Genomic DNA, 56995 nt, shown 5'->3' with positions numbered 1-56995 from the left:
GCATGGCAAATTACAGAAGATTTAATCACCTCAATGCAGCAAGAAGTCAAAAATAAAGAAGCTAATTTTTTATTAGTTATTATTGCCGATCCAATGCAAGTTCATCAAGATGAAGCCACCAGAAAATTCTTTCAAGTCTCTAATAAAATTGATAATTTATATTATCCCAATCAACGGTTAAAAGATATCGGGAAACGGAATAATTTCCCGGTCTTAGACTTAGCCCCCGCTTTTCAATCCTATGCAACCAAAAATCAAACCTGTTTACATGGGTTTAAAAAAAATGGTACGCTTTGTGGGGGACATTGGAATCCAGAGGGACATCGTTTAGCCGCCGAATTAATTGCTAATCAATTGTGTGAAAATAAAAAATAATTATGAAGATTTGGAAGTCGTTAATTTTAAATACAAGCTTAGTTTTTGCGAGTTTAGTCTTAGCAATTGTTTTGGGGGAAGTGGGATTAAGAATTGCAGGAATTGAACATCAACCGCCCCTTCCGGCGGACTCCGAATCTCTCGCATATAGCGTCAACGATCCCGAACGGGGTTGGTCACCTCGACCGAATGCTAAAACAGTTTGGGCGGGGGAAGGAGAGGTTTCAGAAGTGAAAATGAACAGTTTTGGAATGCGCGATCGCGAACGAACTTTAGAAAAACCAGCTAATAGTTATCGCATTGCTGTAATAGGGGATTCTTTTATGGAAGCTTTGCACGTTCCCCTAGAAAAAACGGCATTATCAATTATGGAAACTCAATTAAAAACCTGCCCGATTTTAAAGGGGAAAAATATTGAAGTCTTAAATTTTGGAGTTCAGGGTTATGGGACTGCCCAAGAATTAATGACTTGGCGACATCATGCCCAACAATTTTCTCCCGATTTAGTAATTTTGGGGTTCTATCCAGGGAATGATATTAGAAATAATTATCGCCCCTTAGAACATGATCATTTACGTCCCTATTTTGTCGAAAAAAATGGTCAACTTGTGGAAGATGTATCCTTTAGAAAATTAAATCCTAATAGTATTGAACGAGATTATTATTTATTTTCTAAAATGGATCAATTACCTTATCCATTAATGACAAATTCTCGAATATTACAAGTAATGAGACAAGCGGAAATGGAATCTAAACGTCGTCAGTTGCAAAAAGACTATCAGGAAACGGAGATTAATTTTTATAAGGAACCCCCCGATCAAAATTGGCAACAAGCTTGGAAAATTACAGAACAGTTAATTACATTACTCAGGGATGAAGTTAAAGCCAAAGGAAAGGATTTTATGCTAATAATGGTAAGTGACTCCTTTCAAGTTCTGCCCGATCTCAAAAAACGTCAAGAATTTATGGAAAAACATCAAATTAAAGATTTATTTTACCCAAATAAGCGAATTGAAGCGTTAGGAAAACAAAAGGGATTTCCGGTTTTACAGTTAGCAAAACCATTACGAAAAGAAGCAGAAAGAGCCGGAATTTGTTTACATGGATTTAAGAATGCGGAAGTCTGTGGCGGACATTGGAACGTTGAGGGAAATCGCGTCGCCGGGGAATTAATGGCGAGTCAAGTTTGTCAACAACTGATGAGTCAAACCAAAAAAACTCAACCATAAAGTGTTACGCACTCTTAGAAAAGGGAACAGGGAACAGGGAACAGGGAACAGGGAACAGCCCCCAAACCCCCCGTGCACGGGGGGCTAGGGGGGAGGGAACAGGATTTAGAAGTGTCCTAACTATAATGCTTAGTGCTATATATGATATAGTGATTTTCTTGAGTTATTAAAAATTCTGATTTTTTGGTTTTAACTTTATTGTATTACGATGATGAAAAATTTTAAATTCTTTCCTCAAGTTCAACAAGGTCTAAAAATAGGGTTAATTAACCTAGTTGTTTTATTTGTTCTTTTAGAAATTGGCTCGTTAATTTTTTATTATTCTAAGCATCAACAATTCTATTATACCCGGGAACGTACAGAGGATTTACAGAACCTAGGAGTTAATTTAGAAGGGGTGAGAGTCGGGGAATCTATAGTCGAAAGATTGCATCCTTATTTTGGTTATATACAGAAACCTGGCCCCGATTTTAGACCCGGATTTAAGTATAATAATTATGGGTTTATTTCTCCTTATGATTACCCCTACACAAAAACCAATAAAAATCAAGTAATTGTTGGAGTTTTAGGTGGCTCCGTTGCGGGGAATTACTCAATTTATGAAGTTCAAAATAAGATTTTAGAGAAAAAACTCCAACAACTTCCTCAATTCAAAGGCAAAGAATTAATTATTATTTCCTTAGCAACTGGAGGCTATAAACAACCCCAACAGCTAATTACTTTAAATTATCTGCTTTCTTTGGGGCAAAAATTTGATCTGGTGATTAATATTGATGGCTTTAATGAAGTTGCCCTCGCTAATATTAATAATCAAAATGGATTAGAATTTGCCATGCCCAGTTCATCCCATGTTCAAGCCTTAACGGGTTTAGCTAATAATAGTTTATCGACTAAAGCCCTCAAAACCCTATTAAGAATTAAAGATAATAAACCTAAAATCAAAAATGCCTTAGAGACTTTAAAAGATTGTCCCTTAGCTGCTTGTAATGCGGTCATGTCCCTGTATGTTGAAGACTTAGTTAAAAACTATCGCCGAGATGTGGCACGATTTGAACGATATCGCCAGAAGCCTACGGAGGAGGGAAGTTCTGCGGAAAGTGTGATTTATTTTTATATGCAAGATCCCATTTTAACCGATGCTGAACTATTCCCAAAAATTGCTAATCATTGGGCTAAAAGTTCCATTTTAATCCATGAAGTTTTAAAAGAAAATAATATTCCCTATTTCCATATTTTACAACCTAATCAATATTATCCCACAAAGCGAGTGTTTAGTGAAGCGGAAAAAAAAGTTGCCTTTAGTCAAGATAGTCCCTATCAAGATGCTGTCAAAAAAGGATATCCCCTTTTGTTAAAAGAGGTGAATGAACTCAAAGCTAATCAAATTAATTTTTTTGATGGAGTAGCTATTCTTGATGATACTAAAGAACCAGCTTATATTGATAACTGTTGCCACTATCAGAAAACAGGAGAAAATATTTTATCTAATTTTGTTGCTGATTCAGTTGTTAATGTTCTTAAAAATCAGCCCAGTCCCTAATCGGTTTGATTTAATATTTAAAGATCAAATTCAACTCTGTCTAACGCTGCTAATTCGCCGCGGCGTTGCTTTAATTCAAACTCTAGTTGTTGAATTTCTTGCATTAATTGTTGACGTCTTTTTTCTCCAGAATCTTGTTGTCGAATAAAATAGGCATCAATTTCCGGCCATAATTGCACCCCCCAATCTTTACTAGCGGTTTTTAATTCGTTTAATACTTCTACACTTCCATCGGGTTCTAAGATAAATAAAGTATATAATCGTTCTGTAACATTCTGTTTTTGTTTCTTCTTTTCACAAAATAAGTATAATCCCGGTTGTTGTGTTGATAATTGATCACATTGATTCACAAAACTGCCCAAAATTGAGTAACCATCGGTGCGACTTTTATCTAAACCATCGACTGATTTACACCAATTTCCGGTTTTGATTAAAAACCGACTTTGCCAAAATCCAGGCGCATTAAAAAACGCTTCTCTGAGATTAATTAAAATTGCTTGACTCATATAGGAATAGGGAATAGCCCCCCCCAAACCCCCCGTGCACGGGGGCTAGGGGGGGAGGGAACAGGGAATAGGGAATAGGGAATAGGGAATAGGGGGATTTAGGGGAATCTAATTAAAATTGTGAATGGTTTGTTGATAAAATTTTTCTAATGCTGGGACACAACTTTTATCCTCATAGAGTATCCATTGATTTTGTTTAATTTTTTCTCTAATTGCTAATCTCCATTCTAAATCTAATCCTAACTTTATTGCTATTTTAATATAATCTTCTCGATTTTGGGCAATAGTTTCTGTAATTCCTAATCGGTTTAATATTCCCGCCGACTGACGACTTCTCATCCATTCTCCCTCACAAGTAACCAGGGGAAGACAACAGGATAAACTATCTAAAGTCGTTAAAAACCCAGTAAATTGCAGGCTATCTAAGCCAATATCAGCTAAATTATTAAGTTGTAAATAATCTAGTTTATCTAAACGTGGTAAAATCATACAATATTCTTGAATATCTAAATAATGTTCGGCAAAAGATCGTTTTAACCGTTGTTTAAACTTTTCGGTAATTGCAGCATTCCAATGGGCTATAAACACAAATTGAGCGGATTTTACTTGCTTGGCGATCGCCACTAATATTAAATCAAAATCCGGCAAATACTTAAATAAAGATTGACAGGATAAATATAAAATAGTATCCGCTTTTAATCCAAAATCTAACCGAGTTTTTTGCTGTTCTAATAACGGAGGTTGAGCATAATTAATTCCTAAATTCGGCAAACAAAATAACCTTTCTGAATAATGGTTTTCAGCCCTAGGAGGTTCTAATAATTCCGCAGAAATAAAATAATCAATCGTGGGTAAACCCGTAGTAATTGGATGTCCCCAAGCTGCACATTGAATTGGGGCAACTCGTAACCCGGCTATTTGGGTAAGTTGGGGACACATCCCAATATCTAAAAATACCAGAATATGAATTTGATCAGCTAAAATTTGCTCAACAATATTCTCTAAATTACCATAAATATGATAAAATTGATCACTATAAAGTTGAAATAAATTAGTAATAAAATCCGTATCTTTTCCGGTATAATAACAATATATTTCAAATTGATCGCGATCGCAATCTCTCAACCATCCTAAAAATACTAACCCGACCGTATGCCAGGTTAAATGAGAGGAAATATAACCAACTTTAATTTTTTGATTAGGACTTAATTGTGTTAATAATAAAGGTTTTGTCCATTCAGGATAATTCGCTTGCATAATTCGATGGACAAATTCACCATATTGTTTTTGTAGTTCTAAATCATCATATCCCTGATATTGTAAATAAAAATGAGTTCCCCTAGCAATAGCGGTTAACGCCTGTTGTTTAACTTCTAAATCCTCTAAATCTGTTTGTTCAATTAATTTAACTAATTCTTCTGTAAAATCTTGTCTAAACTTAAAAATTTCTGGAGAATTATTATATAAAATCGGTAACAAAGATTGTTTAGCAAATCTGACGGAAATATGATTTGGAAACCTATCAATAGATTGTTCAGCTATTTGCAATGCCGTTTGAATTTCTCCCAAATTTTGCCAAGCTGAAATTAAAGCTAAATATAATTCTATCCCATCAGGAAACCGTGGTAAAGCCTGTTCATAAATAGCAACCGCCTCCAACCATTGATCTGAATTTTGATAACAGTTTCCCAACCTTAAATAAATCTCAACTGTAGCTAATTGAGTCTGTAAAATATTATGATAAAATTGAATAGCTGTTTCATACTGATCTTGAGATTCTGCGGCTAAAGCAAAATAAAAATCCGCCCTTTCAGAATTTTGATTAACCCTGAATGCTAATCCCATCTGATATAATAAATCAGCATGATTGGGATGAATATTTAAGGCTGTTTCATAAATAGCGATCGCATCTTCTACCCGATTTTGTCCTAAAAAAAGATTGCCTAATTTTAAATATCCCATAGCTGTATGGGGTTGTCGATCTATTCCTTGCTGATAATAGAATTGTGCTGTTTGAAATTCTCCCAATTCTGCCAACAAGTCACCCAATTTTAAACACCCATCTATGCCTTTCTTATCTAAATCAATCCCCAATTTATAGGCCGAAATTGCTTCAGTAATATTCCCCAGTTTTTCCCAAACCGAACCCAAACTATAATATTGACTCCCTTGGGTTCCATCTAAGATTAAGCAATGTTCTAAAATTTCCAATACTTGATCATATTTCTTATCATAAAAATACGTCCTTGCTAAACCTTGCAACGCCTCAATATTATTCTGATCTAACTCTAAAACCCGTTGATATTTTGCCTGTGCGGGTTCAAAATATCCCGCCTGTTCCAAGGCTAATGCCTCGGCATATAACCGTTGAATATTAATAAGTAGTTGCACAAAATAAATTACCTAGTTGAGAGAGGGAACACCGGAACAGCCCCCCAAACCCCCCGTGCACGGGGGGCTAGGGGGGGAGGGAACAGGGTAGAGGATGTGTAATTAATTTTGTTTAGGTACTTACTAGGTCGAGGATCATTCATATTCTGAAAACCATTCATAGGGTACGTCAGAAAAGTGTACGCACCCTGTCCTAATCTTGATGGCGACTGCTATACCAAAAAAGTTAAGAACCCATACCCCGGGGTTGATTCCCCATAGGCCCAGGAATCGTTCCAGGGCGATTTCCCAGGGGGCGATTTCCCATAGGTCGATTTCCGGGTTGATTTCCTTGAGGACTGACCCCAGGCTGATTTGATCGTTGAACCAACAATTGATTAGAGGTGAGTTGATCCAAAGTCATCGCGGCCGTTTGACGAATTTGGCGATCGCTATTTTGTAGCGCTTGAGTTACACCCGTAATCCCCGACGCCTGAATATTCCCCAAAGCAAAAGCCGCCCTAGCCCGCACCCCCATATCCGGGTGATTCAACGCCTCTTTCAAAGCCGGAACCGCCACCGCACCCATGCGTTTAAGGGCGATCGCCGCCGCCAGTCGGACTTCCTCATCGGTATCCTTCAACGCCCCAATTAACGGCGGGATAGTATTTGGGGACTCGGAACCGATGACTCCCAAGCCCAAAGCCGCCCCCTGACGAACGGCGGTATCAGGATGGTTTAATCGGGGTGTCAACTCCTGAACCGCTTGCTGCAAGGCTTCTGGGGAGGCTGTGGTAATTTGTTTGAGTGCCACAGCCCCATCCATCCGCACCGCCGACACTGGATCTTTTAAGGTAGCCAACAACGCCGGAACCGCATCCACCGCATCTTGGGCCATCGCCCCCAACGCAAAAGCCGCCCCCCGACGGATGCTTTCCTGGTCATCAGTTAGGGCTTCGACTAAAATCGGAATTGCCGGAGAACCCAGGGTTTTTAAGGTTTTGATCGCTTCTAAACGGTTCTGTCGGTTAGTATCAGTTAATTTTTGTAACTGATCAATCACCGCCGTTGTAGTCATAGCTTGGGTTTGAGTTTTTCCCCCAAACAATAGCACCATTGATAAACATAATAATGCTAATTTTGCAGAATAAAACCCATTAAATTTGGTGTTGGTTTCCATAAAAGCTCCTGGGTTTTGTTTATAAATTAAAATCGAAAGCGTTACTAAAAACGAAATCCAAATCGAAGGTTAACTGAGCAGGTAAAAATCCATCATTAATCACAACACCCAAAATTCTTCCGTCCAATAATTCCACAATAATATCATTTAAGCCATCGCCATTGAGATCATTTTCTTGGGGTAACAAATCAAACCGATCTCGAAATAATGAATTAGGATCAATTTGAGTTCCCACCGGAACCGCGATTTTATCTCCATTAAACGGACTGGTTCCCGGTTCAAATTGTCGGATTTCATCTACATTCCGCACCCGAAGACTGGCTTCACCTGGGTCGAAAATAAAGGTATCATTTCCTAAACCACCGATTAATGTATCAACCCCACCATCCCCATCTACAATATCATTTCCTAAATCACCAAATAGTATATCTCCATCTTCATCACCATAAAGAGTATCATTGCCTTGACCGCCATAAATACTATCGGCATTAAATCCTCCTTCTAGGACATCATCCCCGAAATTTCCGAAGATTAAATCATTACCAGAACTGGCAAAAATCCGATCATTATCTTGTCCACCAAATAGCGTATCAAATCCATTGGATGCGACCAGAGTATCATTTCCTTGATTGCCATTAATTAGTAAATTATCGTTGATATTAGAACTCTGTAAACTATCATTTCCTGACAATAATAGCACACCGTCTGGATAGGCGGAAACTTGTCCAGAAAATAGAAAAACATTATCATCTTGGGGACTTGCTAAAAGGGCAAATACACCGGGAATTGTGCTAGGAGTGAGAAAATTAGCCATAGTTAAAACTGTCCTAAATTATTTCTGAACAAACCTTACAGGGTTTTGGTTAGGTTAGCAAACCCCATTGGATAGAATTATAGATCAATACCGCTTGAGGCTCGAAATTGGGGAGGAAATAGCTGATAATCGGGATGGGAATAGATTTTATCATAAAAATTCAGATCCATTGCTTGACCTTCTAACATATTTTGACAGGTTTTTTGTTGAGTATGGAGTCGAAAATAAGATAGAGTTTCTTCGACAAAACCGACTTTAAATTGTGCCAATATTCTCCACCATAAATCTAAATCGACTAATTGATTTAATTGGGGGTCAAAACCTGCTATAGTTTTAAATACGGATTTTCTTAATAACACGGTGCTGGGTTCGCCAATTTTATTAATCGGATGTTGCCATAAATTGGGATCAGCTAAGAGGTCTTTTCCCCATTGAATAGCTTTTAAATTAGACCAACTTTGGTGTAAATTAGCGAATTGTTGATAAACTGCGATTAATTCTAAATTAATATTTTCTTGTTCAAGAAAAAACATTTCTCTAGGTGAAAACACTAATCCAATATCGGGATCTGTTTCGGCTAAATTAACCATTTTTTCGATACAATTAGGCATTAATATATCATCTTGATAGACAAATTTAATATATTTACCCTGAGATTGATTAATACAAAAATTGCTATTTTCTGCTAATCCTAAATTTTGATGAGTTAAAATATTAATCGGAATAGAAGTTTGGGTTTGAAAAGATTGGGCGATCGCGATGGTATGATCAGAGGAATTATCATCAGAAATAATTAATTCTATCGCGGAATAGGTTTGAGATAAAATACTAGATATCGCTTCAGCAATAAATTTTTCTCCATTATAAACTGGAATACAAACACTAACTAAAGGCAATTTTTTAATTTCTTGATTTAAACAATTATTAAATTTAAGCTCACATATTTTTTCAGAAAGTTGATGAATAATCAAATTATTTTGACTATTTTTAAACTTAAATTCCCAATTAAAATTATCTATATAATCTTCCTTTAATATAATTTCCTTTTCCCAAATTGCCTTTCTAAAAATAGATCCAATTTTTACTCCTTCCCCATTTTCCTGAAAACTCTTTAATTCTGGAATTTGATTAACTCCATCTACTTCTAAATTATTATCTAAAATATTAATAGCTTCTGCCAAACCTTTCGGAAAAAAAGTAACCGGATATTGTACCCAAACAATATAATTACCCTGTGCTTTTGCAATGGCTTGATTAAAAATTTCTTGACTATTAAAAGCAGGCTCAAAATATAAAACTTGATGACCTTGCAGGTTCAAATAGTTCAGAATATCAGCTAATTCAAAATCAAATAAATTGCAATTTACTAAAATAATAAATTCATAACTGACATCTAAATTATACTCTAAATTTGTAATCATATCTAATAAAAAATCCTCCTGTTTCCAGAAGGGAATAATCATAGATAATTTTATCTTTTCCATCTCCAAACTATTTTGCATCATTATTTAATTCTTCAGTCAGAGTTTCTAAGTAGTTACACAAAATAAATTACCTAGTTGAGAGAGGGAACACCGGAACAGCCCCCCCAAACCCCCCGCGCACGGGGGGCTAGGGGGGGAGGGAACAGGGTGGAGGATGTGTAATTAATTTTGTTTAGGTACTTACCAAACGGCCTAATAGTTTTTTGTTACCTTCATGGGGATTTAAAGGTGTCATAATTTCTAGTAAACCTCGGTAATAAGTAAAGCGAATTACCCCTACTTCGCAATTATTAGAAGTATAGTTCTTAATCTTCTCAAAATTAATGGCTATCATTCTCCGACAATGACTCAAAGAATGATAGCCGAAAATATTATTGATTTTTGGCTTTTTCGTACCTAATTTTTGGCAAATTAAACAGCCCTGGGGGGCTTAACCTAGGGTCGGTTGGATATTTAGTCGATATTAAGTTGGTTTCCCCGACGATATTGTTGGTACGCCGCAACAAATAACCCGGATAGGGTAACGACAATTAAACCCAGAACAATTCCCGATAATAATGGTTCTACCACTAGATAACTCCTTGGTGTTAATTTGAGCAATTAATCTCTAATCATACCCTGAACCGTTGACGCTTCACTGTTGAGCGCTCTTGCTCTTAACCAGACAACGCTATAAACTAGGTAGAATGTAAAGATTCTTGTAGATCAGTCTCAAATTATTAGAAACACCTTGGATAACCAGCTTGCAATTACAGAAATTGATGTCCTGATCAAACGAGCCTCCATCACTACCCTGGCCTTGATGGTTTTGATCCTGGGTTGGATTTTTGTCCTTCCTAAGTTACAGGTTTCTGATCCCTATGTGGAGAATGTGCTATCCATCAAAGGGGATTTTGTCCGAGGACAGGCAATTTTTCTTTATAACTGTGCCGGGTGTCACGCTTGGCAAACCGATAGTCAAGTAGGGCCAAGTCTTCAGGATGTTTCCCAACGGAAATCAGAAGTAGGCATTATTCAGCAAGTCACCGGTGGTAATACCCCACCCATGCCAAAATTTCAACCCAATCCCCAGGAAATGGCCGACCTGTTGAATTATTTGGAAACTCTATAGCCCAAAAAAATCTCAAAAAGTCTTGATCAAAATTAGTAACTTTTGCTATAATCGGAAACGTTGCTGGTGTAGCTCAGTGGTAGAGCAGCTGATTTGTAATCAGCCGGTCGCAAGTTCAAATCTTGTCACCAGCTTTCAAGATCTGTGAAAATTTTTTCTTTTTCCTTGCTCAAGGATGATTACAGCCCATTACTCTAGCGCTGAGAACCTAGAAGAAACGGTATGAATGCTAAGATTAGATCCAAAAAAATTCAACAAATTGTTGTTACGGCAGAACAGATGCGAAATATCGAAGAACGTATCTTTTCTGCCGGGATACCTGTGGCGGCTTTAATGGAAAAAGTTGCCGGAAAAATTACCCACAGGTTACAGACTCTATTCTCAGAAAAATCAATCACTCCGGCTGATAAAATCGGAATATTAGTAGGGCCAGGACATAATGGTGGTGATGGATTAGTGGTAGCGAGGGAACTCTATTTTTTGGGTTATAATATTGTAATTTATAGTCCAATTTCAAAGCGTAAAGAATTAACCGAATCCCATGCCAAATATGCTATTAGTTTGGGAATTAATTTTAGTTCTAACATTAAAGAATTATATGACTGTGATATTCTGATTGATGGGTTATTTGGATTTGGTTTAGAGCGAGAAATTACCGGAGAAATTGCCAATGCTATCAATACAATTAATAATTTGAATAAATTTGTGATTAGTATTGATTTACCTTCGGGAATTCATACGGATACAGGGGAAATATTAGGAACAGCAATTAGAGCAAATATTACCCTCTGTTTGGGACTATGGAAACAAGCATTTTTACAAGATACCGGATTAGATTATATTGGCAGAGCAGAACTGATTGATTTTGATATTCCTTTGACGGATATTAATGCTATCATCGGGGAATATCCTATTCTAAATCGCATCACTCAGGACACGGCAATTAATAGTTTACCTTTGCCCCGTCCCGTGAATTATCATAAATATAAAAACGGTCATTTATTAATTATAGCAGGTTCCAAACAATATACAGGAGCCGCCATTTTAGCCGGATTAGGAGCCAGAGTAAGCGGTGTGGGAATGCTTTCTATTGCTGTACCCAATTCGATTAAACCCTTGTTAACTTTGCAACTACCAGAATCCCTAATTATTGGCTGTCCTGAAACAGAAAATGGAGCTATTCTTGAACTTCCAGAAGATATAGATTTAAACCGCTATCAAACTATTGTTTGTGGCCCTGGATTAACAACAGAAGCTCAAGCCATTGTGGAAAGAATATTAACAGCAAATTGTGCAATTATTTTAGATGCAGATGCTTTAAATATCTTGGCTAAATTGAATCCAGTTCTCGCCCTATCTTCTCGTAAATTTCCGACTATTATAACACCCCATTTTGGAGAATTTAAACGGCTATTTCCCGAATTGATAGCATTAGAAAAAAATCAAATAATATTAGCCAAACAAGCCGCCGAATTAACGGGTGCTATTATTGTTTTAAAAGGGGCTAGAACCTGTGTAGCTACTCCGAATCAAGTTTGGATTAATCCTGATAGTACCCCAGCTTTAGGTCGTGGGGGAAGCGGGGATGTTTTAACGGGATTATTAGGAGGGCTTTTACCCCCTGTTATTTTAGCGGAAAAACCTGTAGAATTAATAGTTAATACGGCGGTTTGGTGGCATTCCCAAGCCGGGATTTTAGCCGCAACAGAACGCACGGAATTAGGGGTTGATGCCTATACATTAACTCAATATTTAATTCCAGCTTTAACACAGTTCCTAAAAACCATAAATTAAATCAGGAGATAACCATGAAATTACAAGTTTTAGAACATACGATTTTTAAGCTCCATCCGGTTGTAGCCGAAGCTGTTGCTTATAATGAAAAAATATCGGTTTATTGTGATACAATATTTGAAATAGAAAGTTATTCTGAGGCAGAAGATAACCATTTACGGGTTAATTTTCTATCTCCCAAACCCAAAAATATGACAACTTGGTTCGTTCCGGCTCATCAAGTTAAACTATTAGAAACCGATGAAGAATTAACCGTATCCCGTTCAGTTTCTTCGGCTTCCTTTGCGGTTTCTAATTCAGAATGGATATGGCCAATGACCGGAACCAGTATGGGTTCCGTAACTGAATTTGGTTATGCTAGAGGTAGACTTCATGCAGGTGTTGATATTGGGGGATATACTCCCGATGAATGTTATGCGGCGAGTGATGGAGTGGTTGATTATATTAAAAATGATCCCAGTGGTGCAGAAGGTCGGGCGATTTATATTAAACGTTCTAATGGTTGGGAGCACGTTTATTTTCATTTACAATCTATTCGGGTTGAAGTGGGTCAAACCATTACCAAAGGTCAATTTATCGGGGTGCGGGGCGGTTCGGGTTTTGGGTATGAAGGGTTAGAAATTGATGGGGGAGGATATTCTATTCATCTACACTTTGAAGTTCATAACCCCGATGGTGAAAAAGTTGATCCCCGTTCTATTTTACCCGATGATAATAGTGTTCCCATTGTGGCTTAAACTAACTTTTGAGCCATGAAATCTAATAAAATCTTTCTATGCAGAGTCCCTATTAATCTAACCATTCCTGCCTTTTCAGAATAACATTCTCCGGCTTGAATATCCTCTGGGGTTAATAATCCCATATCCCAGCCTTCATTTAAGACTAATTGACTCAAATCAACCGTTAAAGGAGCATAAAAAACAATCCGATTAACCAGAGAATCTGGATAGGAATTGAAGGGTAAAAACGCAGGAACATTATAACCAATTTCTTCGAGTAATTCTCGTTTAAAGGCATTTTCTGGGGTTTCTTCGGGTTCTAAATGTCCCCCAAATAATCCCCAAACCCCAGGATGAACAATATTAGGGATATTATCTCGTAACTGCAATAAAAACTTTCCATCTCGATAAAGAATCGCTATAGCAACTTGAATCATAATTATTATTTTGACTGATTATAGATTAGAGAAAGAGAAAGAGAGACGCGCCGTGGCACGTCTCTACGTTGATTCACGGTTAATTTCTTTGAGATAAACATCTCCAATATCTTTTCCTTTCATCTCCTTAATTAAAATACTTTTATATTCTACTTTCCCCTGAATTAATAGGTCTTGTCCGAGGGGTGGTAAAGGTTGAGTGGTAAATACCCAAATTGAACCTGTATCATCTTGGAGTTGATAAGCACCAGCCCCTAAAAAGGGTGCATGACTTTTGACTTTACCTCTGAGATAAACTTTAGCACCTATTTTCTGTTTTTGTTGTAGCAGTTCAATTTTAGCTGTATTAAAATTAATCCAACTTTCAGATTGGGAAATACTCTGACAACCGACTAATCCGGTCACAAATAGTAATACAATACTAATGTGCCAGGTTTTGGTGAACTTCTGTGGAAATGAAAAGGTCATGGAATCACTGAATATATTAATTAACAAAACAGAGAACGAATTATGGATAATCTATTAGACGGTAAATCTACAGCCAAAAAGATTCAAGCCCAACTACAAGAACAGGTAGAAATATGGCAAGCTAAAGTTGGACGTCCGCCCGGTTTAGCGGTGATTATGGTGGGAGAGAATCCGGCCAGTGCGGTATATGTTCGGAATAAAGAACAGGCTTGTGCTAAGGTTGGTATCACCTCTTTTGGTCAACATTTCCCCGCAGAAACTAGCCAAGAAAAACTTACCAGTATTATCCATGAACTGAACCAAAATGAACAAGTGGATGGAATTTTAGTTCAGTTACCCCTTCCTGCTAATTTGGACTCCGTTGGGTTACTATATGAAATTGATCCTAAGAAAGATGCTGATGGTTTGCACCCGGAAAACTTAGGACGGTTAGCTAGGGGGGAAAAGGGATTAAGAAGTTGTACCCCGGCCGGAGTGATGCGACTATTTGAGGAATATAATATTGAGTTAAAAGGAAAACACGCCGTTGTTTTGGGTCGCAGTATTTTAGTCGGAAAACCGATGGCTTTGATGTTATTAGAAGCTGATTGTACCGTAACTATTGCCCATTCTAAAACTCAAGATTTAGCTAAAGTTAGCCGGGATGCGGATATTGTAGTGGCGGCTATCGGACGTCCGCAAATGATTACGGCGGATTTTGTTAAACCTGGTGCCATTGTAATTGATGTCGGAATTAATAAAATTACGGATAATAATGGCAAATCTCGCCTAGTCGGGGATGTAGATTTCGACAGTGTTCAACCCATCGCCCAATATATTACCCCAGTTCCCGGCGGTATTGGCCCGATGACCGTGGCGATGTTATTGCAAAATACCTTCTGGAGTTATTTGGAAAAATTTCAGTAGAGGCGTTGTTAACAGTTGACAGTTGACTGTTAACGACCGTAGGGTGGGTATTATCTATTTTACAAATTATGTTTATCTAATAATCTTTGTAACAAACTTTCCGATGCCCAAAAAGATGTCTTTTGAAGATTGTCAATGGCTGTAGATAAGTTGATCAGTTTCATCGTTGCGGCTTGATCTAAAATACCAAGTATTCCTGTAATAGATAAACCTCTATCTATCGCTATACGTCTTGCTTTCATATCATCTAAAATAACTAAATCAGCATTAAGTTGTTGTGCTAAAAGAATCGCTTCACGTTCACCAGGATCAAGTAAATCTATTATCTTGTCAGCAGGTTGAGTAACAGCCTCAATTTTGAGCCAATTAGGTGTATTTATAATCCAATTTCTCACGTTTTCCGGTGCATCTCTAGCTGATAATTCTTGATAAACTGCACAAGGAATAATAATTTGTGAAAATAATTGCGGAAGCAAGTCAATTTGTCCAATTAAAATCAAGTAATTAATGGGCGAAGTATTAGAGATAATAATCATTCCTAAGCTAAAAGATGACGAATCCTTTGAACATCTTGTTCTAAATCATTTTCAGTATAAGGTAAATAAGATTTTTCTTGCTTAAGAAATTCGTAGGTTTCCCAACGAGAAGAAAATTTGAGTATTCGTCTTACTTCAGAAGCACCGATTTGACCTTGACGGTAATAATCGGCGGTGATTAGTTCCAAAATACGCCGAGAAATATTAACAGACTGTAATTTTTCTGCTATTTCATCAGGGAGTTCAAGGGTGATTTGCATAGTGATTTTTGGTATAGTGAAGTTAGAGGCAGGAAGCCCCGTCACAGAGAGTGCGGGGTGCTGAAAAATTCATGATCACTTCTGTGTCACAAGACTCGTAAAATAGTGAAGTTAAGACTTTGCTCCTGAAATCAAGGGAAAAATTAAGTCCCCAGTAGTCGACTTTTGTTAACATTACTCCTATTATAAACAAGCACTCGTCATGGTATTGGTAAGCGAAATTAACTCACCGTTGGAAAACCCTCAGTTTGACTTATCTGCCTATCTGACCCAACGACAGACCCTAGTAGAACAGGCTTTAGATCAGTCTCTCCCCCTAATCTACCCTGAAAAAATCTATGAGTCAATGCGCTATTCTTTGCTGGCTGGAGGAAAGCGTTTGCGACCGATTTTGTGTTTGGCGACCTGTGAGTTGGTCGGTGGGACTGTAGAGATGGCCATGGCTACCGCCTGCGCCCTGGAAATGATTCACACCATGTCCTTGATTCATGATGACCTCCCAGCCATGGATAATGATGATTATCGACGGGGAAAACTGACCAATCATAAGGTGTATGGAGAGGATATTGCGATTTTAGCTGGGGATGGTTTATTGAGTTATGCTTTTGAATTTGTAGCGACTAAAACTCCTAATGTTCCTGCAAATCAAGTTTTACAGGTAATTGCTCGTTTAGGTCGGGCGATGGGGGCTGCGGGCTTAGTTGGAGGCCAGGTGGTGGATTTAGATTCGGAAGGACTCACGGATGTTTCCGAAGAAACCCTAACTTTTATTCATACCCATAAAACTGGGGCTTTATTAGAGGCTTCTGTGGTCTGTGGGGCGATTTTAGCCGGGGCGAAGGAAACGGAAATTGAAGGGTTATCTCGGTATGCGCGTAATATTGGTTTGGCGTTTCAGATTGTGGATGATATTCTCGATATTACCGCAACCCAGGAGGAGTTAGGAAAAACCGCAGGTAAGGATTTAACGGCTAAAAAAGTCACCTATCCCAGTTTATGGGGCATAGATGAATCCCGACGTCAGGCCCAGCAGTTAATTGAAGCGGCAAAAGCCGAATTATCTAACTATGGGGATAAGGCTATTCCTCTGTTAGCGATCGCAGATTTTATCACTAATCGCACTCACTAAAGCTATTGATTTCTATTATATGCAAGACTTTTCTCAAATCCTCAATAACCAAGTGTTATGGGTTGCCCTGTTAGCCTGTATTCTGGCTCAACTTTCTAAATTAGCGGTGGAGCTAGTCCAACATGGCAAAATTAATCTGCGGGTGTTGGTGACAACCGGAGGGATGCCCAGTTCCCATTCCGCTTTTGTCGGTGCTTTAGCAACGGGAGTGGGCAAAACCATGGGGTGGGGAAGTCCTGATTTTGCCATTGCTGTTGTTTTTGCGTTTATTGTGATGTACGATGCGGCTGGAGTCCGTCAAGCGGCAGGAAAACAAGCCCGCATTTTAAACCAAATTATTGATGAAGTCTTTGAAGAACATAAACAATTAAGCGAAGAAAGATTAATTGAATTATTAGGTCATACCCCCTTTCAAGTTATTGTTGGTTTAGGATTAGGGATTGCGATCGCTTCGATTGCTGAGATAACTTGGCCTCTACATTTTATGCCAGTATAGCCAAGGGTCAAGTCTGATTTAACCACAAAGACACGAAGACACAAAGAAGTCGTTAACACCCTTGCTGCTTATTGCTATATTTCTGTAGAAACCTTGAAATACAAGATCTATAGCCATTATTTGTCATCTAAGGTTTAACCGTAGGACTAATAACTGTCACCCGGTTACTATCGACTAATATCGGCCAAAAGCCACGATTACTTAATTTATTTAAAGTTGCTGTTGCTTTTTCGGAATCTGTTGTATATTCTACTAATAAATAGGGTCGCTGACCATAGGAAACTAAACCCACATTTTCACCGATTAGGGTTCTTAACTGTTGGACTAATTCCGGCTGATTCAAATAATCCACTAAAACAGCATAACCTGACCCCAAAGATTGAGAATTAGCTGTTGATTCTTTTTTGGGTGTTGGCGGGGTTTCTCGAACAATCGGAGTCTGGCCAAGACTAGAATTCGGACTCGGACGGGGTATGGCTATGACCTCCTGTTTCACCACATAGGCGGGTAACTTAACCTTATCCTGTAGATAGGTAGCCCAATCCTCTGCAATTAAAGGATCACTAAATCCTCCCACCCTAGTCACTAAATTCGTCAAATAGCGACAAACCTCACTATTGATGTCATTGGGTAACGTGCGCTGCACCAATTTTTGTTCCTCGGAAGTGTTACTGACAATCAATAACAGATATTCTCCAGGCTTTGGTGCTGCACAAGTTTCCTGGGCTAAACTGGTTTGGACTGCTAAACCCCAACTGGTAGCCGTGAGCAGACTCGGAACCAAGATGGCAGATAACCTTTTGACACCACTTTGACGCATAAACAGGAGGTTTACAAAAAAATTAATTGGGTTTAAAGCTCGTAAGTTCTACTTAGGCTTTTATTGTAGTTATTCTAGTTTAATATATAAAAGAACCAGTTGATCAAAAAGAATGAAAGCCCGGTATCGTTTTCGACTATATCCAACACCTAAGCAAATTTGCTTTTAGTATTTTGTAGTGATTGTATAGCGATCTCGCTTAATCCTTTGAGAGTCATATTTTCACTAATCGCATCATGGGGAATTAAGACATATTTCCAAGATTTGCCCCCATGATTTAGCATATATTCTGAAGCATATTGACACCATTGAACAGCGACATCTTTCTTGGCAAGCACTTGAGGATCGCTTATTTCATTTTTAGCTTTGACTTCAACCATATAGATAAAGTCTTCTGTTTCGGCAACAAAATCAGGTTGATATTCTGAATAGTCTCTATCCCATTTGTAATAAAGCTGAAACTGTCCTTTTGCGGGTTTAAACCATTTAATGGCATCCCGTTCTAAAATTAGTGCTAATATTCTTTCTGCTTCCGATTGAAATTTCTGTTCTGGATAAAGACATTTTGAGAAGCCTGTAAACAGATATTTAGACATATTGCTTTTATCGGGTGGCGAAGATCGATAATCACGGTAATTATTAGCATTTGTGGTGTAGGCACTATCTTTTAAAGCTGTAAAACCTTTACTGATTTTGACTTCATAACCTGTGGTTTCTTCCCAGAAATATTGTTGCATTTGGCTATGGACAAAATTAGCAATTTCCTTTTGGTAATAGCGTAAAACTTTGTGTGTATCTTCTTCGGATAAGTAGGTCATAAAATGATTAACTACTTGACCCGCAAGATCATAAAGTAAATCTGCATTTTCATCATAGGAAATATCATCAAAATTAACTAAATTTTTGACAATATAATTTTCTAATTGAGATTCTAAAAAGTTTTCTTTTTTTATTTCTAGGTATTCATATTTACCACTAGGTAAAGATTGAATATGTAATTGTCCTTTGGAGGGAACGGGATAATTTAAACCTGTGACATCTAGGGCAAAAGACCTGAAACCTGATCGCACTTCTCCTTTAGGAATAATCAGAATTTTAGGAATATTGATAGTTTTCTCAATGACTAAATCAGTTGTTTTGGCAACAATTGCTTCAATATTTGGAGGTGCTATTACACCGTCAATTTCCAGTTGTGCGGGTTGATATTCTCTAGCTACGGCTTCGCGCACTATTGCCTGAACTTTTGGGGATGCAATATGGGCGGTGGTTGGGACTTCTTCAGGATGGTTTTCAAGCTTTTTGATTTCTTGGTAGGTAAGCTGTGCAATCTCTTTTTCTACAGGTGATTGAAATAGCGATGGTTGAATATTTTGGGGTTCGCTTTCAGGTAAATTATTAGGTAAATTAATCGTTGCTTCGGGCTTAATTCCTAAATCTTGGGCTAGTTTCGGTTGTGAAATTACTGTTTCTGTTTTTTGCTGTAAGTCTTCATCTGTGAGGATAATTTGTTGTAATCTAATTTGTGATTCTGGACGTTTTGCTTCATCAACAATTTCTTGGAATTTGTCATGGGCAATAATATTTAGACGATCAACAATTTCTACACCTGTACGCATTCCATAGGGCAAACGTAAGCCCCGTCCGATAGATTGTTCGATCAGAATTTTAGAATTTGCGGCTCTCAATGGTACAATAGTATAAAGGTTAGTAACATCCCAACCTTCCTTGAGCATATTGACATGAATCACAATTTCAGTGGGTTCATCGGGATGCTCTACTTTAAGCAATCGTTCTACCATTTCATCTTCTTGAGCGCCTGTTTTACTCGAATCAACTTGAATCACTTTATGTTTATAATTCCCGTCTGAAAACTCATCGGATTGAATAAATTCTATCAGTTTTGAGGCGTGGCTAGTATCACGGGCAATCACTAACATAAAGGGTTTAACAATGTGTTTTCCTGTTTGAATTGCATAGGCTTTTAACTCGTTTTTAATATTTTCATGGAGATAGATACCGTCTTCTAATTTGAGACGTTCGATGGCTTCTGGTGACATTGAAACCGGGTTAAAGTCTTTGCGAGTAACAACAGCAGGATCTTTAACAAAACCGTCTTTAATTGCACGTCCGAGGGGATAATCATAGATAACATTTTTGAAATTTTCTGGTTTTTTACTGGTTTCTATAGAGGGAGTCGCAGTTAATTCTAAACCTAATAATGGTTTTAATTCGTTAATGGCGCGAACTCCGGCTGAAGCCCGATATCGGTGGGATTCATCCATTAAAATTACTAGATCTTTTAATTGGGATAAATAATCAAAATAGCTTTCGCCAATATATTCGGATAGTCGTTTGATTTTGGGGCTTTTCCCCCCGCGCACTTCTGAGTTAATTTTTGAGATATTAAAAATATTGATTTTGCATGAAATTTGATCATCAAAAAGGGTTCTTGCCCGCATTTCATAGTTATCACCTGTGATGATTTCTGGTACATCGATCGCAAATTCAGAGATACCCGTAAATACATATTTTGAGGTATTGGGCGTAAAGTCGGTAATCAGTTTTTTATAAATAGTTAGGTTAGGGGCTAGAACAAAAAAGTTTTTGATATTATAGTCTAAATATAAGTAACTAATAAAAGCACCCATAAGTCGAGTTTTACCAACACCTGTGGCTAGGGCAAAACATAAGGAGGGAAACTCGCGTTCAAAGTCAGTAAACGACTTGGGGAATTCGTTTTTGATCGCGGCTAAACTTGTTTCTCGATCTGCGATATTTGGAATATTTAAAAGTTCACAAATACGAGCAAGAATTTCTAAGGATTGGCGCTGGGGATGGCGCAGACTGAGACGATTAGCAATGTTATTAACAATTTGGTTCATTGTATGTTATCCAGGTCAAATAGTGTTAGTTGTCCGATTTTTTTGGGTGCTTTTGGCAGGTTTTCAATTTTTAGGCTGTAATCATCATGTCCCCATTCGCAGCGTGAAAGAATTTGTTTAGGAATTTTTTTAACGGTGAGGTTGGGGAATATATCAGTTTTGCCTCGAAAGGCGGTACATAAAACGAGTAAACTGCGTTCTTGTCCTACTTCGTCTGCAAGTTGGGATAGTTGTTCGTGACGAAGATTTTGGGTGGTAACATAGATAAAATCCCGTTCTGTAGAATAGCCATGTTGCCAATAGAATGTGTCGGATGGTGAGTAGGTGAAACCTTCAATTTTGCACAGTGCTTCGGCTAACATTTCGGCATTATAGGTTTTATTAATAATCCAATTATCCCATTTATCTTTTTCGAGGAGGGAGGGTGCAAGCTGATAGTAACGAAATCCGCCGCCACCTTTCCAATTAAATGCTTTACTAATTCCCCCTTGATCTTCGCCATCAATTACTTTTTTGAGTCGGGGAATAATATGGGTATGACAATGTTCGCCGAGTTCAATCATAATCCAACGTCTTCCCATTTTATGCGCGACTGCGCCTGTTGTTCCTGAACCTGCGAAGGAATCGAGAACTAAGTCTCCCGAATTTGTGGCTATTTGAAGAATTTGCTGAATTAATTTCTCTGGTTTTGGAGTGGAAAAGGGATTTTTCGGATTCAAAGCAAGCACTTCTCTCCGAGCATCTTGAGTATGACCAACCTCTTCATAAAACCATATTGTTGAAGGAACTCGCCCCTGTGAATGCAGATCCGATAAAAATTTTTTAAGTCGAGGAGTGCTATTTTTTCCATCTTTTCCCCAATAAATTTTGTTCTCTTCTATATGTCGTTGATGGGTTGATTGCTCGAATGCCCATACACGAGTTTTCTTTGGCCATATTTCTTCATTAGTATTAGGATTATGAATAGCATAATAAAGATTAGGGCGTTCATCAGCAGATTTTGCACAGGTATAATTATCTGACATCCAAGATCCTCTTGGATCATTGTCTGGATTGGAATATAGCTGATCTTGTTTAGTTGTTCTAGCAAGTTTATTTGGTCGCCAGATAGACTTATTTTTTGAAAATACTAATATATGGTCATGACTATCACTGAGCCATAGTGAATCATTAGCTGGAGCATATTTTTTTTGCCAGATTACATTCGCCACAAAATTTATACGTCCAAAAATTTCATCACACATCACTTTTAAATAATGCGCTTCATTATCATCAATCGTGATCCAAATAGAACCATCATTTGACAATAGATTACGCAAAATCTCTAAGCGATCGCGCATTAAACCAAGCCAGATCGAATGTTCCACACCATCATCATAATGTTCAAAAGCTGACCCTGTATTGTAGGGAGGATCAATAAAAACACATTTAACTTTTCCTGCAAACTCTGACTCTAAAGCCTTGAGAGCTAACAAATTATCCCCAAAAATTAAGCGATTATCAAAAATATCATTTTCACTCATCCGATGAGTAGCATGATAGGATTTCTCTGGATCTTCCAGCAAAATTCGCGGCTCCAACTTGGGGCGAATATCTTTACCAATCCAGGTTAATTCTAGTCTCTGCTTTTTAGTCATAATTAATCTTTATATCAACAGTTAAACTTTAGGAATATTCAGATTTTTAGTCTAATTATTCCTGGGATCTAACTCTTGCATCACCCTACTTGTTAAAGGAAAACATCCGTTAAACTCTTAAAAACTGATTGAAATTTTAGGTGAACCTTATTATTTTAAGTTTCAAAGATAAAAGCTGCTTTTGAAGACGAGCCAGAGGGGGAAACTCTCTGGCTTAGTTTAACCTTTGTTCTCCAAAAACCGCAGTTGACAACAATGAAGCAACAGCTTTCATTGTACTGATCAGGGTCAAATATTGGATCGGAATTTTTAAGCGGCCGTTGCTAAAGACCCCAAAGCATCGGGAATACTAGCGGTCGGAGCTTGGAATTGTCCCTGGAATACATACTCTAAACGCAATTTGAACCAGGTGACCACTTGTTTATCTGTGGAAATAATCGCCACCGCAGGTTGAGGACATTTGGCTTTAATCTCAGCCATTTCTGGCGCTTCTAAAAAAGCAGGTTGCTGCACTAACCAAAAATCAATTTCCTTTTCCCGTTCCCGATAGTTGCGTTGGCGTTCGCGCAACACTTCTTCTAAGGGTTCTTCCTCAAGTAAAAACTTGTGACTGCCTAAAACGTAGTAATAAGTCTGCATGGTTAATCGTTGTAAATTCTATCATGGGAAGATTTATGGGTTAAAGTTGCCCAAAAATCGCTTGTTTCATTTCTCGGACGGCTCGTTCTAAGCCGACGAGAACGGCCCGACTTATTATTGTATGACCAATGTTGAGTTCTTCCATCCCTTCTAAGGCGGCAACGGGGTAAACATTCCAATAGGTTAACCCATGTCCGGCATTTACCCGCAATCCGGCTTGTAAAGCTCGCTGACACCCCTCGGCTAAAATCCCCAGTTCCCTAACCTGGTCTTCCCCTTTAGCCTCTGCATAACATCCCGTATGCAGTTCGATGAATTTAGCCCCTACTTGGGCCGATGCTGCAATTTGTTCGGGGTTAGCATTAATAAACAAACTCACTGGAATTCCGGCTTCCTGTAGGGTGGTTACTACATCGGTCATCCGAGGAATTTGTCCGGCGATCTCTAACCCCCCTTCGGTGGTAATTTCTTCCCGACGTTCGGGAACTAGAGTTACATAGTCGGGTTTGATGTCCAAAGCGATCGCCACCATTTCATCCGTCGCAGCCATTTCTAAATTTAGATGGGTTCTCACGGTTTGGCGCAATAGTCGCACATCCCGGTCTTGAATATGGCGTCGATCTTCGCGCAAATGCACCGTAATTCCATCAGCCCCCGCTAATTCCGCCAGCACAGCCCCCCCTACGGGATCGGGTTCAACGGTGCGCCGGGCTTGGCGAATCGTGGCTATATGATCAATATTTACTCCCAGTGTCGGCAATTTTTGTTCCTCCTTGTATTTATACCGTCCTTCACCTTGACAAATAATTCCACTGCGTTGAAACTCACACCCATGAAGGGGGACGAGCGTTCATCGAAAAATTGGGTAGAAACCCCGTCGTTCTACGACGGCTTTATATTTTTAATTTAACACATTCACAAAAAGATATACTATAATGTGAGGTATGGAAAAAGCATTTAGTTACCGATTTTACCCAAGTCCAGAGCAAGAGTCGCTATTGCGACGCACTTTGGGTTGTGTAAGGTTGGTTTACAACAAGGCTCTCCATGAGAGAACTCAAGGATGGTACGAAAGACAAGAAAAAATTGGATATAACCAAACATCCTCTATGCTGACCAAATGGAAAAAACAAGAAGACTTGGATTTTCTTAATCAAGTTAGCTGTGTACCAATACAACAAGGGTTGAGACATCTTCAATCGGCATTTGCTAATTTCTTTGCAGGAAGGGCAAAATATCCCAACTTCAAGAAAAAAAGGAATGGTGGTAGTGCTGAATTTACAAAGTCGGCATTTAAGTTTAAAGATGGAAAAATCTACCTGGCGAAAAGTGTTGAACCTTTAGATATTCGATGGTCTAGGCAGATTCCAAAAGGATGTGAGCCGTCCTCTGTAACAGTTAAGTTACATCCTTCTGGTCGTTGGCATATATCTATTAGATTTGATGACCCGACTATTAAACCTTTACCTGTTATTGATCAAGCGATAGGAATTGATTTAGGAATTAGTAGCCTATTAGTTACCAGCGATGGGGATAAGGTATCTAATCCTAAACATCTCAAAAAATCCTATCGTCAGTTACGTCAAGCGCAAAAAAGTCTTTCTCGAAAACAGAAAGGGTCAAAGAATCGGGAAAAAGCCAGAATTAAAGTAGCTAGAATTCACGCAAAAATTACCGATACCAGAACAGACCATATACACAAGCTAACAACTCAATTAGTTCGTGAAAACCAAACGATTGTGGTTGAGGATTTAGCTGTAAAAAACCTGGTCAAAAACCGAAAACTTGCACAATCTATATCAGATGCAAGTTGGGGTGAAATCACTCGACAATTAGCCTATAAATGCCGTTGGTATGGGAGAACCTACATCGAAATAGATAGGTGGTTTCCTAGTTCAAAACGGTGTAGTAATTGTGGATATATTGTGGAAAAAATGCCGTTAAAGATACGAGAATGGGAGTGTCCAAACTGTGGGACTCACCATGACCGAGATCTTAACGCCAGTAAAAATATTTTGGCGGCAGGGCTTGCCGTGTTAGTCTGTGGAGCGAGTGTAAGACCCGAACAGAGTAAATCTGTGAAGGCAACTGCTAAGAAGCAGAAACCTAAATTGTGAAGTTTAGGAATCACCGTCAGTTTTACGGCGGTGAGGATGTCAATTTAACAATATTTAACCCGTAGATTTCTATTGCCCTATTGTTTCAGCTTAGAGCGAACAAATTCTGTCAATAGACTTGACAACAAAGCTCTCTACCATTGATAACAGACAATCAAAGACAGATTTTTAACCCATGACAATGGACAATCGACAAAAAAGAATCGCAATATTTGATAGTGGTGTGGGGGGATTAACGGTTTTAAGGGAACTGTACCGTCAACTGCCCAATGAATCCGTTCTTTACTTTGGAGATACGGCGCACTTGCCCTATGGAACCCGTTCAAAAGAGGAAATCTTGCAGTTTGTCCGCCCAATTATTCTTTGGGCAATGCAACAGGACGCCAAAATGGTTCTCATGGCCTGTAACACCAGTTCCGCCCTGGCTTTAGAAACGGTTCAAGATGAATTTGATATACCGATGCTAGGACTGATTCTTCCGGGTGCTCAAGCCTCAGTGCGACAAGGAAAACGGATTGGAGTGATTGCCACCCCCGCCACAGCCGCTAGTAATGCCTACCGCTATGCGATTCAAGAAACCGATCCATCGGTTCAAGTCTGGCAAGTGGGCTGTCCAGAATTTGTTCCCCTCATTGAACAAAACCGAATTCATGACCCTTACACCTATCAAGTGGCACGGGAATATTTAACCCCGTTAATTCAGCAGCAAATTGATACTCTGATTTATGGTTGTACCCATTATCCCCATTTAGCCCCAGTGTTGCGCTCAATCCTTCCGGCTCAGGTTCAGTTGGTTGACCCGGCGGTTTCTTTAGTTAAAGCTACTGTTAAGGAGTTAGAACTGTTAGGAATGCGGAATACCCAGCCCCCCAAACCAACGCGGTTTTGTGTGAGTGGCTGCCCTCAACAGTTTGCTGATCTTTCGGTGCAGTGGTTGGGATTCACTCCCGCAGTAGAAGCCACTACCCTACCCGCAATGGAACCCCTCACCGTCAGTAATCAGTAATTAATCAGTGTAGAGACACGCCATGGCACGCCCAAACTGTACTTGGTACTCCAAGTCAGTGTGGGTAGTTCACAAGATGTTTGTTGTATACTTAGCAAGGGCTAAGAGTAAATAAATCATCAAAACATAACCCGTGGCCAGAAGCGGGATGATTAAAGGCATATCGTTATAGAACATCATGAGTCAGCCTGAAGAAATAGGAGGAGGAGCAGAGAAGTTTAAGACCCGCTACATCAGGTCAACACGCGATCGCAACTGCCAGCGCCCTTGTGACCCACAAATAAAAAATTCCTACGGAAAATGAGAATTTCCCCGAAATGTTGCTAACACCGAAACTCAGGAGAGGAATCCCTACTGTAAAACCTAGGACTTTCTCATAAAACCCTAAATAGAGAATCCTTTAACTGATATCGTGGACAGCCTAATGACCAGAACGGAGTTAGAAGCTCGTCGAGAATTCCTAACGGCTATCCTTAAAGCCAATAGATTAATTAGGTGGCGATAGATTTTCTTGAACCCAGTCGCTAGACCCGTTGTCCCTAATGTATAGAATTCTTTAAACTCTTACCCCTAAGATAACATAAAAATTAGAGAATGGTAGCGGTGCACGGAAATTTTTTTCAGAATTTGTGCCCACCGCGCCTAAAAAATAGAGTAGGGGAAAGAGGGCGCAAAATCTCCAGAAGCGACGTTTTGCAAGAGTTAAGGGTGGGTACTAAAACCTAGAAATTTTTGAGGATTACCCCTGGCTACGGAGAGTTCCCAAGACAATATTTTAGCAAAAATGCGATCCCCTGAGCCGAAACAGATTAGAATCAGACTATGATATGTAAAATTTTGTTAACTCAACGCCTGAGTTGGCTAATCCATGACATCGCAAACTCTTCTATTTTCGCCAGTTGAAGCAGACCTGCGGCAGTTGACCGATAACTTAAAACAGCTTGTCGGTGCGCGACATCCAATTTTGTATGCCGCCGCAGAACACCTGTTTAGTGTCAAAGGGAAACGGGTACGTCCTGCGATTGTCCTGTTAATTTCCCGAATGACAACGCCCGATCAAAATATTAGCCTGAAGCACCGGAGGTTGGCAGAAATCACAGAAATGATCCATACCGCCAGTCTCGTCCATGATGATGTCGTGGACGATTCTGAAATGCGTCGGGGAGTTCCAACGGTTCATAGTTTATTTAATAACCGAGTTGCGGTATTAGCTGGAGATTTTCTATTTGCTCAATCTTCTTGGTATTTAGCCAATTTGGATAACCTGGAAGTGGTAAAATTATTGTCTCAGGTAATTATGAATTTAGCGGAAGGAGAAATTCAACAGGGTCTTAATCGGTTTGATACAGGATTATCAATTGAAGCCTACTTAGAAAAAAGCTATTATAAAACTGCTTCTTTGATTGCCAATAGTTCTAAAGCGGCTGGTGTTTTGAGTGAAGTTTCTCCGCAACAAACCGAAGATTTATACAACTATGGTCGCCATCTAGGTTTAGCCTTTCAAATTGTTGATGATATTTTGGATTTTACGGGTTTAACCGAGGAATTAGGTAAACCCGCAGCATCCGATCTCAAAAGTGGAAATTTAACCGCACCCACCCTTTATGCTTTAGAAGAAAAACCCCATCTGGAAACGTTAATTGAGCGAGAATTTGCTACGGATGGAGATTTAGAACAGGCTTTAACCTTAATTAAAGATAGCTCAGGGATTCAACGCTCTAGGGAGTTGGCTGCCTATCATGCCCAACAAGCGGTAAAGTATTTGGAATCTTTTCAAACTTGTGAATCTCGACAGGCGTTAATCGGTTTAGCAGATTATGTTTTAAGTCGGCTGTATTAAAAGGAGTTGACAGTTGACTGATGACGGTTAACTGTTAACTAAAAAGACAGTTATTGTTTGCATCCTGAAATCAATTAAGCTACATTTTCAGAAAAGAAAAACACCTTTCCTCCGTAGGCTCGTTGTAGATAATCTTCCTTCAAAACCTGTTGACGATTTCCCATCGCAATTACCTCTTGATTTAGTAAAACCAAATCATCAAAATTAACAATAGATTCCCCCAAATCATGGTTAATTACAATCACAATTTTACCCGATGCGGCTAACTCTCGAAATAAACTAAAAATCACCGCTTCGGTTTTTTGATCAATGCCAACAAAGGGTTCATCAAAACAAAAAATATCAGATTCCTGGGCTAAAGATCTAGCTAAAAATACACGCTGTTGTTGACCGCCAGATAGTTGACCAATGGGGCGATGTTTATATTCAACCATTCCCACCCTTTCTAACGCTTGGGTGGCGATGCGACGGCTGACTCCAGAAAAAGGACGCAACCACCCGGTTTTACGCACTCTCCCCATCATCACAATATCCCAAACCGTTGCCGGATAGTCCCAGTCAATTTGCGATCGCTGGGGAACATAGGCGACCCGTTGACGTTGCTGAATTAGGGGTTTTCCGTCATAGACCACCGCACCCGTCCCCACCGGAATTAAGCCCAACATCGCCTTCATTAAGGTACTTTTCCCCGCCCCATTCGGCCCAATAATCCCGGTTAGTCGTCCGGGTTGGATGTTTAGACAGATATCTCGTAACGCTTCCACCCCGCGATAGTTGACGCTGAGGTGACCGATATTTAGAGTATGGTTGGGATGGGGGAATTCTATAATGTTCATCTGTTTTCTATGCCCTTTTTGGGGATGATGATGTTTATAGTATATCATAAAAATGAAAATATTATGAAAGTTTAAAGATTATGTTGTCAATAATTGCTCAAAAGTCCTTTTGTATGCGGTTTTTGGGTGTTTTTTTCGGGATTATGTTAACGGGATTAAGTAGTTGTACTCAAGAAAAAATAAATAATTCTGTTAATAGTAATCAACCGAAAGTAGTATCAACCAGTACCATTATTGCTGATTTAACTGAACAAATTGCTGGGGATGAAATTGAACATCTAGGAATTTTAAAACCGGGTACAGATCCCCATGTTTATGAACCTGTGCCTCAAGATAGTATTGCTTTAGAAAAGGCGGATTTAATTCTTTATAATGGTTATAATTTAGAACCGGGATTAATTAAGTTAATTCGGGCGGCGGGAACTCAGGGAAAAAAAGTGGCGGTGGGGGAAGTGGTTAAACCTTTGGATTTTCAATATAAAGGACAAAAACAACCCGATCCTCATGTTTGGGGAACGGCTAAAAATGCTATTTTAATGGCGAATAAAATTAGGGATGAGTTGATTATTTTATCTCCTGAAGATCGGGATATTTTTACTAAAAATGCGACAAAATTGACCCAGGAATTAACTCAATTAGATATTTGGATTCATGAACAAATTGCCACTATTCCCCCTGAAAATAGAAAGTTAGTTACAACCCATGATGCGTTTCAATATTATGCTCATGATTATAAATTAGAGGTGATTGGGACATTAATTGGGATTAGTACGGAAGAACAACCGAGTGCAAAAACTGTTAAAACCTTAGCTAATTCGATTCAAAAAGCGGGAGTTCCGGCTATTTTTGCAGAAACTACTATTAACCCTCAATTAATTACAACGGTTGCGGAAGAATCGGGGGTTAAATTAGCTCCAGAGCAGTTATATTCTGATTCTATTGGTGCTCCAGGGAGTGCGGGAGAAACCTATATTAAAATGTTAGTTAAAAATACTCAAACTATTGTGGAAGCATTGGGGGGAAAATATACTCCTTTTAATTCCAATTAAAAGTTAGTTGTTGCGCTTCAGCGCAATCTTTATCAGGGTGCTGAAGCACAACAACGAATGTTTTTGGTTGTTGGGATGAGTGCTTTTATAAAGAGTGCGCTGAAGCGCAACAACGGGCAACAACGAATGTTTTTGGTTGTTGGGATGAGTGCTTTTATAAAGAGTGCGCTGAAGCGCAACAACGGGCAACAACGAGTGTTTTTGGTTGTTGGTATGAACACCTTGATCAAGATTGCGCTGAAGCGCAACAACGGGCAACAACGGGCAACAACGGGCAACAACGGGCAACAACGGGCAACAACGCAATAATTTTAATCATTCAGGACTTGATAAATATTAATTAACTGTTGACGTCCGTGTAATTGAACACGACCAACATAACAAGTAGTAAACTTACTATCAATTTGTTTATGGGTTTCTTCATTAATTAATATTCGACAGATTCCTTGATTATAAAAGGATTTATCATAACTTTCTAAGCGAGCCGCAATATTAACACTATCGCCTAAAGTTGTATATTCCATTCGTTGAGAACTTCCCAAACTTCCAGTAACTACAATTCCGGTGGCAATACCAATTCTCATAGAAATTATGGGTTGATTTTGTTGTTTCCATTTTTGATTCAGCGATCGCAATTTTTCCCCCATTGCTAAAGCACAGGATACCGCAGATGTGGCATCTTGGGCAATTTCTTGATCAGAATTTCTCGGAATAGGAACCCCAAAAACCGCCATCACAGCATCCCCCATAAATTTATCCACAACTCCATCATGTTCAAAGACAATATTAGCCATAGCATTCATATATTCATTTAACCAATTCATTAACATTGCTGGTTCCATTTGTTCAGCAATGGTACTAAATCCTTTAATATCAGTAAATAGGACAGTAGCAATCATTTTCTGTCCCATAATTTGACCTTTTTCTAATAAATCCTCTCGATTTTGCCAAATAGTTTCGGCAATTTTGGGATTTACATAACGTTGAAATAAAGTCATCACCATTTTCCGATCTTGACGTTCAACATTAGCAATATAAGCTGTTACCATCATTCCCGAACTAACTAATGCTAATAAAGGCGAAATTAAGGGTAGCCACCATCCACTTAAAAATGCTCCGTAGGAAATCAGAATTAAACTCCCGGTCGCTAAAATTAAACAATAAGCCGTCCAACGAGTTCCGCCATAAATCCAACCTAAACTACTGCCTAAAGTTGACCAAATAAAGACCCAAAACCACTCTATTCGATCCGGCCAAACATAAATTAATGGTCGTCCGTCTAAAGCACTACTAATAATTTTACTGGCAATATTAGCATGAATAATCACTCCAGGAGTTCGGTCACTGATACTAAATTGTTTTGATCTTTTAGACTAAAAGCCGCTTTGGTTGCGGGAATTGGGGGAACATAGAAAAAGAAGGTCGGAGTTGCCGCCATAGTCAACCCTTTAATATCGGTTTGTTTACTATTCGGCTGAGTCGAAAAAGCCGGAACTAAAGCCATTAAGGGGGGGTTGATTCCCTGGACAACATTCGGACATTGACCGCGAGAACCTCCTCCGGCGGTGCGGCTGGGCATTCCTTCCCCGGCTGGGGGTTCAAAAGCCATACTGATTTGGGTGCCCTCAGCACTGTTAGGCTGGGCAATAACAGACAGTTGAGGAACAAAAGCCCCTCCTACAAGGGTCAGGAGAGACAGGCTAATCCAATGTTGGTGCAAATATTTTCGGGGCATAAAAGTACAAGTCTCCAAAGAATACCAATAAATGAGGGAATTGGATTTAACGGGACTGGCTTGAGATTAATTTGTCCCGGTTGATGCACTAATCTTTTAATTTTATCAAAAACCAATCTAAAAACCAGGATAGTAACCGCACTTAAATCTTTGATCACCTAGGGTCAGAGTCACAAATTTACTGCCAATTTCCCACTAAAACAAAGGGAGCCCAATAGTAAGGATCTTGATACTGAGGCTGTTGTAACAGCTTTAACTGGGCTTGACGCAGGGCTTGAGATTTAGTGACTTGGGGCTGGATTAATTCCCGATAAAATTCTGCCATCAAGGAGGCCGTGGAGGTATCGTTAACTTGCCAGAGGGTGGCCAAGGTACTCCGCGCCCCCGAACGCACGGCTACCCCCGCTAACCCCAAAGCAGCCCGTTGATCTCCGGTGGCGGTTTCGCAAGCACTCAGGACTAATAATTCTACGGGGTTTTGTTCTCCGGGTTGACGACTACGAAGCAGATAATCTAAATCTTTAACATTAATTCGACTGTCCCAGGTTAATAAAAATGTGTCTTCGGCTTTAGAACTAAATTGTCCATGGGTGGCTAAATGTACAATAGGAAAGGCGGTTTTTTGAATTTGTTGTTGCACAGCATCCCGGGTAAATTGTTGATTAAATAAAACTTTTGTGGGAATATTTTCTTCAATTTGTTGGATTTCTGAGGCTACCCCAGGTAGGGCGGAAAATCCTTGGCGAGCTTCACTTAATCCGAGGGTTAATGTTTGCAGTTGATTAGGTTTTAGGGAGCGAAAAGCCAAAAGTTGTAAACCTGGAGTTAGGGCTAGATTATAGGTTTCAACTAGATATTTTTTACCATCATATAGGGCAGCCATGGGGATATTCCGCAGGGAACCATCTAAGACAAAAACTAAGGTTTTAATCGAATTATTTTTGAGATCCTGTTCGGCTGCACGAATCAGCCATTCATAAACCTGTTGGGATAATTGTAAACGCTCTTTTGTGGAAAAAATGGGTTGGAAAGATAGTCGTAATTTACTCAGGATATTTTCAACTTGTGCTTGAGGAATTGTGGTAGAATAGTGTTGTAAGGGTTTACCGGAAATTGAGATAATTACTTCTAAGCGATTCTCTAAAATAATCGGATAAATTACGGCGGCTTGGGAATCTATTTGATCAATTTGTTGGGGTTTGATTTCTTGATCTAAACAGGCTTCTTGGAAGAAGTTATCGAGTTCTGCGAGTTGCAATGATTCTATCAGTTCCCGGGCGGTTTTTAGGTTTGCTTGGCTGGGAGATTGTAAGATTAAATCGACTAATTCTCGATAGACGGGTTCCACACTTTCTCGAAAGGAAAACTGCACATTTTGGTTAATAGCTACTAGGTCTTTTCTCAGGGATTTTAGGCTATTAACGGCTTCTGTATAGGCGGCGATCGCTTGTTCTTTTTGATTTTGTTGTTTCAGGAGTCTTCCTAACTGCCATTGCCATTGATAGGCAATATCGGAGGCATTAATAGATTGGGCAATTAATAATGCTTTTTCTGTTAACTCTTGGGCTTTTAAAGGTTGTTGATTTTGTTCATAAAACTTGCCTAAACTTCCTAATGCGTAGGATTCTGCTCGCAAATCCTGTAGGTTTTTAGCATCTTGAATTGCGGTATTTAATAAAATGATAATTTCAGAAAAATTAGCATCTGATTTTTTTGCAACTTTGATTAAATAATTACTAAAATTAACCTGAGCATAAATTGAACTGCGACTGACGGGAACTTGCGGTAGAAAAGATTGAATTTGATTAGATAAACTTTCTGCTTCCGTTTGTTTATTTAAGTCAATGAGCAAACTATATTGATTAATTAAGGCTTGGATTTTTCCCAAGGCATTAGGAGCAGTTTCGGCGGCATTTTGATAATATTTTAAAGCCAAATCTAAATTGTTTTGACTGCGATTAAGATTAGCTAAACTCAAATATACTTGACTTAATAATTGCAGGTTATTTAAGGTTTTAGCTAATTCCAAACTTTGTTGTAAAACCGTTTCAGAAGTTGTTAAATCTCCCACCTGTTTTAAGGTATTTCCTAAATTTAGTAAAGCCGTGGCTTTAATTAAAGAATCCGGTTGTGATTTTAAAGTTTCGTTGACTTCTATTAAAGTTTGTAAAGATTGTCGATAAAGTCCTAAACTTTGTAAAGCCATCGCTTGATTAATTTGATTGGTAATTGTCCCTAATAAATTTCCCGCTTCCTGATAAAGTTTAAAAGATTGTTTCCAAGTTTTAATCGCCTGTTCCGGCTGTCCTTTTGTTAATTGTAATTGACCTTGAATTTCTAAGATTTGAGCTAAAATCAAAGGTTTTAAAGATGAATCCTGAATTAATCCCAAACTTAATTCCAGGTTTTTTTCGGCTTGATCCCATTGTCCTAATTGTTGAAATACTAAAGATAGATTACTTAAAGCTATGGCTTGATTTACCCGATCTCCCTGTTGAGAAAAACCTAAAATTGCCCGTTGCAAAAATTCAGCCGATTGACTATATTGTCCCTGAGTATAATATTGTTTTCCTTGTTGAAATAACGCCGTTGCATCCTGGGCATTATTTTGAACAATATTATGATCTGTCAGAGGTTGATAATTGCCTAAAGTCAGGGTGAAATTATTGAAGAATACAATAGGTAAAATTCCTAAACTCATTAAACCTTTGTTTAACATAATTAACCTCTTTCTATATTTTCCATTCTCTGCTATAATACAATTATAAATTGATTCTAACAGGATCAGTTATTGTTTTTATTTTCGTTATTGAAATTTATGTGGGGAAACATGGCTAACTTATTAGTGACCGGGGTGGCAGGATTTGTGGGATTTCACCTGTGTCAACGTTTGTTAGACCGAGGAGACACCATCATCGGAATTGATAATCTCAATGATTATTATGATGTTTCTCTGAAACAAGCCCGTTTAGAACAGTTAAAAAACCGATCAGGATTTTCCTTTAAAAAATTAGATTTAGCGGATAGAGAGGGAATTAATCAGTTATTTGCTCAAGGAAATTTTGAACAAGTTGCCCATCTTGCCGCCCAAGCAGGGGTCAGATATTCTTTAAAAAATCCCTATGCTTATATTGATAGTAACCTAGTGGGATTTCTGAATATTTTAGAAGGGTGTCGTCACTCCCAAATTCAACATTTAGTATATGCGTCTTCGAGTTCTGTTTATGGGGCGAATAAAAAAATCCCGTTTTCAGTAGAAGATAATGTAGATTACCCGATTAGTTTATATGCAGCAACAAAAAAATCCAATGAATTAATTGCCCATAGTTACAGCCATTTATATCAGATTCCGATGACAGGATTGCGATTTTTTACCATTTATGGGCCTTGGGGTCGTCCCGATATGGCGATGTTTATTTTCACAAAAGCCATTCTCGAAGAAAAACCCATTGATGTGTTTAATTATGGCAAAATGCAACGGGATTTTACCTATATTGATGATATTGTAGAAGGAGTAATTAGAACATTAGATAGAATTCCCCAATCCGGTGAAAATCCCCATACAAACGCACCCTATAAACTGTATAATATTGGGAATAATCAACCGATAGAATTATTACATTTGATTGAAGTCTTAGAAACGGCATTAGGTAAACCTGCAATCAAAAATTTTATGCCCATTCAACCCGGAGATGTCCCGATAACCTATGCGGATGTCGATGCTTTAATTCAAGATATAGACTTTCAACCCAATACTTCTATTGAAGTCGGAGTCCAAAATTTTGTAGAATGGTATCGCTCCTATTATCAGGTTTAAAGGGAATACAAGTTGTAGGGTGGGTGACAGTGACCATAACAGCTTATAAGCCCTATCAGGGTTATAAGCCTTGGTTTCTTCTCAATTTTGTATTGGCTGATACTTTTTGTATCCAGCATTCGCGGGTATGCTATTTTCACCCAAAAGGGCAAGATTTTTCACGAATCATTGCAATACTTCAATATAGAATGCTAATATCGAAATACCTGCACTTTTCTATACTCTGGGAATAGTGCATGAAAAAAAGATGTCAACTCTGAATATCATTGTAAGGAAGCTTTAAACCAAGTGACTACAGTAATAGCGCGGGAAAAGGAACTCCAAAAGATTCCAAAGTCTTTGAGAGATTTGTTTGAGCGTTGTTTTACCTCTAATGTTTTTGAAGCAAAAGAGCATCAGCGCATAACAGAACTAGCTGCAAACCCTGGTGTGCCTAGAAAAAAAATAAAAGAGGTTGAACCCTTTTTTAAGAAAAGAAATCGCCTACTAGCTCTTCAAACCGAGCTTTGCAGAAGTATCCGCCCTCTTAGAACAAAAAATATTCGTAAAATCAATAAAAAGCTTAAGCGTCAACTTGAAATAGTGGTGGCTATTAATTTAATTTTGATAGAAACTGTTGAACAGTATTGGCACTATCTTCCCTGTAAACAGAGAGAAAACTTTGAGGAACTAACTACCTCACTGGCATTACTTAAACCAGATATCCTAGTCGAAGGTCTGCTTAACGATAAGAAAAACTCTGGTTATTTACCTCCCTTTAAGAAAGTTTATTTTCATTTGTTTAAGACTGCTTCAAAGTTGATAAATGCTGTGGTTGATGCTGATGATCCTGACGATGCTGATTGTGACGAATTGCTCAAATTTCTCAACTTTATAAATCAGGATATTGAAAACAATCCCTGTGATTTGGTTCCTTATACAGAAGAAATGAATTCGGAGTTGAATCAACTTCTTAAGGGGATTTAAGCAGATTAAACACTATGAACTTTCTACTTTGTAATGGGTGTAAAATCTACTTTCATCCCGCCTTTTCAGAATATTATAATGAATTAGTTTCTAGGACAAAGAAGTTAAAGTCAAAGCGGAGTCCAGATGAATTCGCTAAACACCCGGAAGTCAAGTTGCTAAAATCATTAATCAGACTAATAACAGAGGTCATTCCCGCAGATCCAAATGCCACCCATTTTAAACTAAATGATAATTTATCTAATTATAAACGGGTTAAAAAGATGGGCTTAGAGAAGCGACATAGGTTGTTTTTTAAATATAATGAAGATAAAAAAGAAATTGTTATTTTATGGTTAGGGTTTCCTCGAAAACAAGGAGATAAAAAGGATTGCTATACGGTTTTTACTAAAATGGTTGAAAGTGGAAAGTTTCCAGATAGTTTTAAAGAACTTGTAGAAGATTCTTCTATTGGAAACTTTGAAGAATTTTGAAGAATAAAGATAGTGACAGTATGTAAAAGCGGAAAACCGTACTTCATGGGTTGGTATATACAACCTGGAGGAGATTGGCGATTTTATTTACAATTCGTTACACTGAAGTTATGAAAGACCAGAGGTTGAATCTACTTCTGGATTAGTATAAGAGGTAGCCAATATGAATGGCTCTATTCGCGTCGGTAATTTATTCGGTATCCCATTTTATATTAACCTTTCTTGGTTTCTGATTCTGGGATTAATGACCCTCAGTTATGGGGGAAATTTGGGATCTCAATTTCCACAATTAGGTTTAGGACTGTCATTATTTCTCGGATTAATTGCCGCATTGCTTCTATTTGCTTCGGTTTTAGCCCATGAATTAGGACATAGTTTTGTAGCAATCAAACAAGGAATTCAGGTTAAATCTATTACGTTATTTTTGTTTGGGGGATTAGCCGGGTTAGACCAAGAAGCGAAAACTCCCGCCGGGGCTTTCTGGATTGCCATTGCTGGGCCGTTAGTCAGTTTATTGTTATTTTTGGGGTTGCATTTTATTGGCTCCTATTTGCTAGTAACAGGGCCTTTATCGGCTTTAGTTAATCTCTTAGCCTATGTTAATTTAGCCTTAGCAATCTTTAATTTAATTCCCGGTTTACCCCTTGATGGTGGGAATATTCTTAAAGCTTTGGTTTGGAAAATTACCGGAAATCAATATCAGGGGACTATCTTTGCAAGTCGGGCGGGTCAAGGATTAGGCTTAATCGGAATTTCATTGGGATTTTTACCCCTATTAATCTCCGGTGGGTCTCCTAATTTCTGGACAATTTTGATTGGGTGGTTTGTATTTAGTAATGCTGGGGTTTTAGCCAAAGATGCCAAGCTGCGGAATAAATTATCGGGTTTTACCGCCGAGGATGCCTTAGTGAATCAAAATTCCGTGGTTTCTCAAGACATTTCATTAAGAACTTTTGTCAATGATTATATTATTGGTAAACCGGCAATTCAACAATTTTTAGTTATCAATGAAGTAGGCAAATTAGTCGGGCAAATTAGCGGAGATGACCTTAAACCTATTCCTACAGCGCAATGGCCTGTAACTCATATTGAAACAGTCATGAAACCCGTTGTTACAACAATTATTGATGCTAAACAATCCCTATTAGAAGTAGTGAATTTATTGGAACAACAACAGTTAAATGAAGTTACGGTGGTTCGGAATGGGGTGTTAGTGGGATTTATTGAAAAAGCATCAATTCGTCGTTTATTAGATGAATCGACTTCCTAATCGTGATGGCGATTGCTATAACTCAAACCTTTGAATAATTAACAGTTTCTGAGCACCCACTCCCATATCAGTTATATCAGGACAAGAATTAATCACACCTTCATTTTGCCAATAATTGACTAATTCTGCTCCTGTTTTTGGTAGATTCTTAACAATTTCTTCACTCAACAAAATCCGTAAAATATAGTCAGACAAAGATAAATTTAGTTGAGATGCTTCTGTACTTAGTTTCTGCTCTAGTTCTGGAGGTAATTCAATCATTATACTCATATTCGCTATTTAATAGAGTTTTTTTCGTAATCATAACATAAGTTAAGACAGGGCGGGTTTAATTAGCAACCGGGTTTTTGCCAAAAACTTTACTATATTAATTCCTTAGTGCCTTAGTGCCTTTGTGGTTCCTTCTACCGTTAAAAAAATGGCGAAGGGATTGAGAATTAAAAACCGAAAGCTATAACAAAAACCCGGTTTATGGATTTAAACCTTTGCTAACGCTTCAATTGCGGCTTCTAATGCTAAGGAAATATGTGTCCAATGGGTTCCACCTTGACAGAAAACAATATAAGGTTCTCTTAACGGCCCATCGGCGGAAAATTCCGAGGTACTCCCATCAATAAAAGTGCCCCCCGCCATGACTAAATGACTTTCATATCCGTGCATTTCTGCGGGTACAGGTTCAAGATAGGAACCAATCGGAGAATATTGTTGAATCGCCCGACAAAAGGCAATTAACTTATTAGGAGAACCCAACTCAATAGCTTGAATCACATCCCGTCTTGGTTCAAATGGTAAAGGATTAACTCGATAACCTAATTGATTAAAAACATAAGAGGTTAAATGGGTTCCTTTAATTGCTTCTCCCACCATTTGAGGCGCTAAAAATAACCCTTGAAACAGAATCCGATTCTGATCAAAAGTTGCCCCTCCACTGCTACCAATACCCGGCGCTGTTAATCGACAGGTCGCCGCTTCCACCAAATCTTCCCGCCCAGCAACATAACCCCCCGCTTGTACAATAGTTCCCCCCGGATTTTTAATTAAAGAACCCGCCATTAAATCCACACCAACGGCCGTTGGTTCCCGATTTTCAATAAATTCTCCATAACAATTATCCACAAAACAAATAGTATTGGGATTCTGTTTTTTAACAATATTAACAATTTTCTCAATCTCATCAATCGACAAACTAGAACGCCAAGAATAGCCGCAGGAACGCTGAATTAAAACCATACGGGTTTTAGCGGTTATTGCTGACCGTAGACCTTCCCAATCAATTTTTCCTTGAACAGTTAGCTCCAATTGGCGGTAAGATATGCCAAAGTCTAATAATGAACCTTGACCTTGACCGCGCACACCGATCACCTCCTCCAAGGTATCGTAGGGAGCGCCAGTTACCGCCAGCAGTTCGTCCCCAGGACGCAAACAACCAAATAAGGCACAGGTAATGGCGTGGGTTCCAGAAACAAACTGCACTCGTACCGCAGCAGATTCGGCCCCCATAATCTCGGCAAAGACTTGATCCAAGGTTTGACGTCCCAAATCATCGTGGCCATAGCCTGTAACACCTGCAAAGTGGTGAGTTCCAACTCGGTAGCGACGGAAGGAATCTAAAACTCGTTTAAGATTATGCTTGACCTGCGTGTCAATACCAGAAAAAATCGGAAATAGTTCCTGTTCTGCTTCTTTTAGCTGTTCGATGCTGGATATCATCACTGAACTCAATCAATTTGTGGGCGGTGCATATTATGACGCAAATAGGACTCTTTTGTTAAAAAAAAAGCTCGAATTTTCGTTTCTTCATGACGATTGCAACTTCACCTCAATATAAGCCCGACTGGATCACCATTATTTTTATGGTGTCGCTCCATGCTGCTGCGCTGCTGGCATTTTTGCCCAGTAACTTTAGCTGGCCCGCCGTAGGCCTAGCTCTATTTTTACATTGGGTGACGGGAGGCTTAGGAATTACCCTAGGATTTCACCGCCTGGTTAGCCATCGCAGTTTTGAAGCTCCCAAATGGTTAGAATATTTTTTAATTTTTTGTGGAACCCTCGCTTGCCAAGGAGGGCCGATTGATTGGATCGGGTTACACCGTCTCCATCATCAATATTCCGATTACGATCAAGATCCCCATGATTCCACAAAAGGTTTTTGGTGGAGTCACATGGGCTGGATGTTGTTCCATACTCCGGCGGATGAAGAAATTCCCCGTTTCACAAAAGATATTTCCGATGACCCAGTATATCAGTTCTTCCAAACCTACTTCTTGGTAATTCAAGTGGTATTTGGATTCTTGCTGTATCTAATGGGCGGTTGGCCTTTTGTGGTTTGGGGTATTTTCTTTCGGGTGGTGGTGATGTTCCACTGCACCTGGTTTGTGAATAGTGCTACTCACAAATTTGGCTATCAAACCTACGAATCGGGGGATTCCTCCCGTAACTGCTGGTGGGTCGCCGTTGTTACCTATGGTGAGGGTTGGCATAATAATCACCATGCTTTTCAATATTCCGCCCGTCACGGTTTGGAATGGTGGGAAATTGACTTAACCTGGATGACCATTGCGCTGTTACAAGCGTTGGGGTTAGCCCAAAAAGTAAAATTACCCCCCGCCAATGCTGAAGCCCAACGTATCTAAAATTGCCGATTACCCTGAACAACGTGCTTCAGGGTCATTAGGGCTTCTAAACCTATTAACCCCCGACGATATCCTTTCTGGTTAGAAATTCCCAGAAAAATTGCGTCTCCTCGGTTCAAGTGACGGGAAAATCGAGGAGACGCATTAATAAAGGTCAAGGCACTATTGACATCCTGCGCAAATTTTCGACTCTCGGAATAGGATTCGGTGGCTAAACAGTTTGCGTGACCGCTACTATTGGTATTCATCCAAATAATAGCTTGTTGTAAATGATCTACCCTTTTAAAAGCAACGGTGCGAGTTAAATAAGGTCTTGACCATTCTGTTGTTTCTGCTAAAATTAATTCCGAAAATTCTTGAGCGAGCCCTTCATCTCCTCGCAGTTCAAATCCAGCTTCCCGTAAGTTATTCCATAATCGCACTAGGGATGAGCTTTTTTGATTAGGATCAATCAGAACTTTTTCAATGGCATTAACGGCATCCGGTTTACCATCATGACTATCTAAGATCATCCATCGCACCGTATCCACACTTGCCGTAGATGACCAGTATAAATAACAATTTCCCATGGCGGAACGCAAGACGGGAACCGTAGATTGATTTACGACCTGCTGCACAAAATTGGGGCGACCGTAGGGAATGACTAAATTGATATATTTGTCTTGAGTAATTAACTGTTTAATCGGAGTATGGGGTTCTGACGGCAGCATTTCTAAACAGCCTGGGGGAAGTCCTGATTCCTCTAAGGCGAGTTGCAAGGTTTGAACAATCATCTGATTAGAATGGCTGGCTTCTGTTCCCCCTAACAGCACTAAACTATTGGCGGTTTTTAAACAGAGTCCCGTCGCAATCGCCGCTAATTCGGGGAAGGCTTCATAAACCAACGCCACTACCCCCAGGGGAATCGGTTGAAAGTAGGTTTGTCCCTGTTCAAGTTGATAGGAAGCACTCATCACCCGACCAATGGGATCGGGCAGTTGTCCCAGACGTTCTAAAATTTGAACGGTGGTTTCTAAGCGTTCTGGGGTGAGTTTCAGCCAGTCGGTGATTAATTCCGATAACCCTAGGTTGCGACTGGCTTCTAAGTCGAGGGTATTGGCTTCTAAGATGTCATTCTGTCGCGATCGCAATGCTTTCGCCATCAGTTGCAAGGCGAGACTTCGATCTGCCCCTCTAGTTTTGGCTAATTCAAAACTAGCAAGGTAAGCACGACGCAAAGGATTATCGGTCGGAAGGAGAGAGAAATCATCAATTATCATGCCGCTAACGCCTGTAAGCGAGCCAAACCATCAATGCGGGTAACATCGCCAACACAATAGCAACCATCGCCCATAACACCAGATTTGGCCCAGGTGAATACAAGGCTAATGGTAACCAGATCACTAATGGAACTAGGAGCATCCCCAAAGCCATGGGTAAATAGTGGGCTTTTAACCCAGGACTGGCTCTATTCCATTGATGACCTGTCCAACGCCAAGCCTGTTTATAAGGATAATGGGTGGCGAGTTGTTCTAAGCAATAACCACTCTCATCGACAACAAAAATTTGCTGACAGCGATCGCAGCCAAAGGCTTCTGTCAGCGCAATCGGAACCAACCGCCCCTTTCGCCGACAGGGACAAGGATAATCCCCATTCAAATCAATCTTTTGAGCTTTTTGGGATGGCACAAGCGATCCGTTAATTTAATAATGTTTTTACAATAATTAAGTCAAAACTGGCTATTGCCAATTATTATACTCAACTCCATCCTTCCCAGTATCCTTCCCTCGTTCCCAACTTCCCCTCGTTCAAGCAAGTGATCGGCACTGTCACACTCTTATTTGCTTGTTGATTCTCATTTAAAATTGCCAAAAATTTCAATAATTTTAATGAATTTTCACACTCTCTCTAATGTTTTTCCGAAAAGTTGAGGTTTGGGTAAAGGCTCATCATTTTTCAACGCCGACTCTATCAGTAGTTCTAAAACTTCTTGTGCATTCTTTAACGCTTCTTCATGGGTATACCCATGGGTGTGACAATGTTCTCCCCATTCAGGAAGGCTGACCACATAACACTGATCTTCTTCTGACCATTGAATAATGATAGTATAAGAGCTTTTCATCGTTGTTGATCCTCCTTGATTTTAGCAAGTGTATTTAAAGCATTTATAACATCTCGTTCTTGATAGGGTTTGGCATCATTCCCATCCTTTCCTGATAAGATTACTTTTCCTGACAAAAGATAATGTGACCATTTTGTATGGCTTCCTTTACCCGGTTCATCAGTAAAACCTGCTTTCAGAAGAAGGCTTTTTAATTCCCTAATTTTCTTTGGCATTTTTCTAGGTTAGCTTAATAGGCATAATTTTAATCGGTTTTTGGCGGAAGTTTGCATGAGATTAACTGATTATATTCGAGGAAAAAGGTAGGGATGTCGATAATTTTAATTAATCTTTTCTTCTTTTAATTCTTCAGTTTTTTCTTGAGAGGTTAACTCTTTTTGCACTGCATTGGGTTCCATGATTAGAGTCTGAATCGGTTTATTTGAACTGTTTATATTGTCGTTTTGCTGTTGATTATTTGGATTTTGATCGTTGGATTGGATATAGAACCAAATTCCCAAAGCTAAAGAGACGCAAAACAATATAGCTAAAACAGATATAACTATTCTTTTTTGAATAGATCCTTCATTTGCTTTTCTACCTCCTTTTGAATGTCTATCATCGCTTTGTTTATACCCTTGAATATTTTCTCGAAAGTTAATTTCTTCTTCTTTTTGACCTCCGCGTTCATCAACAAAATTTGCTAATCCTCGCCAAACTTTTGCCTTTTTAAAATCAGCACGACTTTGAATTCCTGTAACTACTACTAAAGGTCTATCTCCTTCAGGTAAGGATCGTTCTTTTAACTCATCTGCTAATTGTTTAATAGTATCCTTAGAGTTTATCTCTAATTTCTTGTCTAATGATTTAGAAGGTGAGCAATTCTCTGGCTCTTTTTCTAAAAGGGATCGTAGAGATTCAAATTTTACATCAAAACCGTTTTCTTCTCCAGCAGGTACAGAATTCTCTATAGTCTCCTTCAGTTTAATTTCACCAGTATCAGATAAGAAAATTTTACTTAATAAAATTTTACTAGCTAAACTACGAATTTTTGCCTCATTAACATGATCATCATCATCTTTTAATATCCATGCAACAGAAATACGAATAATTCTATTTTGGTAATCTCGTCTTTCAGAAGAAATACCCGTCACAATTAATACGAATGCCTCCCCTTTTCGACCTATTAGGAGTGAAGGAGAATCTTGTTGCAACAAGCCAATAAAACTTTTAATAATATTTGGCTTTTCAATAATTTTTAGTTGTTCATCAATCCAATTGTAATCATGTTCTGGAGATTTACCAGCACTCTCAACAAAAATTTTCATCTTTAGCTCCTTAACCAAGTTTATAAGTATTTTTCTCCTTGAAGTTATAAGTATTTTTCTCCTTGAAGAACAACAAAGCCATCTTTTGGATTACTTTTGCAATTCTCAGCTACTTTTTGCGCTGCTTGCTTAAGATCTTGATCCAAATTAAAAAAAGCTCGAATAAATCTAAAAGGGCCCCAATGGTAATTACGGTTATATATTTCTAGCTTGAGTAGAAATCGGAGTATATACCTAAAAGGCTGTTCACTATCTTTAGGGCTATATTGTGCATCATGACAAATTTTATGAAATTTAAAATGAGGATATTCTTTACCCCCTTCTTGGATCACATCAATGCCAGAAAAAACCACTGTTCCTACCGTTTGAACGGGAGTAATAACACTAGCCACCCAAGGATATACAAGATCAGAATTTAAAAATCCCAGTAAGGTAGAATATCCCTCTCTAACACGGCGCAATAACTCTTTTTTAGACTGTTCATTTTTAAGATAGGTTTCACACTTAATTGGCACAAAAATTATTAAGCGCGGTTCTTTTAGCTCTTGAAAAGCTCTAGCAATAAAATCTTTAATTTGTTGAGGTCTATTAATTAGATCATGATATCGACCTTTTTTTTCTATTAATGCTGGTGTATCAATTACTATCAACAAAATTCCAGATTTATTCAGGATTTCTTGAATTTTATTTTGATCAGAAATATTTTTTCCTCCTAAATATCCTCCCTTATAATCTTCAAATTTTAAACTCATTGATGGTTTAGAACCTTTTTTCCCAAAGTTAAAGGTATAGGAAGTAAAATCGTTATCGCCTTGAAGTCCTCCTGTAGCTTCAAAGTCATCTAATAAACTTTTTAACTGACCTAATTTCTCTTGTAATTTTGCAGAGCTTTTTAGATCAGGAATTAGTTGTAAATTAGTTGTACCAACAGTATTTTCAAACTGATCATACATCGCTGTTAATAAGCTAGTCTTACCGACTCCTTTAGCTCCTAACATTGTTATTTTAATTTCCTGTGACATTTAAGTTAAATCTCCTAAGCTATAGGTTTAAAAATTGTATGAGTTGAGGTTGATTGCATTGAGAGACTTTTTCAAGTAACTCTAGCCATTCCTTTTGGAGCTTCCTGTTGGCTTCAATTTGTTGAAATTCCAGCCAAATTAAACTCTTATTTTGTTCAAGGAAAGTTTGCCATTCGTCTTTAACTCCATCAGCGCGAAAAATTCGGTCACTAAATTCTTCAACAATTGCAAAAGCAGCTTGACTAGGTTCTGATAAAATATCTTCTAAAGTATCCTCACAATTATAGACTACTTTAGCATGAGCTACTCTTAAAATATCTAAAATTTGTTTTGCTGAAGATTCACCAGAAAGATGAAACGCAGTTAGTTCATCCGGCGTTAAGATATCTAAGTTTTGACGGATACGGTGCTGTACTAACCCTCGGTAAGATAGCTCAAACTCAGCTAACATTTGAAACCCAAATTTAATTTTACTCGGCTGTTGATAAATCAACTGTTCAGGAATTAAATTAGCGATCACTTCGATTAACTTCTCTTGCCTTGCATCAGTTAATTGGCCTAAATATTTAACAAATATATCCCCAACCTGAGCCTTAACTTCTTTCATTGAAAGTTTTAACCCTTCATCTAAACCTAAAAAATGTTGTGATAAATTAGCTCTAATTTTATTTAAGTAATCAGGGTAAGCAATCTGATAGCCTCCTAACTCTGCTTTTTTACTTTCAATTTGTTCAAGATCGGGTAGCCCTGTATCAGTTCTACAAATACTAAGAACTTCTTCTAACTTATTCTTAAAAGCAATATCTTCGTTTTCTCGTTTATTTCTTAAATCTTTAAGTAGCTTGTCTAATGCAGTTGTCATCTCATCATAGGCTTTATTAAACAGGGGTAGAAATCGAGATAAAACAGATGAATCAATCCTTTCCTGTCCAAAATATTTTAGGGCTTTTTCTAACTCTACCTGAATTGATACCTGAAGTTCCTTAATTCTAACTTGGTAAATTTCTGTGTACTTTTCATCCATTTCGTTAATTTTATTAGTTAAATAGTCTAAAACCATTTCAAGAACTTGGCTAGATTCTTCATAACTAGAACAATCAGCTATTTCACAATGAACAAACTCCATTGATTTATTTAAAGGGCTGGGTTCTGATTTTTTCTCTATCTTATCCTTAAAAGTTAGGCAAAGATCTGATTGTTGCACATCATCGCTAATATGATTGATCAGTAAAAAAGCTCGCTGAGGTAAATCCTTAACAACCTGATTTGCTTTATCATATAAATCAGTATCATTTTTTTGCCATTGATCTCCCATTCCATCAGGACGACGAACAAACAAAATAATGTCAACTTCTTGCCCAATTGTTTGTAGCATTAATTCTTCATCGCCTAACTTAGTATCTCCCAAACCAGGAACATCAACTAAAGCAATTTTCCCAACATCAGGATTTCTGAAACAGGAATAAATTTTAACTTCCTTAACTGCTAAATGATGAAAGTAACCGCTTCGATTTTGCGTAATATATTGAGGAATCTCTGTTTTGCTGATATGGATAACTTGTGGAGTTTCTCTAAGTAAAGAACGATATTTGCTCAAATCTTGATGATATTTTTTTAGATGCTCAATCATTTCTCGATTTGTTGCCCCGGTTAACAAATTTGGTAACGGTCGAGCAAATTCATCTAAAGTTTTAGGTAATGCGCCTAATCTTAAGTGTTGAAAATAAGGATGAATAACTTCTTTAAGAAATGAGTCTTGAGAATGGAAGATTACTCTAGCATAAGTTTCCCCATCATGATGATAAACGGTACTACGAACTGCGGTACAAGCCTCACCAGGTAGAGAAGGAATTTCATCATTCGTTAACCCGCTTAAAGTTTGTAAGAGACGACTTTTGCCTTGTCTCATCCGTCCTACGACCCCAATATTTAAAGTATCTCTGGAAAATCGTTCTCTGAGTTTATATAATGCCCCTAAATTTTCAGAAATGTCATTTTGGAATTGGGAAAAGTCAAGGTTTTGTAACTTTTCTTGAGTAGCCGGATCGTCAATTTTACTTAATAGTTGATGTCGATGTTCTTCTAACCGATAAAGTTCATCCGTGAGATTACGGAGATTAGTTTCTACCTGAGCAATTTTCTGAGCCAGGGGTTTCCGCTTATCGATAATTTGATTAATTTTCGTCGTTCTGTCCATATTTTTTTTATTAGCTATTTTCTATAACCTTAGCCGTTTATTGATTTTTTGACAACCTTAGCTACAGAAAAAATGAGAGGTTTTTCTCTTACACCTGTCAGTTATATGACTTACCTAGAAATCGGATTTCTCGGATACCTTATGTAGAGTTTATTGACACCCCTGAACACAAAAAATCAGGTTTTTTGAACAGTCATGAAAAAATCCTCAGTTAACCTGATGGGGTCAATCTGAGGATTTGTCATGGCACTAAAGCGCCAACTATAAAGTTTCTAAGCGGGTGATGGGATTCGAACCCACGACATCAACCTTGGCAAGGTTGCGCTCTACCACTGAGCTACACCCGCAACTCGTTCACCTTTTCTATGATTCCAAAAATCTTGAGATTTGTCAACCCCTTTCCCAAAAATTTTTAGAACCTCAGAATTTAAAGGGTTTCCGACTGCTGTTTTACCCGTTCCCCAGTTAAAGCTGGACTAGCACTCCCAGATAAAACCGCCGTAGAATCCACCGTTGTTGCTGCACTTTGCTTAATTTGACGCATTAAATTCGCCATCTCAATCGCATCCATCGCATAGTTCCAACCGTGATTAGCCTTGATTCCGGCTCGTTCTAGGGCTTGCTGCATGGTGTCGGTGGTCAGAACCCCGAAAATCACTGGAACACCCGTTTGAAACGCCGTAGCTGCGATGCCTTTGGAAACTTCCGATGAGACATAATCAAAATGGGGCGTTTGTCCCTTAATTACGGCCCCTAAACAAATAATTGCATCATAGCGACGGGTTAAGGCCAACTGATGAGCCACTAATGGAATTTCAAAACTACCCGGAACCCAAGCATAATCGACTTGTGTTCCCTGGGGATCGGGATCAATCCCATGTCGTTTTAAACAATCTTGACATCCTTCTAAAAGTTTGGTTGTGATCAAATCATTAAACCGACCAATCACCATGGCAAACCTTAAGGAGTTTGTCTGGGTAAAATTTCCCTCAAAAACTGCCATTTTTATTATCCGATCCTTTTTGTTAACAAAAGTTAACAAATATATAATTTAAGAAATAAATCGCTAGGGAATCTTAGGTTAAACCGCTTAGGGCAATTGTCCCAAACCGTCTAACTTTCAATTCCCCTTCTGAATTAAACCACTAGGTAGTTTAATACACCAACTAAAATCACTAACACGAACCAAAGACCGGAACCCACATAAAGCAAAGGCTTAGATTGGCTCCAGTATTGGGGGGAGGCATAGGCAAAGGGAACGCCTACTACCAGTAAAAAGGATAAAATCACCAGTGCCGCAAGGACAACTTGAAACAGAATTGTTAACATTGTTTTTTCCCAACTTGACTTGGCAGTAAGTAAAAATACTGCTGACAGGCTCACCGAATCCTGTTTAGCGGTTTAATTATTAAAACTACCAGAAATTGCCACTCGTGAGAAGAAGTTAAACGGTTAGTCCAGGGGAGGTGGGACTTTGTTGATTTTTCGTTACAAAAATCTAAAATTGCCCTATGGTGATCTCAGACGCCTATGGGGAGTGACGAAAATTAATTAAGAGTTTGATGAGAATCACTGTGAAATCCCGGAGTTATTCTTATACTAACTAAGAGGTTAATAAAAAAACAAATATTCCTAACCTGATTTTACTCCCTCTGTTTATAAATGGCCATCATTAAATCATTTTCCAGGCTTTGCCTGAAATCATGGATGGTAGGGCAGTATAAGTAATATCACCGGAACGGAAAAGCTGAATCCTACGTCACCCCCGATCAAGGGTGTCCCGTTGCGAGAGCTAACCCCCGTAAGTGCAGCCTCTGATTACTGGAGCAACTGAGATAGAAACTATGCCAGCCACTAAAATTGATGCCGACAACAACTTAAACCCCTCTTTTCAGGACTATTCTGAGCCTGATGAGGTAATGAATCAGGATCTTGAGCCTGATTTGGATGATTTAATTGATTTGGAGATAGAGAATGCCAGCGATGTCAAACTCCAGAAGCCCAACAATAATCGTCGTACAACAGATTTAGTTCGATTGTATCTCCAAGAAATTGGTCGGGTGCGTCTGTTGGGGCGGGATGAAGAAGTATCAGAAGCCCAAAAGGTACAGCGTTATCTGAGGTTAGTTGACTTACGGGACAATGCTGCCGAGCAGGATGAGGGACTGATCAATACTTATGTGCGATTGATCAAAACCCGGGATAAATTATCGGCTCAGTTGGGTCATCGTCCATCTTTAGAGCGATGGGCAACAACGGCTGGGGTTGATGTAGCCGAACTCAAGCCGATGTTAGCAACAGGAAAAAGGTGTTGGGCAGAAATCGCGGGTTTGACCGTTGAGGAATTGGATCAGATTCAAACCGAAGGGATACAGTCCAAAGACCGGATGATTAAAGCGAATTTGCGTTTAGTGGTATCGGTGGCGAAGAAATATCAGAACCGAGGTTTAGAACTACTAGATTTAATTCAAGAAGGAACTTTAGGATTGGAACGGGCGGTGGAGAAGTTTGACCCGACCCGGGGATATCGTTTTAGTACCTATTCTTATTGGTGGATTCGTCAAGGGATTACCCGAGCGATCGCTACCCAAAGCCGCACGATTCGTCTTCCGGTTCATATTACCGAAAAACTGAATAAAATTAAAAAAGCACAACGGAAAATTTCTCAGGAAAAAGGTCGTACCGCTACTATTGAAGATATTGCCAATGAGTTAGAAATGACTCCGATTCAAGTCCGAGAAGTGTTGCTTCGGGTTCCCCGTTCTGTGTCTTTGGAAACGAAGGTAGGAACGGATAAAGATACGGAATTAGGGGATTTACTCGAAACCGAGGAGGTCACACCGGAAGAAATGCTGATGCGTGAATCTTTGCATAAGGATTTACAAAACCTTTTAGCGGATTTAAGTAGTCGGGAACGGGATGTGATTCTGATGCGCTACGGTTTGGGGGATGGACACCCCTATTCCCTGGCTGAAATTGGTCGGGCGCTGGAATTATCCCGGGAGCGAGTCCGTCAAATTGAGGCTAAAGCTCTACAAAAACTGCGTCAACCTAAACGGCGTAACCGGGTTCGGGATTATTTGGAGTCTTTGAGTTAATCCTTAATCGTTTATAGAATGGGCTTTCATAGCTCCCGATAACTATAGTTATCGGGAGGTTTTAGTTTCAATAACTGTTTTTTTGATAATCCAGAAATTTTTTGTGTATCATTGTCAGTATGCAAGCTTTATTGAAAACAAAACAATTGAGCGTATGGCTTTATATACAACAGTCTCTTTTAAATCCGAACTTAATGATAAGGGTTGGCGGTTGACGCCCCAACGGGAAACGATTTTACAGGTCTTTCAGAATTTGCCGAAAGGAAATCATCTGAGTGCGGAGGATTTGTATACTTTACTTAAAAGCCGAGGGGAAGCGATTAGTTTATCGACAATTTATCGCACATTAAAATTAATGGCGCGGATGGGGATTTTACGGGAATTGGAATTGGCTGAAGGGCATAAACATTATGAGATTAATCAACCCTATCCTCATCACCATCATCATTTAGTTTGTGTTCAGTGTAATAAAACCCTTGAGTTTAAAAATGATTCTATTTCTAAAACCAGCATGAAGCAGGCGGAGAAATCGGGGTTTCATTTATTAGATTGTCAGTTAACTATTCATACGATTTGCCACGAGGCTTTACGCATGGGTTGGCCGTCTTTGATTTCTACTAATTGGTCGTGTTCAAAGGTGATCGCTGATGGGCCTTCTGAAATAGACGAAATTGAGTGTCAGTAATCAGTTATCAGTCATCAGTTAACTGATAACTGATGACTGAATTAAAGGCTACCAAATAAAACGGTATCCGCATTAGGGCCATAAAATGCTCTGGCCTGTGCAACAGCTTGTTGGGTTAAACCATCGTAAACTCCATTAATTGGGCCGTTATAAAGTCCTTGGATTCTTAATCGCTGCTGCAACTGTTGGACGCTACTTGTACCGGAAATAGGGGGAGTTGTTGCTACAAATACGACGGTGCGATTAGGGGTTGCAGAAACAGGTCGAGTATTAAATAAAGAGTTTTGAGTGGTGGGGCCTGCAATCCCGGTTACTGTGACTCCCCGGGATTCTTGAAACCAAATTAAGGCATCTTGAGTTGCGGTATCAAAACAGCCATTAATCGGGCCATTATAATAGTTTAAATCGCGTAAACGCCGTTGAATTTTTCTTACTTGCGGGCCTGTATCTCCGAAAGAAATGATAGATAAAGGATTCTGAATCGGAGCCTGGGGACGTTGAACAATAGGAATTCGATAGGGAATCCCAGGAACATTGGGATTTAAAGCGAATAATGTGGCTGATGCAACAACTCCGTTAGCAGAGATTCCACGAGATTGTTGAAACCGTCTAACCGCCGCTTCGGTTTCGGGGCCAAAATAGCTGGTAATTAAACCATCATAAAAGCCTAGGGTTTGTAACCTTTGTTGTAATGCTGCAACCTCTGGCCCGCGATCGCCTTGTTGTAAAGTTGTACCGGGGAAAATAGCATTCTGAGCAGAATTAAGGCCGCTATTAAGTAAGGCGAGGGTAGCTTCCGTGACTAAACCCGTTGCCGGAATATTATAGTCCCGTTGCAGTCGAATCACGGAATTTTTAGTGATACTTCCAAAATTGCCTGTAGGTTGTTGGTTAAAATAACCCAGGGTTTGTAACCGTCTCTGTAAATCCGAAACCCCAGGGCCACGATCTCCCTCTCCCAAGCCAATTAAATCCCGATTATTGCCAGTATTGCCAGTATCAAGGGGGGGGCTGATAATGCCTCCTAAGCCCAAAGCCGCTAGGGTTCTGGGGCCAACAATCCCATCGGCTGATAAACCCGCATTTCGTTGAAAGCGAATCACCGCTTCTTGAGTTAGACCGCCAAAATTACCTGTAGCATTGGCATTAAAATAGCCCAATTGTTGTAAGCGCTGTTGAACTTGCCTGACTTGATTTCCCGAATCTCCTCTGGCGATCTCAGCTTGGGCGGTTTGGGCAACAGTTAAAACTGAAACAGCTACAGCTAAAGCCAGAAAGTAGCGGTAGGTTTGACTAGAAAGTTTTTTCCAGTTAACCTGATTTAATCCTGAGAATTGATTACAAACAGGATCTTCATAGGTTAAGGCTAAGGCCAAAAACGCATAGGATTCAATCATGGTTTTTTTGGGGAAACATTATTAATAGACTTTAACCTTTCCAAAAATTAGGTCTTGAAAGATTAGTTTCCCCTATTGTAGATCAGGTTTCAAAGTGAAATTTAAACCCAACCTGCGCGATCGCAAATTAAAGCTACAATCACTGCAAAAGCCGTAATTCCTAAAGCCACCCAAGGACTTTGACCTTGACTAACAGCAAAAGAAGTGGCTACACCCGCGCCTAATGCTGCGGTTACGGCGGACTCAAGGGGATCGCGTTGTGAGTGTTTAGGGTTCATAAGCTAGGGGAAGTTGGATTGACGCCATAGTTTTGAATGGGTTTAACCTATCACCTAGAGCCATAAAGTCTATTGATTTTCGTCTGAATTGCAATTAAGCGTTAGGTTTAGATACGTTTCTTAATCAATCTGAAGAATTTTTACCCGCAAAGCTTGTATTTTTGTGAAGATATGTTACTATGCCTAGAATTACATCAGCAATTTGTGTACCTGTTTACAAAGAAAATCGCCTGACTATGAACCATACAGCCCAAATGACCAAAAAATTCCTGATTCTTTTAGCAACTGTTAGCAGTGTAGCCGCCCTCGGTGCTTGCGGTCAACCCAGTGCCAATAATACCACCCCTGGACAACCAACCACCGAACAAGCCGCCGGAACTACTGGGTCTACCACAACCCCTGAAACCACCGCCAGCACCGCTTCTCCCTCTCCCGCCACAGGTACAACCGCCAGCACTGCTACCACGACTCCAGCCGTTGCTTCCGAAAAGACTGATACTACAACCAATTTAGTTTCCAACGAGTCGGAAAGTATTGTTCAAATTACTGCGGCTAACCCCTCTTTCAGCACCTTTACTAAAGCAGTTGAATCTGCTGGTTTGACTGAAACCCTCTCTGCTCCAGGTGCTTACACCGTTTTCGCACCCACCGATGAAGCATTTGCAGCTTTACCTGCGGGAACTTTAGAAGAGTTAATGAAGCCTGAAAATAAAGAAAAATTGGCTAAAATTCTCCAATATCATGTTCTAGCAAATAAAGTCGCCTCGGCTGAAATTAAACCAGGTGAAGTCGCTACGGTTGAGGGAGATCCTGTAAATTTAGAAGTAGCTGAAGGTAAAGTTACAGTCAATGGCGCCGAAGTTATTCAACCGGATATTAATGCCAATAACGGCGTTATCCACGTTATTAAGGTTGTAATTCTTCCTCCTGGTGTCGGATCTCCTACTACATCCCCTGAAGCGACATCTCCTACTACTACATCTCCTGAAGCAACATCTCCTACTACTACATCCCCTGAAGCGACATCTCCTACTACCACACCTACTACTGCCCCTCAATAGGATTTCAGGAGCTATCTAATTCAAGATTAATCTATTTTTAGATGATCTCAAAACCCGGTTTCGACAAAGTTACCGGGTTTTTTAGTAATCAAAATCAATATCTAATTTTAACTGAGTTGCATTGATTTCTTTTTGTTTTTCGGCGGATTTTAAGGATATCGGATGTCAACAACCTGAAACCCAAGAAACTGGGTTTGGTGCAACAATCCTTATATAGCGATCCTATTTGAATTGTCATATTTTTTCAAATTTAACCCTGACGGTAGGGGTAATTCATGAATTACCCCTACCACGATTGATTTAGGATTGCTATATCCTCACCCAGATTTAAGGAAGAAACCCGGTTTCTGAACTCCCTGTTGAGGTATAATTGAACAAGTTAGGTATAATTGTTGTTAGTAATACTTTTAACCTAAGTTGGTTAGCGATCGCTAATTCGCTTCTATAATTTGGTAATTATGCAGGTTAGACCGGGAACATTGCGAGTTGAGTATCGGGGGAAACGGGTTCAAAATGCAAGACAATGATTTGCTCTGGACGCAACCCAATTGATTCATAAGTGCGACCCGTGCGATGGTCACTAAATTCGACTTCAAAAGCCGCCCCATTTGCCAAAATTTCTACCACTGTTCCCACTTGTCCTTGCCACAAATTATACTGGGGAAGGTCAACGTTGAGAGCGACCACATCTAACAACTTGATGGTTTTGGATTTCATAAACATTGCCTCTATTTATTACAGGGGGTAACAGGTGGTTAACTTGGGAATATCTGAACCCTGCTCGATAATCCAACCACTCCTAAGCGTTGTACTTTTATTTTGCCATTGGACGGTAAAATCGAGGGTGTAACGTTGACCAAATTCATCTAGTCTACCGAGTTGCGCTTCTTGAGTTTTAACAACTTCCAGCAGAATTTGGCGTAATTCTTCCGCATCATCAGCAGTCATCCCCAGAATAGACGAAAACAGCCGGGCTTTGTGCTTACCGTCGTCGTGTTCTAGGTTGAGGCAGTAGTCCCGTAGTTTACGAATATCAACCACTGCATTCTCAGCATGGGGAATCAGCATAGAGAAGTATCTAAACAAGTAACCCTAGTTTATCTCGAAATTGAGTCGCAGGGTTTCTGCAACAATCTTTGTCTCTCAACCCAGATTTAACCAAGAAACCCGATTTCTGAACTCCCTGTTGAGTATAATTTAACCAGACTTGCATCAGGGAGTTAAGGTTATAACTAATAGTTCCCAGGACATAGTTGCTTCTCAATTCTGTTGCAGATTTATTCTGGTATTGATCTGTACAATAGAAGTGTGGTATTGATCAAACTCAAGGAGAAAAACAGTAATGAACCGTCTAGCAATTGAATATCTAACAGATGGTAATGGCAATCAAACCGCCGTAGTTATTCCGATTGAATTATGGAGAAATATATTACTTCAAGACACTGATTCAATCGAAACAATAAAAGAAAATATTGAGGACTATTGCCTCAACAAAGCAATGGATGAAGCAAAAATAACTCCTCTACTTGGCCGTGAACAAGCGATTGATTTTTTAGCGGAGGATGACGATTGAAAGTTGAATATAGAAAACTCTTTTTAAGAGACATGAAGAAGCTCAAAAAACAAGAGGTTTATGCGTCTATTTATGATTTAGTCTTTACAACTTTGCCAGACGCTACATCTGTTCAAGAGTTACCGAATGTTAAAGCATTGGTGGGAACATCAAACCGATATCGTATCCGAATAGGCAACTATCGGATTGGTTTTGAGGTTAATGGAGATCAGATAGAACTCATGCGGGTTCTACACCGTCGGGACTTCTATCGGTATTTTCCTTAAAGAAAACAGTAAAAATAGCAGCCATCCCGATCCGCCAGGGTAATATTAAAGTAGACTTGCATCAGGGAGTTAAGGTTATGACTAATAGTTCCCAGGACACGCCGACTAAACCGCCTAATCATTTTTAAAATAATCTCTATCTCCTCTATTCCCCACCCCTAACCATGAACGAACAACGCCTCAACGCCTATCTAACTTTAATTGACAATCTTCTCACCTGTCCTAGTGGCGAAGAATCGCAAATATTACAGGACAATCAAGAATTACTGGATCAAGATTTCCTACAGTTTTTATTAGCAATATCCTCACAATTGCAGGAAGCCGGAAGACAACAGGATGCGGAATTTTTAATCAATTTAGCCCAACAATTATCGGTTTTTCTAGGTAACACTAATTCCCAGGAAGATTATTATAAGTTTTTAATGGAAGTTTTGCAAGCGGTTTCAGATAGTGATGGAAATCGTCAAATTGTTTATCCCCTATTCCAACAAAACCTCGATAAACTCGATGAAAATTTAGCCCAAACTTTAACTACCTGGGCAACGGCTCAATTTAAGGAAGTTTCCCTAGAAACTGCTTACAACATTGCAGCAGATATTGTCAATTTTGCTAATTTAATCCAACAGTTTTCCCTGGGAAGCCGAAAGAACAATTTAGAAATTAGTATCGCAGCCTATGAAGCTGCATTAGAAATTAGAACCCATGCAGCATTTCCTGAAGATTGGGCAGGCACTCAAAATAATCTGGCTATTGCCTATTCTTATAGAATCAAAGGGGAAAAAGCGGATAATATAGAACGGGCGATCGCAGCCTGTAAATCGGCATTAGAAATTTATACCCGCGCAGCTTTTCCTGAACAATGGGCAGGCACTCAAAATAATCTGGCTATTGCCTATTCTTATAGAATCAAAGGGGAAAAAGCGGATAATGTAGAA

At 39.1% G+C, this 56995-nt stretch carries 60 protein-coding genes, 2 tRNA genes and 1 pseudogene (1 of these 63 only partly in view); 27 read left to right on the top strand and 36 right to left on the bottom strand.

All coding sequences use genetic code 11. The features are described 5' to 3' along the window. The 3 genes from AC559H_RS22175 to AC559H_RS22165 all read left to right on the top strand — a co-directional run. Positions 1 to 375, top strand: the final stretch of a protein-coding gene (locus AC559H_RS22175) for an SGNH/GDSL hydrolase family protein (protein WP_026794906.1). 834 nt of this gene lie to the left of the window's left edge; 375 of the gene's 1209 nt are visible here — the last part of the coding sequence; its start codon lies off the left edge, out of view; it ends in the stop codon at positions 373 to 375. A 2-nt stretch (positions 376 to 377) separates the two neighbouring features. After that, a complete protein-coding gene (locus AC559H_RS22170) occupies positions 378 to 1604 on the top strand; it encodes an SGNH/GDSL hydrolase family protein (protein WP_026794907.1) in 1227 nt (408 codons plus the stop codon). Positions 1605 to 1812: 208 nt separating this feature from the next. Beyond that, on the top strand, positions 1813 to 3144 hold the full coding sequence (locus AC559H_RS22165) for a hypothetical protein (protein ID WP_330949768.1): 1332 nt from the start codon (positions 1813 to 1815) through the stop codon (positions 3142 to 3144). Positions 3145 to 3161: 17 nt separating this feature from the next. Here the strand turns inward: AC559H_RS22165 and AC559H_RS22160 are convergent, their stop codons facing one another. The 7 genes from AC559H_RS22160 to petG form a co-directional block, all read right to left on the bottom strand. After that, positions 3162 to 3650 (bottom strand): hypothetical protein, encoded by a 489-nt coding sequence (locus tag AC559H_RS22160; RefSeq protein WP_026794909.1) that lies wholly within the window; start codon positions 3648 to 3650, stop codon positions 3162 to 3164. A gap of 108 nt (positions 3651 to 3758) precedes the next feature. Further along, positions 3759 to 6041, bottom strand: coding sequence for a tetratricopeptide repeat protein (locus tag AC559H_RS22155; RefSeq protein ID WP_051319786.1), 2283 nt, complete (start codon positions 6039 to 6041; stop codon positions 3759 to 3761). Between the two features lie 226 nt (positions 6042 to 6267). Next, complete coding sequence (locus tag AC559H_RS22150; protein WP_042155368.1) at positions 6268 to 7200, bottom strand: HEAT repeat domain-containing protein; 933 nt, start codon at positions 7198 to 7200, stop codon at positions 6268 to 6270. Between the two features lie 19 nt (positions 7201 to 7219). Further along, the gene (locus tag AC559H_RS22145; protein ID WP_026788499.1) at positions 7220 to 8014 is read right to left on the bottom strand and encodes a calcium-binding protein; all 795 of its coding nucleotides are present in this window, start codon (positions 8012 to 8014) and stop codon (positions 7220 to 7222) included. 77 nt (positions 8015 to 8091) lie between these two features. Next, a complete protein-coding gene (locus tag AC559H_RS22140) occupies positions 8092 to 9519 on the bottom strand; it encodes a glycosyltransferase (RefSeq protein ID WP_233423068.1) in 1428 nt (475 codons plus the stop codon). A gap of 151 nt (positions 9520 to 9670) precedes the next feature. Further along, entirely contained in the window at positions 9671 to 9832 is a 162-nt protein-coding gene (locus AC559H_RS22135) for a hypothetical protein (protein ID WP_201799642.1), read from the bottom strand. Between the two features lie 119 nt (positions 9833 to 9951). Continuing rightward, a complete protein-coding gene (gene petG, locus AC559H_RS22130) occupies positions 9952 to 10068 on the bottom strand; it encodes a cytochrome b6-f complex subunit V (protein ID WP_026788498.1) in 117 nt (38 codons plus the stop codon). Positions 10069 to 10228: 160 nt separating this feature from the next. Between petG and AC559H_RS22125 the strand changes: the two genes are divergently transcribed. The 4 genes from AC559H_RS22125 (at position 10229) to AC559H_RS22110 (ending at position 13140) form a co-directional block, all read left to right on the top strand. Continuing rightward, positions 10229 to 10609 (top strand): c-type cytochrome, encoded by a 381-nt coding sequence (locus AC559H_RS22125; protein WP_026788497.1) that lies wholly within the window; start codon positions 10229 to 10231, stop codon positions 10607 to 10609. A gap of 62 nt (positions 10610 to 10671) precedes the next feature. Continuing rightward, positions 10672 to 10743: transfer RNA gene (locus tag AC559H_RS22120), tRNA-Thr, on the top strand. An 88-nt stretch (positions 10744 to 10831) separates the two neighbouring features. Then, positions 10832 to 12403 carry a bifunctional ADP-dependent NAD(P)H-hydrate dehydratase/NAD(P)H-hydrate epimerase gene (locus tag AC559H_RS22115; RefSeq protein WP_026794910.1) on the top strand — a complete coding sequence of 524 codons (1572 nt, stop codon included), beginning with the start codon at positions 10832 to 10834 and terminating at the stop codon, positions 12401 to 12403. Between the two features lie 14 nt (positions 12404 to 12417). After that, positions 12418 to 13140 carry a M23 family metallopeptidase gene (locus tag AC559H_RS22110; RefSeq protein ID WP_026794911.1) on the top strand — a complete coding sequence of 241 codons (723 nt, stop codon included), beginning with the start codon at positions 12418 to 12420 and terminating at the stop codon, positions 13138 to 13140. On the opposite strand, the gene AC559H_RS22105 is transcribed toward AC559H_RS22110, so the two are convergent. Continuing rightward, positions 13137 to 13559, bottom strand: a complete 423-nt coding sequence (locus AC559H_RS22105; protein ID WP_026788494.1) for an NUDIX hydrolase — start codon at positions 13557 to 13559, stop codon at positions 13137 to 13139. The two genes, AC559H_RS22110 and AC559H_RS22105, sit on opposite strands and share 4 nt — an antisense overlap. A gap of 63 nt (positions 13560 to 13622) precedes the next feature. Continuing rightward, the gene (locus AC559H_RS22100) at positions 13623 to 14027 is read right to left on the bottom strand and encodes a hypothetical protein (protein WP_026794912.1); all 405 of its coding nucleotides are present in this window, start codon (positions 14025 to 14027) and stop codon (positions 13623 to 13625) included. Between the two features lie 42 nt (positions 14028 to 14069). On the opposite strand from AC559H_RS22100, the gene folD reads away from it, so the two are divergent. Beyond that, positions 14070 to 14933 (top strand): bifunctional methylenetetrahydrofolate dehydrogenase/methenyltetrahydrofolate cyclohydrolase FolD, encoded by an 864-nt coding sequence (gene folD / locus AC559H_RS22095; RefSeq protein ID WP_026788492.1) that lies wholly within the window; start codon positions 14070 to 14072, stop codon positions 14931 to 14933. Between the two features lie 59 nt (positions 14934 to 14992). Here the strand turns inward: folD and AC559H_RS22090 are convergent, their stop codons facing one another. Together AC559H_RS22090 and AC559H_RS22085 are read right to left on the bottom strand one after the other, a co-directional pair. Beyond that, the gene (locus AC559H_RS22090; protein ID WP_026788491.1) at positions 14993 to 15469 is read right to left on the bottom strand and encodes a PIN domain-containing protein; all 477 of its coding nucleotides are present in this window, start codon (positions 15467 to 15469) and stop codon (positions 14993 to 14995) included. Between the two features lie 2 nt (positions 15470 to 15471). After that, complete coding sequence (locus AC559H_RS22085) at positions 15472 to 15729, bottom strand: UPF0175 family protein (protein ID WP_026788490.1); 258 nt, start codon at positions 15727 to 15729, stop codon at positions 15472 to 15474. A 202-nt stretch (positions 15730 to 15931) separates the two neighbouring features. Between AC559H_RS22085 and crtE the strand changes: the two genes are divergently transcribed. Beyond that, the gene (crtE, locus tag AC559H_RS22080; RefSeq protein WP_026788489.1) at positions 15932 to 16858 is read left to right on the top strand and encodes a geranylgeranyl diphosphate synthase CrtE; all 927 of its coding nucleotides are present in this window, start codon (positions 15932 to 15934) and stop codon (positions 16856 to 16858) included. Between the two features lie 19 nt (positions 16859 to 16877). Continuing rightward, the gene (locus AC559H_RS22075) at positions 16878 to 17354 is read left to right on the top strand and encodes a divergent PAP2 family protein (protein ID WP_026788488.1); all 477 of its coding nucleotides are present in this window, start codon (positions 16878 to 16880) and stop codon (positions 17352 to 17354) included. A 127-nt stretch (positions 17355 to 17481) separates the two neighbouring features. On the opposite strand, the gene AC559H_RS22070 is transcribed toward AC559H_RS22075, so the two are convergent. Continuing rightward, entirely contained in the window at positions 17482 to 18174 is a 693-nt protein-coding gene (locus AC559H_RS22070) for a hypothetical protein (RefSeq protein ID WP_026794913.1), read from the bottom strand. 112 nt (positions 18175 to 18286) lie between these two features. On the opposite strand from AC559H_RS22070, the gene AC559H_RS22065 reads away from it, so the two are divergent. After that, on the top strand, positions 18287 to 18343 hold the full coding sequence (locus tag AC559H_RS22065) for a helix-turn-helix domain-containing protein (protein WP_141294479.1): 57 nt from the start codon (positions 18287 to 18289) through the stop codon (positions 18341 to 18343). On the opposite strand, the gene AC559H_RS22060 is transcribed toward AC559H_RS22065, so the two are convergent. The 4 genes from AC559H_RS22060 to AC559H_RS22045 all read right to left on the bottom strand — a co-directional run bounded on the left by AC559H_RS22060 (position 18324) and on the right by AC559H_RS22045 (position 24092). Then, entirely contained in the window at positions 18324 to 21056 is a 2733-nt protein-coding gene (locus tag AC559H_RS22060) for a DEAD/DEAH box helicase (RefSeq protein ID WP_051319787.1), read from the bottom strand. The genes AC559H_RS22065 and AC559H_RS22060 overlap by 20 nt on opposite strands. Next, positions 21053 to 22693 (bottom strand): site-specific DNA-methyltransferase, encoded by a 1641-nt coding sequence (locus AC559H_RS22055; protein ID WP_026794914.1) that lies wholly within the window; start codon positions 22691 to 22693, stop codon positions 21053 to 21055. Before AC559H_RS22055 ends, AC559H_RS22060 begins: the two co-directional genes overlap by 4 nt. Before the next feature lie 309 nt (positions 22694 to 23002). Next, positions 23003 to 23332, bottom strand: a complete 330-nt coding sequence (locus AC559H_RS22050; protein ID WP_026794915.1) for an MgPME-cyclase complex family protein — start codon at positions 23330 to 23332, stop codon at positions 23003 to 23005. A gap of 40 nt (positions 23333 to 23372) precedes the next feature. Then, positions 23373 to 24092, bottom strand: a complete 720-nt coding sequence (locus tag AC559H_RS22045; RefSeq protein ID WP_026794916.1) for a pyridoxine 5'-phosphate synthase — start codon at positions 24090 to 24092, stop codon at positions 23373 to 23375. Positions 24093 to 24276: 184 nt separating this feature from the next. Between AC559H_RS22045 and AC559H_RS22040 the strand changes: the two genes are divergently transcribed. From AC559H_RS22040 to sds, 3 genes are all read left to right on the top strand, one after another. After that, positions 24277 to 25449 (top strand): RNA-guided endonuclease InsQ/TnpB family protein, encoded by a 1173-nt coding sequence (locus AC559H_RS22040; protein WP_026794917.1) that lies wholly within the window; start codon positions 24277 to 24279, stop codon positions 25447 to 25449. 175 nt (positions 25450 to 25624) lie between these two features. Then, positions 25625 to 26455, top strand: coding sequence for a glutamate racemase (gene murI / locus AC559H_RS22035; protein WP_026788482.1), 831 nt, complete (start codon positions 25625 to 25627; stop codon positions 26453 to 26455). An 868-nt stretch (positions 26456 to 27323) separates the two neighbouring features. Continuing rightward, positions 27324 to 28295 carry a solanesyl diphosphate synthase gene (gene sds / locus AC559H_RS22030; protein WP_026794918.1) on the top strand — a complete coding sequence of 324 codons (972 nt, stop codon included), beginning with the start codon at positions 27324 to 27326 and terminating at the stop codon, positions 28293 to 28295. Between the two features lie 74 nt (positions 28296 to 28369). Here the strand turns inward: sds and AC559H_RS22025 are convergent, their stop codons facing one another. Further along, positions 28370 to 29131, bottom strand: coding sequence for a metal ABC transporter ATP-binding protein (locus tag AC559H_RS22025; RefSeq protein ID WP_036832599.1), 762 nt, complete (start codon positions 29129 to 29131; stop codon positions 28370 to 28372). Between the two features lie 80 nt (positions 29132 to 29211). Between AC559H_RS22025 and AC559H_RS22020 the strand changes: the two genes are divergently transcribed. Next, entirely contained in the window at positions 29212 to 30180 is a 969-nt protein-coding gene (locus AC559H_RS22020; RefSeq protein WP_026794920.1) for a metal ABC transporter solute-binding protein, Zn/Mn family, read from the top strand. A gap of 57 nt (positions 30181 to 30237) precedes the next feature. Then, complete coding sequence (locus AC559H_RS22015; RefSeq protein ID WP_026794921.1) at positions 30238 to 30489, top strand: hypothetical protein; 252 nt, start codon at positions 30238 to 30240, stop codon at positions 30487 to 30489. A gap of 2 nt (positions 30490 to 30491) precedes the next feature. On the opposite strand, the gene AC559H_RS22010 is transcribed toward AC559H_RS22015, so the two are convergent. The 3 genes from AC559H_RS22010 to AC559H_RS22000 form a co-directional block, all read right to left on the bottom strand. Then, positions 30492 to 31508, bottom strand: coding sequence for an adenylate/guanylate cyclase domain-containing protein (locus AC559H_RS22010; RefSeq protein WP_051319611.1), 1017 nt, complete (start codon positions 31506 to 31508; stop codon positions 30492 to 30494). Continuing rightward, positions 31505 to 31915, bottom strand: coding sequence for a DUF928 domain-containing protein (locus tag AC559H_RS22005; RefSeq protein ID WP_051319612.1), 411 nt, complete (start codon positions 31913 to 31915; stop codon positions 31505 to 31507). The genes AC559H_RS22010 and AC559H_RS22005 overlap by 4 nt, the downstream gene beginning before the upstream one ends. A gap of 178 nt (positions 31916 to 32093) precedes the next feature. Beyond that, the gene (locus AC559H_RS22000) at positions 32094 to 34634 is read right to left on the bottom strand and encodes a CHAT domain-containing protein (protein ID WP_081694788.1); all 2541 of its coding nucleotides are present in this window, start codon (positions 34632 to 34634) and stop codon (positions 32094 to 32096) included. A gap of 111 nt (positions 34635 to 34745) precedes the next feature. Here AC559H_RS22000 and AC559H_RS21995 point away from each other — a divergent pair, with 111 nt between their 5' ends. The 4 genes from AC559H_RS21995 to AC559H_RS21980 all read left to right on the top strand — a co-directional run bounded on the left by AC559H_RS21995 (position 34746) and on the right by AC559H_RS21980 (position 38441). Beyond that, entirely contained in the window at positions 34746 to 35732 is a 987-nt protein-coding gene (locus tag AC559H_RS21995) for an NAD-dependent epimerase (protein ID WP_026794923.1), read from the top strand. Positions 35733 to 36020: 288 nt separating this feature from the next. Beyond that, complete coding sequence (locus AC559H_RS21990) at positions 36021 to 36698, top strand: hypothetical protein (protein ID WP_026794924.1); 678 nt, start codon at positions 36021 to 36023, stop codon at positions 36696 to 36698. Between the two features lie 14 nt (positions 36699 to 36712). After that, the gene (locus AC559H_RS21985) at positions 36713 to 37171 is read left to right on the top strand and encodes a type II toxin-antitoxin system YhaV family toxin (protein WP_026794925.1); all 459 of its coding nucleotides are present in this window, start codon (positions 36713 to 36715) and stop codon (positions 37169 to 37171) included. A gap of 163 nt (positions 37172 to 37334) precedes the next feature. Then, on the top strand, positions 37335 to 38441 hold the full coding sequence (locus AC559H_RS21980; RefSeq protein ID WP_026794926.1) for a site-2 protease family protein: 1107 nt from the start codon (positions 37335 to 37337) through the stop codon (positions 38439 to 38441). A 15-nt stretch (positions 38442 to 38456) separates the two neighbouring features. Here AC559H_RS21980 and AC559H_RS21975 read toward each other — a convergent pair whose 3' ends face one another. Both AC559H_RS21975 and AC559H_RS21970 read right to left on the bottom strand, forming a co-directional pair. Continuing rightward, positions 38457 to 38711, bottom strand: a complete 255-nt coding sequence (locus AC559H_RS21975; protein ID WP_026794927.1) for a hypothetical protein — start codon at positions 38709 to 38711, stop codon at positions 38457 to 38459. A 207-nt stretch (positions 38712 to 38918) separates the two neighbouring features. Further along, on the bottom strand, positions 38919 to 40151 hold the full coding sequence (locus tag AC559H_RS21970) for a methionine gamma-lyase family protein (protein WP_026794928.1): 1233 nt from the start codon (positions 40149 to 40151) through the stop codon (positions 38919 to 38921). Positions 40152 to 40240: 89 nt separating this feature from the next. Between AC559H_RS21970 and AC559H_RS21965 the strand changes: the two genes are divergently transcribed. Then, positions 40241 to 41074 (top strand): acyl-CoA desaturase, encoded by an 834-nt coding sequence (locus AC559H_RS21965; protein ID WP_026794929.1) that lies wholly within the window; start codon positions 40241 to 40243, stop codon positions 41072 to 41074. On the opposite strand, the gene AC559H_RS21960 is transcribed toward AC559H_RS21965, so the two are convergent. The 10 genes from AC559H_RS21960 to psbZ form a co-directional block, all read right to left on the bottom strand. After that, entirely contained in the window at positions 41071 to 42333 is a 1263-nt protein-coding gene (locus AC559H_RS21960) for a glutamate-5-semialdehyde dehydrogenase (protein WP_026794930.1), read from the bottom strand. The genes AC559H_RS21965 and AC559H_RS21960 overlap by 4 nt on opposite strands. Before the next feature lie 4 nt (positions 42334 to 42337). Then, a complete protein-coding gene (locus AC559H_RS21955; RefSeq protein ID WP_026794931.1) occupies positions 42338 to 42742 on the bottom strand; it encodes a hypothetical protein in 405 nt (134 codons plus the stop codon). A 209-nt stretch (positions 42743 to 42951) separates the two neighbouring features. After that, on the bottom strand, positions 42952 to 43176 hold the full coding sequence (locus tag AC559H_RS21950; protein ID WP_026794932.1) for a type II toxin-antitoxin system HicB family antitoxin: 225 nt from the start codon (positions 43174 to 43176) through the stop codon (positions 42952 to 42954). Further along, positions 43173 to 43391, bottom strand: coding sequence for a type II toxin-antitoxin system HicA family toxin (locus tag AC559H_RS21945; RefSeq protein WP_026788467.1), 219 nt, complete (start codon positions 43389 to 43391; stop codon positions 43173 to 43175). Before AC559H_RS21945 ends, AC559H_RS21950 begins: the two co-directional genes overlap by 4 nt. A gap of 105 nt (positions 43392 to 43496) precedes the next feature. Then, the gene (locus AC559H_RS21940; protein WP_026794933.1) at positions 43497 to 44483 is read right to left on the bottom strand and encodes a hypothetical protein; all 987 of its coding nucleotides are present in this window, start codon (positions 44481 to 44483) and stop codon (positions 43497 to 43499) included. 44 nt (positions 44484 to 44527) lie between these two features. Continuing rightward, positions 44528 to 45505, bottom strand: coding sequence for a hypothetical protein (locus tag AC559H_RS21935; RefSeq protein ID WP_026794934.1), 978 nt, complete (start codon positions 45503 to 45505; stop codon positions 44528 to 44530). 19 nt (positions 45506 to 45524) lie between these two features. Then, complete coding sequence (locus AC559H_RS21930; RefSeq protein WP_026794935.1) at positions 45525 to 47702, bottom strand: dynamin family protein; 2178 nt, start codon at positions 47700 to 47702, stop codon at positions 45525 to 45527. A 275-nt stretch (positions 47703 to 47977) separates the two neighbouring features. Further along, a tRNA-Gly gene (locus AC559H_RS21925) sits at positions 47978 to 48049 on the bottom strand. A gap of 80 nt (positions 48050 to 48129) precedes the next feature. Beyond that, complete coding sequence (gene ribH / locus AC559H_RS21920; RefSeq protein WP_026794936.1) at positions 48130 to 48705, bottom strand: 6,7-dimethyl-8-ribityllumazine synthase; 576 nt, start codon at positions 48703 to 48705, stop codon at positions 48130 to 48132. Positions 48706 to 48839: 134 nt separating this feature from the next. After that, positions 48840 to 49031, bottom strand: a complete 192-nt coding sequence (psbZ, locus tag AC559H_RS21915) for a photosystem II reaction center protein PsbZ (RefSeq protein WP_026788463.1) — start codon at positions 49029 to 49031, stop codon at positions 48840 to 48842. Positions 49032 to 49546: 515 nt separating this feature from the next. Between psbZ and sigC the strand changes: the two genes are divergently transcribed. Together sigC and AC559H_RS21905 are read left to right on the top strand one after the other, a co-directional pair. Further along, entirely contained in the window at positions 49547 to 50800 is a 1254-nt protein-coding gene (sigC, locus tag AC559H_RS21910) for an RNA polymerase sigma factor SigC (RefSeq protein WP_026794937.1), read from the top strand. A gap of 154 nt (positions 50801 to 50954) precedes the next feature. Beyond that, entirely contained in the window at positions 50955 to 51485 is a 531-nt protein-coding gene (locus AC559H_RS21905) for a ferric uptake regulation protein (protein WP_026788461.1), read from the top strand. A 41-nt stretch (positions 51486 to 51526) separates the two neighbouring features. Here the strand turns inward: AC559H_RS21905 and AC559H_RS21900 are convergent, their stop codons facing one another. Further along, positions 51527 to 52882, bottom strand: a complete 1356-nt coding sequence (locus AC559H_RS21900; RefSeq protein WP_051319613.1) for a peptidoglycan-binding domain-containing protein — start codon at positions 52880 to 52882, stop codon at positions 51527 to 51529. A gap of 101 nt (positions 52883 to 52983) precedes the next feature. Continuing rightward, entirely contained in the window at positions 52984 to 53160 is a 177-nt protein-coding gene (locus tag AC559H_RS21895) for a hypothetical protein (protein WP_162832333.1), read from the bottom strand. 179 nt (positions 53161 to 53339) lie between these two features. Between AC559H_RS21895 and AC559H_RS21890 the strand changes: the two genes are divergently transcribed. Beyond that, positions 53340 to 54221 carry a fasciclin domain-containing protein gene (locus AC559H_RS21890; RefSeq protein WP_202806309.1) on the top strand — a complete coding sequence of 294 codons (882 nt, stop codon included), beginning with the start codon at positions 53340 to 53342 and terminating at the stop codon, positions 54219 to 54221. Positions 54222 to 54686: 465 nt separating this feature from the next. Here AC559H_RS21890 and AC559H_RS21885 read toward each other — a convergent pair whose 3' ends face one another. Together AC559H_RS21885 and AC559H_RS21880 are read right to left on the bottom strand one after the other, a co-directional pair. Next, positions 54687 to 54938 (bottom strand): DUF4926 domain-containing protein, encoded by a 252-nt coding sequence (locus tag AC559H_RS21885; protein ID WP_026794938.1) that lies wholly within the window; start codon positions 54936 to 54938, stop codon positions 54687 to 54689. 18 nt (positions 54939 to 54956) lie between these two features. Then, a complete protein-coding gene (locus AC559H_RS21880; RefSeq protein ID WP_026794939.1) occupies positions 54957 to 55289 on the bottom strand; it encodes a DUF6883 domain-containing protein in 333 nt (110 codons plus the stop codon). Between the two features lie 274 nt (positions 55290 to 55563). Between AC559H_RS21880 and AC559H_RS21875 the strand changes: the two genes are divergently transcribed. The 3 genes and pseudogenes from AC559H_RS21875 to AC559H_RS21865 all read left to right on the top strand — a co-directional run. Continuing rightward, complete coding sequence (locus tag AC559H_RS21875; protein ID WP_026794940.1) at positions 55564 to 55794, top strand: RelB antitoxin-like protein; 231 nt, start codon at positions 55564 to 55566, stop codon at positions 55792 to 55794. Further along, positions 55791 to 56060: a type II toxin-antitoxin system RelE family toxin gene (locus tag AC559H_RS21870; protein ID WP_026794941.1), complete on the top strand. Its 270-nt coding sequence runs from the start codon at positions 55791 to 55793 to the stop codon at positions 56058 to 56060. Before AC559H_RS21875 ends, AC559H_RS21870 begins: the two co-directional genes overlap by 4 nt. A gap of 164 nt (positions 56061 to 56224) precedes the next feature. Then, positions 56225 to 56995 (top strand): annotated as a pseudogene (locus AC559H_RS21865) (tetratricopeptide repeat protein); the annotation flags it as partial.

Origin of the sequence: Planktothrix prolifica NIVA-CYA 540 (assembly GCF_963864145.1) — a bacterium.
GTDB lineage: Bacteria > Cyanobacteriota > Cyanobacteriia > Cyanobacteriales > Microcoleaceae > Planktothrix > Planktothrix agardhii.
Note: the sequence above shows the minus strand (reverse complement) of the source record. Positions and strands in the feature narration are given on the sequence as shown.

What these genes read in the sequence shown, in the direction of transcription:
- AC559H_RS22170 (WP_026794907.1), top strand. Translation starts at nt 378, where the DNA reads ATGAAGATTTGGAAGTCGTTAATTTTAAATACAAGCTTAGTTTTTGCG.
- AC559H_RS22165 (WP_330949768.1), top strand. Translation starts at nt 1,813, where the DNA reads ATGATGAAAAATTTTAAATTCTTTCCTCAAGTTCAACAAGGTCTAAAA.
- AC559H_RS22160 (WP_026794909.1), bottom strand. Translation starts at nt 3,650, where the DNA reads ATGAGTCAAGCAATTTTAATTAATCTCAGAGAAGCGTTTTTTAATGCG.
- AC559H_RS22150 (WP_042155368.1), bottom strand. Translation starts at nt 7,200, where the DNA reads ATGGAAACCAACACCAAATTTAATGGGTTTTATTCTGCAAAATTAGCA.
- AC559H_RS22145 (WP_026788499.1), bottom strand. Translation starts at nt 8,014, where the DNA reads ATGGCTAATTTTCTCACTCCTAGCACAATTCCCGGTGTATTTGCCCTT.
- AC559H_RS22140 (WP_233423068.1), bottom strand. Translation starts at nt 9,519, where the DNA reads ATGATGCAAAATAGTTTGGAGATGGAAAAGATAAAATTATCTATGATT.
- AC559H_RS22135 (WP_201799642.1), bottom strand. Translation starts at nt 9,832, where the DNA reads ATGATAGCCATTAATTTTGAGAAGATTAAGAACTATACTTCTAATAAT.
- AC559H_RS22115 (WP_026794910.1), top strand. Translation starts at nt 10,832, where the DNA reads ATGAATGCTAAGATTAGATCCAAAAAAATTCAACAAATTGTTGTTACG.
- AC559H_RS22110 (WP_026794911.1), top strand. Translation starts at nt 12,418, where the DNA reads ATGAAATTACAAGTTTTAGAACATACGATTTTTAAGCTCCATCCGGTT.
- AC559H_RS22105 (WP_026788494.1), bottom strand. Translation starts at nt 13,559, where the DNA reads ATGATTCAAGTTGCTATAGCGATTCTTTATCGAGATGGAAAGTTTTTA.
- AC559H_RS22100 (WP_026794912.1), bottom strand. Translation starts at nt 14,027, where the DNA reads ATGACCTTTTCATTTCCACAGAAGTTCACCAAAACCTGGCACATTAGT.
- folD (WP_026788492.1), top strand. Translation starts at nt 14,070, where the DNA reads ATGGATAATCTATTAGACGGTAAATCTACAGCCAAAAAGATTCAAGCC.
- AC559H_RS22090 (WP_026788491.1), bottom strand. Translation starts at nt 15,469, where the DNA reads ATGATTATTATCTCTAATACTTCGCCCATTAATTACTTGATTTTAATT.
- AC559H_RS22085 (WP_026788490.1), bottom strand. Translation starts at nt 15,729, where the DNA reads ATGCAAATCACCCTTGAACTCCCTGATGAAATAGCAGAAAAATTACAG.
- crtE (WP_026788489.1), top strand. Translation starts at nt 15,932, where the DNA reads ATGGTATTGGTAAGCGAAATTAACTCACCGTTGGAAAACCCTCAGTTT.
- AC559H_RS22075 (WP_026788488.1), top strand. Translation starts at nt 16,878, where the DNA reads ATGCAAGACTTTTCTCAAATCCTCAATAACCAAGTGTTATGGGTTGCC.
- AC559H_RS22070 (WP_026794913.1), bottom strand. Translation starts at nt 18,174, where the DNA reads ATGCGTCAAAGTGGTGTCAAAAGGTTATCTGCCATCTTGGTTCCGAGT.
- AC559H_RS22060 (WP_051319787.1), bottom strand. Translation starts at nt 21,056, where the DNA reads ATGAACCAAATTGTTAATAACATTGCTAATCGTCTCAGTCTGCGCCAT.
- AC559H_RS22055 (WP_026794914.1), bottom strand. Translation starts at nt 22,693, where the DNA reads ATGACTAAAAAGCAGAGACTAGAATTAACCTGGATTGGTAAAGATATT.
- AC559H_RS22050 (WP_026794915.1), bottom strand. Translation starts at nt 23,332, where the DNA reads ATGCAGACTTATTACTACGTTTTAGGCAGTCACAAGTTTTTACTTGAG.
- AC559H_RS22040 (WP_026794917.1), top strand. Translation starts at nt 24,277, where the DNA reads ATGGAAAAAGCATTTAGTTACCGATTTTACCCAAGTCCAGAGCAAGAG.
- murI (WP_026788482.1), top strand. Translation starts at nt 25,625, where the DNA reads ATGACAATGGACAATCGACAAAAAAGAATCGCAATATTTGATAGTGGT.
- sds (WP_026794918.1), top strand. Translation starts at nt 27,324, where the DNA reads ATGACATCGCAAACTCTTCTATTTTCGCCAGTTGAAGCAGACCTGCGG.
- AC559H_RS22025 (WP_036832599.1), bottom strand. Translation starts at nt 29,131, where the DNA reads ATGAACATTATAGAATTCCCCCATCCCAACCATACTCTAAATATCGGT.
- AC559H_RS22020 (WP_026794920.1), top strand. Translation starts at nt 29,212, where the DNA reads ATGTTGTCAATAATTGCTCAAAAGTCCTTTTGTATGCGGTTTTTGGGT.
- AC559H_RS22015 (WP_026794921.1), top strand. Translation starts at nt 30,238, where the DNA reads ATGTTTTTGGTTGTTGGGATGAGTGCTTTTATAAAGAGTGCGCTGAAG.
- AC559H_RS22005 (WP_051319612.1), bottom strand. Translation starts at nt 31,915, where the DNA reads ATGCCCCGAAAATATTTGCACCAACATTGGATTAGCCTGTCTCTCCTG.
- AC559H_RS22000 (WP_081694788.1), bottom strand. Translation starts at nt 34,634, where the DNA reads ATGTTAAACAAAGGTTTAATGAGTTTAGGAATTTTACCTATTGTATTC.
- AC559H_RS21995 (WP_026794923.1), top strand. Translation starts at nt 34,746, where the DNA reads ATGGCTAACTTATTAGTGACCGGGGTGGCAGGATTTGTGGGATTTCAC.
- AC559H_RS21985 (WP_026794925.1), top strand. Translation starts at nt 36,713, where the DNA reads ATGAACTTTCTACTTTGTAATGGGTGTAAAATCTACTTTCATCCCGCC.
- AC559H_RS21980 (WP_026794926.1), top strand. Translation starts at nt 37,335, where the DNA reads ATGAATGGCTCTATTCGCGTCGGTAATTTATTCGGTATCCCATTTTAT.
- AC559H_RS21975 (WP_026794927.1), bottom strand. Translation starts at nt 38,711, where the DNA reads ATGAGTATAATGATTGAATTACCTCCAGAACTAGAGCAGAAACTAAGT.
- AC559H_RS21970 (WP_026794928.1), bottom strand. Translation starts at nt 40,151, where the DNA reads ATGATATCCAGCATCGAACAGCTAAAAGAAGCAGAACAGGAACTATTT.
- AC559H_RS21965 (WP_026794929.1), top strand. Translation starts at nt 40,241, where the DNA reads ATGACGATTGCAACTTCACCTCAATATAAGCCCGACTGGATCACCATT.
- AC559H_RS21960 (WP_026794930.1), bottom strand. Translation starts at nt 42,333, where the DNA reads ATGATAATTGATGATTTCTCTCTCCTTCCGACCGATAATCCTTTGCGT.
- AC559H_RS21950 (WP_026794932.1), bottom strand. Translation starts at nt 43,176, where the DNA reads ATGAAAAGCTCTTATACTATCATTATTCAATGGTCAGAAGAAGATCAG.
- AC559H_RS21945 (WP_026788467.1), bottom strand. Translation starts at nt 43,391, where the DNA reads ATGCCAAAGAAAATTAGGGAATTAAAAAGCCTTCTTCTGAAAGCAGGT.
- AC559H_RS21940 (WP_026794933.1), bottom strand. Translation starts at nt 44,483, where the DNA reads ATGAAAATTTTTGTTGAGAGTGCTGGTAAATCTCCAGAACATGATTAC.
- AC559H_RS21935 (WP_026794934.1), bottom strand. Translation starts at nt 45,505, where the DNA reads ATGTCACAGGAAATTAAAATAACAATGTTAGGAGCTAAAGGAGTCGGT.
- AC559H_RS21930 (WP_026794935.1), bottom strand. Translation starts at nt 47,702, where the DNA reads ATGGACAGAACGACGAAAATTAATCAAATTATCGATAAGCGGAAACCC.
- ribH (WP_026794936.1), bottom strand. Translation starts at nt 48,705, where the DNA reads ATGGCAGTTTTTGAGGGAAATTTTACCCAGACAAACTCCTTAAGGTTT.
- psbZ (WP_026788463.1), bottom strand. Translation starts at nt 49,031, where the DNA reads ATGTTAACAATTCTGTTTCAAGTTGTCCTTGCGGCACTGGTGATTTTA.
- sigC (WP_026794937.1), top strand. Translation starts at nt 49,547, where the DNA reads ATGCCAGCCACTAAAATTGATGCCGACAACAACTTAAACCCCTCTTTT.
- AC559H_RS21905 (WP_026788461.1), top strand. Translation starts at nt 50,955, where the DNA reads ATGGCTTTATATACAACAGTCTCTTTTAAATCCGAACTTAATGATAAG.
- AC559H_RS21900 (WP_051319613.1), bottom strand. Translation starts at nt 52,882, where the DNA reads ATGATTGAATCCTATGCGTTTTTGGCCTTAGCCTTAACCTATGAAGAT.
- AC559H_RS21895 (WP_162832333.1), bottom strand. Translation starts at nt 53,160, where the DNA reads ATGAACCCTAAACACTCACAACGCGATCCCCTTGAGTCCGCCGTAACC.
- AC559H_RS21890 (WP_202806309.1), top strand. Translation starts at nt 53,340, where the DNA reads ATGCCTAGAATTACATCAGCAATTTGTGTACCTGTTTACAAAGAAAAT.
- AC559H_RS21885 (WP_026794938.1), bottom strand. Translation starts at nt 54,938, where the DNA reads ATGAAATCCAAAACCATCAAGTTGTTAGATGTGGTCGCTCTCAACGTT.
- AC559H_RS21880 (WP_026794939.1), bottom strand. Translation starts at nt 55,289, where the DNA reads ATGCTGATTCCCCATGCTGAGAATGCAGTGGTTGATATTCGTAAACTA.
- AC559H_RS21875 (WP_026794940.1), top strand. Translation starts at nt 55,564, where the DNA reads ATGAACCGTCTAGCAATTGAATATCTAACAGATGGTAATGGCAATCAA.